Annotated in this window: 52 protein-coding genes (1 of these 52 running past the window's edge); 27 read left to right on the top strand and 25 right to left on the bottom strand. The window is 69.7% G+C overall.

Annotated elements, in window-relative coordinates; genetic code table 11:
• From ACIRQP_RS30930 to ACIRQP_RS30915, 4 genes are all read left to right on the top strand, one after another.
• Positions 1–595, top strand: the 3' portion of a protein-coding gene (locus tag ACIRQP_RS30930) for a dihydrodipicolinate synthase family protein (RefSeq protein ID WP_403895844.1). 350 nt of this gene lie to the left of the window's left edge; 595 of the gene's 945 nt are visible here — the last part of the coding sequence; its start codon lies beyond the left edge, outside the window; the stop codon is at positions 593–595.
• Between the two features lie 4 nt (positions 596–599).
• Positions 600–1,619: a proline racemase family protein gene (locus ACIRQP_RS30925; protein WP_403895722.1), complete on the top strand. Its 1,020-nt coding sequence runs from the start codon at positions 600–602 to the stop codon at positions 1,617–1,619.
• A 49-nt stretch (positions 1,620–1,668) separates the two neighbouring features.
• Positions 1,669–2,376 carry a GntR family transcriptional regulator gene (locus tag ACIRQP_RS30920; RefSeq protein ID WP_403895720.1) on the top strand — a complete coding sequence of 236 codons (708 nt, stop codon included), beginning with the start codon at positions 1,669–1,671 and terminating at the stop codon, positions 2,374–2,376.
• A gap of 136 nt (positions 2,377–2,512) precedes the next feature.
• Positions 2,513–3,772, top strand: coding sequence for a cytochrome P450 (locus ACIRQP_RS30915; RefSeq protein ID WP_403895718.1), 1,260 nt, complete (start codon positions 2,513–2,515; stop codon positions 3,770–3,772).
• Between the two features lie 84 nt (positions 3,773–3,856).
• On the opposite strand, the gene ACIRQP_RS30910 is transcribed toward ACIRQP_RS30915, so the two are convergent.
• Positions 3,857–7,156, bottom strand: coding sequence for an amino acid adenylation domain-containing protein (locus ACIRQP_RS30910; protein WP_403895715.1), 3,300 nt, complete (start codon positions 7,154–7,156; stop codon positions 3,857–3,859).
• Positions 7,157–7,189: 33 nt separating this feature from the next.
• Entirely contained in the window at positions 7,190–7,648 is a 459-nt protein-coding gene (locus ACIRQP_RS30905; protein ID WP_403895712.1) for a pyridoxamine 5'-phosphate oxidase family protein, read from the bottom strand.
• A gap of 366 nt (positions 7,649–8,014) precedes the next feature.
• Here ACIRQP_RS30905 and ACIRQP_RS30900 point away from each other — a divergent pair, with 366 nt between their 5' ends.
• Positions 8,015–8,650 carry a TIGR00730 family Rossman fold protein gene (locus tag ACIRQP_RS30900; protein ID WP_403895709.1) on the top strand — a complete coding sequence of 212 codons (636 nt, stop codon included), beginning with the start codon at positions 8,015–8,017 and terminating at the stop codon, positions 8,648–8,650.
• A 20-nt stretch (positions 8,651–8,670) separates the two neighbouring features.
• Here the strand turns inward: ACIRQP_RS30900 and ACIRQP_RS30895 are convergent, their stop codons facing one another.
• Positions 8,671–8,850 carry a hypothetical protein gene (locus tag ACIRQP_RS30895; RefSeq protein WP_356518271.1) on the bottom strand — a complete coding sequence of 60 codons (180 nt, stop codon included), beginning with the start codon at positions 8,848–8,850 and terminating at the stop codon, positions 8,671–8,673.
• 131 nt (positions 8,851–8,981) lie between these two features.
• On the bottom strand, positions 8,982–9,854 hold the full coding sequence (locus tag ACIRQP_RS30890; RefSeq protein ID WP_403895706.1) for an undecaprenyl-diphosphate phosphatase: 873 nt from the start codon (positions 9,852–9,854) through the stop codon (positions 8,982–8,984).
• Between the two features lie 322 nt (positions 9,855–10,176).
• Here ACIRQP_RS30890 and mutA point away from each other — a divergent pair, with 322 nt between their 5' ends.
• The 4 genes from mutA to ACIRQP_RS30870 all read left to right on the top strand — a co-directional run bounded on the left by mutA (position 10,177) and on the right by ACIRQP_RS30870 (position 16,485).
• Positions 10,177–12,054, top strand: coding sequence for a methylmalonyl-CoA mutase small subunit (gene mutA, locus ACIRQP_RS30885; protein ID WP_403895703.1), 1,878 nt, complete (start codon positions 10,177–10,179; stop codon positions 12,052–12,054).
• A complete protein-coding gene (gene scpA, locus ACIRQP_RS30880; protein ID WP_403895699.1) occupies positions 12,054–14,318 on the top strand; it encodes a methylmalonyl-CoA mutase in 2,265 nt (754 codons plus the stop codon). The genes mutA and scpA overlap by 1 nt, the downstream gene beginning before the upstream one ends.
• 4 nt (positions 14,319–14,322) lie before the next feature.
• Positions 14,323–15,321 carry a methylmalonyl Co-A mutase-associated GTPase MeaB gene (meaB, locus tag ACIRQP_RS30875; RefSeq protein ID WP_403895696.1) on the top strand — a complete coding sequence of 333 codons (999 nt, stop codon included), beginning with the start codon at positions 14,323–14,325 and terminating at the stop codon, positions 15,319–15,321.
• Between the two features lie 99 nt (positions 15,322–15,420).
• Entirely contained in the window at positions 15,421–16,485 is a 1,065-nt protein-coding gene (locus tag ACIRQP_RS30870; RefSeq protein WP_403895693.1) for an enoyl-CoA hydratase/isomerase family protein, read from the top strand.
• 27 nt (positions 16,486–16,512) lie between these two features.
• Here ACIRQP_RS30870 and ACIRQP_RS30865 read toward each other — a convergent pair whose 3' ends face one another.
• On the bottom strand, positions 16,513–17,241 hold the full coding sequence (locus ACIRQP_RS30865; protein ID WP_403895691.1) for a TVP38/TMEM64 family protein: 729 nt from the start codon (positions 17,239–17,241) through the stop codon (positions 16,513–16,515).
• 32 nt (positions 17,242–17,273) lie between these two features.
• Between ACIRQP_RS30865 and ACIRQP_RS30860 the strand changes: the two genes are divergently transcribed.
• The 3 genes from ACIRQP_RS30860 to ACIRQP_RS30850 all read left to right on the top strand — a co-directional run bounded on the left by ACIRQP_RS30860 (position 17,274) and on the right by ACIRQP_RS30850 (position 19,783).
• Positions 17,274–17,495: a hypothetical protein gene (locus ACIRQP_RS30860; protein ID WP_403895688.1), complete on the top strand. Its 222-nt coding sequence runs from the start codon at positions 17,274–17,276 to the stop codon at positions 17,493–17,495.
• Positions 17,496–17,592: 97 nt separating this feature from the next.
• Positions 17,593–18,762, top strand: coding sequence for an elongation factor Tu (gene tuf, locus ACIRQP_RS30855; protein ID WP_403895686.1), 1,170 nt, complete (start codon positions 17,593–17,595; stop codon positions 18,760–18,762).
• A gap of 175 nt (positions 18,763–18,937) precedes the next feature.
• The gene (locus tag ACIRQP_RS30850) at positions 18,938–19,783 is read left to right on the top strand and encodes a spermidine synthase (RefSeq protein WP_403895683.1); all 846 of its coding nucleotides are present in this window, start codon (positions 18,938–18,940) and stop codon (positions 19,781–19,783) included.
• Here the strand turns inward: ACIRQP_RS30850 and ACIRQP_RS30845 are convergent.
• Positions 19,745–21,085: an MFS transporter gene (locus ACIRQP_RS30845; protein ID WP_403895681.1), complete on the bottom strand. Its 1,341-nt coding sequence runs from the start codon at positions 21,083–21,085 to the stop codon at positions 19,745–19,747. The two genes, ACIRQP_RS30850 and ACIRQP_RS30845, sit on opposite strands and share 39 nt — an antisense overlap.
• Before the next feature lie 56 nt (positions 21,086–21,141).
• Positions 21,142–22,317 carry a hypothetical protein gene (locus ACIRQP_RS30840; RefSeq protein WP_403895678.1) on the bottom strand — a complete coding sequence of 392 codons (1,176 nt, stop codon included), beginning with the start codon at positions 22,315–22,317 and terminating at the stop codon, positions 21,142–21,144.
• 234 nt (positions 22,318–22,551) lie between these two features.
• Here ACIRQP_RS30840 and ACIRQP_RS30835 point away from each other — a divergent pair, with 234 nt between their 5' ends.
• Entirely contained in the window at positions 22,552–23,205 is a 654-nt protein-coding gene (locus ACIRQP_RS30835) for a DedA family protein (protein WP_403895675.1), read from the top strand.
• 74 nt (positions 23,206–23,279) lie between these two features.
• On the opposite strand, the gene ACIRQP_RS30830 is transcribed toward ACIRQP_RS30835, so the two are convergent.
• Positions 23,280–23,810 (bottom strand): gamma carbonic anhydrase family protein, encoded by a 531-nt coding sequence (locus ACIRQP_RS30830; RefSeq protein ID WP_403895672.1) that lies wholly within the window; start codon positions 23,808–23,810, stop codon positions 23,280–23,282.
• Positions 23,811–23,971: 161 nt separating this feature from the next.
• On the opposite strand from ACIRQP_RS30830, the gene ACIRQP_RS30825 reads away from it, so the two are divergent.
• Positions 23,972–25,198: a cytochrome P450 gene (locus ACIRQP_RS30825; protein ID WP_403895669.1), complete on the top strand. Its 1,227-nt coding sequence runs from the start codon at positions 23,972–23,974 to the stop codon at positions 25,196–25,198.
• 95 nt (positions 25,199–25,293) lie between these two features.
• Here ACIRQP_RS30825 and ACIRQP_RS30820 read toward each other — a convergent pair whose 3' ends face one another.
• The 6 genes from ACIRQP_RS30820 to ACIRQP_RS30795 form a co-directional block, all read right to left on the bottom strand.
• Positions 25,294–26,574, bottom strand: coding sequence for a cytochrome P450 (locus ACIRQP_RS30820; protein WP_403895666.1), 1,281 nt, complete (start codon positions 26,572–26,574; stop codon positions 25,294–25,296).
• A complete protein-coding gene (locus tag ACIRQP_RS30815) occupies positions 26,571–27,185 on the bottom strand; it encodes a GTP-binding protein (RefSeq protein WP_403895663.1) in 615 nt (204 codons plus the stop codon). Before ACIRQP_RS30815 ends, ACIRQP_RS30820 begins: the two co-directional genes overlap by 4 nt.
• Entirely contained in the window at positions 27,166–27,525 is a 360-nt protein-coding gene (locus ACIRQP_RS30810) for a DUF742 domain-containing protein (RefSeq protein WP_365748073.1), read from the bottom strand. Before ACIRQP_RS30810 ends, ACIRQP_RS30815 begins: the two co-directional genes overlap by 20 nt.
• Entirely contained in the window at positions 27,522–27,941 is a 420-nt protein-coding gene (locus ACIRQP_RS30805) for a roadblock/LC7 domain-containing protein (protein WP_365909554.1), read from the bottom strand. The genes ACIRQP_RS30810 and ACIRQP_RS30805 overlap by 4 nt, the downstream gene beginning before the upstream one ends.
• A 119-nt stretch (positions 27,942–28,060) precedes the next feature.
• Entirely contained in the window at positions 28,061–29,851 is a 1,791-nt protein-coding gene (locus ACIRQP_RS30800; protein WP_403895659.1) for an ATP-binding protein, read from the bottom strand.
• 461 nt (positions 29,852–30,312) lie between these two features.
• Positions 30,313–31,179, bottom strand: coding sequence for an EamA family transporter (locus ACIRQP_RS30795; protein WP_403895656.1), 867 nt, complete (start codon positions 31,177–31,179; stop codon positions 30,313–30,315).
• A 93-nt stretch (positions 31,180–31,272) separates the two neighbouring features.
• Between ACIRQP_RS30795 and ACIRQP_RS30790 the strand changes: the two genes are divergently transcribed.
• Both ACIRQP_RS30790 and ACIRQP_RS30785 read left to right on the top strand, forming a co-directional pair.
• Positions 31,273–31,845, top strand: a complete 573-nt coding sequence (locus ACIRQP_RS30790) for a helix-turn-helix domain-containing protein (protein WP_403895654.1) — start codon at positions 31,273–31,275, stop codon at positions 31,843–31,845.
• Positions 31,846–31,888: 43 nt separating this feature from the next.
• Positions 31,889–32,443, top strand: a complete 555-nt coding sequence (locus tag ACIRQP_RS30785; protein ID WP_403895651.1) for a YbaK/EbsC family protein — start codon at positions 31,889–31,891, stop codon at positions 32,441–32,443.
• Positions 32,444–32,483: 40 nt separating this feature from the next.
• Here the strand turns inward: ACIRQP_RS30785 and ACIRQP_RS30780 are convergent, their stop codons facing one another.
• Complete coding sequence (locus ACIRQP_RS30780) at positions 32,484–33,458, bottom strand: helix-turn-helix domain-containing protein (RefSeq protein ID WP_403895648.1); 975 nt, start codon at positions 33,456–33,458, stop codon at positions 32,484–32,486.
• Between the two features lie 188 nt (positions 33,459–33,646).
• On the opposite strand from ACIRQP_RS30780, the gene ACIRQP_RS30775 reads away from it, so the two are divergent.
• Complete coding sequence (locus ACIRQP_RS30775; protein ID WP_403895645.1) at positions 33,647–34,036, top strand: peptidase inhibitor family I36 protein; 390 nt, start codon at positions 33,647–33,649, stop codon at positions 34,034–34,036.
• Between the two features lie 291 nt (positions 34,037–34,327).
• Entirely contained in the window at positions 34,328–35,320 is a 993-nt protein-coding gene (locus ACIRQP_RS30770) for a hypothetical protein (protein WP_403895643.1), read from the top strand.
• Positions 35,321–35,336: 16 nt separating this feature from the next.
• Here the strand turns inward: ACIRQP_RS30770 and ACIRQP_RS30765 are convergent, their stop codons facing one another.
• Positions 35,337–35,744 (bottom strand): CoA-binding protein, encoded by a 408-nt coding sequence (locus ACIRQP_RS30765; RefSeq protein WP_403895641.1) that lies wholly within the window; start codon positions 35,742–35,744, stop codon positions 35,337–35,339.
• A gap of 190 nt (positions 35,745–35,934) precedes the next feature.
• Between ACIRQP_RS30765 and ACIRQP_RS30760 the strand changes: the two genes are divergently transcribed.
• Positions 35,935–36,558: an NADH oxidase gene (locus tag ACIRQP_RS30760; protein ID WP_403895639.1), complete on the top strand. Its 624-nt coding sequence runs from the start codon at positions 35,935–35,937 to the stop codon at positions 36,556–36,558.
• Between the two features lie 82 nt (positions 36,559–36,640).
• Here ACIRQP_RS30760 and ACIRQP_RS30755 read toward each other — a convergent pair whose 3' ends face one another.
• From ACIRQP_RS30755 to ACIRQP_RS30735, 5 genes are all read right to left on the bottom strand, one after another.
• Entirely contained in the window at positions 36,641–37,252 is a 612-nt protein-coding gene (locus ACIRQP_RS30755) for a DNA-binding response regulator (RefSeq protein ID WP_382530583.1), read from the bottom strand.
• 47 nt (positions 37,253–37,299) lie between these two features.
• Positions 37,300–38,559: a sensor histidine kinase gene (locus ACIRQP_RS30750; protein ID WP_403895841.1), complete on the bottom strand. Its 1,260-nt coding sequence runs from the start codon at positions 38,557–38,559 to the stop codon at positions 37,300–37,302.
• Positions 38,560–38,689: 130 nt separating this feature from the next.
• Positions 38,690–41,041: a TOMM precursor leader peptide-binding protein gene (locus ACIRQP_RS30745; protein WP_403895636.1), complete on the bottom strand. Its 2,352-nt coding sequence runs from the start codon at positions 41,039–41,041 to the stop codon at positions 38,690–38,692.
• A complete protein-coding gene (locus ACIRQP_RS30740; protein WP_403895633.1) occupies positions 41,038–41,214 on the bottom strand; it encodes a hypothetical protein in 177 nt (58 codons plus the stop codon). Before ACIRQP_RS30740 ends, ACIRQP_RS30745 begins: the two co-directional genes overlap by 4 nt.
• Positions 41,215–41,462: 248 nt before the next feature.
• A complete protein-coding gene (locus tag ACIRQP_RS30735; protein ID WP_403895631.1) occupies positions 41,463–42,416 on the bottom strand; it encodes an ArsR/SmtB family transcription factor in 954 nt (317 codons plus the stop codon).
• Between the two features lie 332 nt (positions 42,417–42,748).
• Here ACIRQP_RS30735 and ACIRQP_RS30730 point away from each other — a divergent pair, with 332 nt between their 5' ends.
• From ACIRQP_RS30730 to ACIRQP_RS30715, 4 genes are all read left to right on the top strand, one after another.
• Entirely contained in the window at positions 42,749–43,150 is a 402-nt protein-coding gene (locus ACIRQP_RS30730; RefSeq protein WP_403895629.1) for a cold shock domain-containing protein, read from the top strand.
• A gap of 390 nt (positions 43,151–43,540) precedes the next feature.
• Entirely contained in the window at positions 43,541–44,998 is a 1,458-nt protein-coding gene (locus ACIRQP_RS30725; protein ID WP_403895627.1) for an aldehyde dehydrogenase family protein, read from the top strand.
• Between the two features lie 30 nt (positions 44,999–45,028).
• Complete coding sequence (locus ACIRQP_RS30720) at positions 45,029–45,838, top strand: alpha/beta fold hydrolase (RefSeq protein WP_403895625.1); 810 nt, start codon at positions 45,029–45,031, stop codon at positions 45,836–45,838.
• Between the two features lie 199 nt (positions 45,839–46,037).
• On the top strand, positions 46,038–46,283 hold the full coding sequence (locus ACIRQP_RS30715; protein ID WP_403895622.1) for an MbtH family protein: 246 nt from the start codon (positions 46,038–46,040) through the stop codon (positions 46,281–46,283).
• A 170-nt stretch (positions 46,284–46,453) separates the two neighbouring features.
• On the opposite strand, the gene ACIRQP_RS30710 is transcribed toward ACIRQP_RS30715, so the two are convergent.
• From ACIRQP_RS30710 to ACIRQP_RS30700, 3 genes are read right to left on the bottom strand one after another with little or no spacing between them, the layout of a single operon-like run.
• The gene (locus tag ACIRQP_RS30710; protein WP_403895620.1) at positions 46,454–47,251 is read right to left on the bottom strand and encodes an ABC transporter permease; all 798 of its coding nucleotides are present in this window, start codon (positions 47,249–47,251) and stop codon (positions 46,454–46,456) included.
• Positions 47,248–48,180 (bottom strand): ABC transporter ATP-binding protein, encoded by a 933-nt coding sequence (locus ACIRQP_RS30705; RefSeq protein WP_403895617.1) that lies wholly within the window; start codon positions 48,178–48,180, stop codon positions 47,248–47,250. Before ACIRQP_RS30705 ends, ACIRQP_RS30710 begins: the two co-directional genes overlap by 4 nt.
• Positions 48,180–48,548 (bottom strand): hypothetical protein, encoded by a 369-nt coding sequence (locus ACIRQP_RS30700; protein WP_403895615.1) that lies wholly within the window; start codon positions 48,546–48,548, stop codon positions 48,180–48,182. The genes ACIRQP_RS30705 and ACIRQP_RS30700 overlap by 1 nt, the downstream gene beginning before the upstream one ends.
• Positions 48,549–48,634: 86 nt before the next feature.
• Between ACIRQP_RS30700 and ACIRQP_RS30695 the strand changes: the two genes are divergently transcribed.
• On the top strand, positions 48,635–49,042 hold the full coding sequence (locus ACIRQP_RS30695) for a GntR family transcriptional regulator (RefSeq protein ID WP_403895612.1): 408 nt from the start codon (positions 48,635–48,637) through the stop codon (positions 49,040–49,042).
• A gap of 44 nt (positions 49,043–49,086) precedes the next feature.
• Here ACIRQP_RS30695 and ACIRQP_RS30690 read toward each other — a convergent pair whose 3' ends face one another.
• Positions 49,087–50,040 carry a winged helix-turn-helix domain-containing protein gene (locus ACIRQP_RS30690; protein WP_403895609.1) on the bottom strand — a complete coding sequence of 318 codons (954 nt, stop codon included), beginning with the start codon at positions 50,038–50,040 and terminating at the stop codon, positions 49,087–49,089.
• Between the two features lie 290 nt (positions 50,041–50,330).
• Between ACIRQP_RS30690 and ACIRQP_RS30685 the strand changes: the two genes are divergently transcribed.
• From ACIRQP_RS30685 to ACIRQP_RS30675, 3 genes are all read left to right on the top strand, one after another.
• On the top strand, positions 50,331–51,479 hold the full coding sequence (locus tag ACIRQP_RS30685; RefSeq protein WP_403895606.1) for a DUF1648 domain-containing protein: 1,149 nt from the start codon (positions 50,331–50,333) through the stop codon (positions 51,477–51,479).
• Between the two features lie 192 nt (positions 51,480–51,671).
• A complete protein-coding gene (locus ACIRQP_RS30680; protein ID WP_403895603.1) occupies positions 51,672–53,027 on the top strand; it encodes a serine hydrolase domain-containing protein in 1,356 nt (451 codons plus the stop codon).
• Between the two features lie 112 nt (positions 53,028–53,139).
• Positions 53,140–56,840 (top strand): amino acid adenylation domain-containing protein (locus tag ACIRQP_RS30675; RefSeq protein WP_403895600.1); only part of this gene is annotated, 3,701 nt, incomplete at its 3' end.

The following is a 56,840-nucleotide window of genomic DNA, read 5'->3' as shown; positions in this document are numbered from 1 at the left end:
GGGCGCCGCCGCCGTGATGCTGCTCCCGCCGAACTCCTACCGGGCCGACCCGCGCGCCATCGTCGCGCACTACCGCGAGGTCGCCAAGGCCGGCCTGCCGGTCGTCGCGTACAACAACCCCTTCGACACCAAGGTCGATCTGGTACCCGAACTCCTCGCGGAACTTCACGCCGAGGGATTGATCGTCGCGGTGAAGGAGTTCTCCGGCGATGTCCGCCGCAGCTACCAGATCGCCGAACTCGCCCCCGGCCTCGATGTGTTGTGCGGCGCCGACGACGTCGCGCTGGAACTGGCCGTAGCGGGCGCCCCCGGCTGGGTGGCCGGCTATCCCAACGCGTTCCCCCGCGCCTCGGTCGAGCTGTGGCGCGCCGCCTCGGCCGGTGATCTGGAGACCGCGCTCCCCCTCTACCGGGCGCTGCACCCGCTGCTGCGGTGGGACTCCAAGACGGAGTTCGTGCAGGCGATCAAGGCGAGCATGGATCTCGTGGGCCGTTACGGCGGTCCCAGCCGTCAGCCGCGCGTTCCGCTCACCCCGGAGCACGAGGAGATCGTGCGCCGGGCCACCGAGAAGGTGCTCGCGGAAGGGCTCGGGTAACCGTATGCGCAGCAGCCGGGTCTTCCACGCGGTCGATTCCCACACCGAGGGCATGCCCACCCGGGTCATCACCGGCGGCGTCGGTGTGGTGCCAGGCGCCACCATGTTCGACCGGCGCCGCTACTTCATCGAACACCTCGACCACATCCGCACGTTCCTGATGAACGAGCCCCGCGGCCACGCGGCGATGAGCGGGGCCATTCTGCAGCCGCCCACCCGCCCCGACGCCGACTACGGCGTGCTGTACATCGAGACCTCCGGCTGTCTCCCGATGTGCGGCCACGGCACCATCGGTGTCGCCACCGTCCTCGTGGAGACCGGCATGGTCGAGGTCACCGAACCGGTCACCACCATCCGCCTCGACACCCCGGCCGGGCTGGTCGTCGCCCGCGTCCGGGTCACGGACGGAGTGGCGAAGTCGGTCGTCCTGCGCAACGTACCGTCGTTCGCGCTCGGTCTCGACCGTACGGTACGGGTCGAGCCCTGGGGCGACGTCCCCTACGACCTCGCCTTCGGCGGCAACTTCTACGCCATCGTCCAACTGGACAAGCTGGGCATCCCGTTCGAGCGGACGGAGAAGCAGCGCATCCTCGACGCGGGCCTCGCCATCATGGCCGCCGTCAACGACCAGGACCGCCCCGTCCACCCCCTCAACCCCGAGATCAACGGCTGCCACCATGTGTATCTGGCCGCCCCCGGGTCGGACGCCAAGCACTCCCGGCACGCCATGGTCATCCACCCGGGCATGTTCGACCGCTCGCCCTGTGGCACCGGCACCAGCGCGCGGATGGCCCAGCTGCATGCCCGTGGCGAACTCGCCCTCGACACCGACTTCGACAACGAGTCCTTCATCGGTACGCACTTCACCGGCCGTCTCGTCGAAGAGGGCGTCCTCGGGGGGCCGGAAGTATCTCGCGGTCCGACCACCGTGATCCCCACCATCGAGGGCCGTGCCTGGATCACCGGCACCGCCCAGTACCACTATGATCCGGACGACCCGTTCCCCGAAGGCTTCGCGTTGTGACGGCGCGAGCGATGACCGCGCGAACGATGCCGCACGAAGGAAAGAAACCATGACCGCGGGCGACCACATCACACCGGTACTGCCCTCGTTCGGAGCGCGGCGCAACCTCCGTGAGGAGATCATCGAAACCCTGCGGGGTGCGGTGATCTCCGGTCAACTGCGCCCCGGCGTCGTCTACTCGGCGCCCAGCCTGGCCGAACAGTTCGGCGTCTCCTCCACCCCCGTACGGGAGGCGATGCTCGATCTCGCCCGCGAGGGACTGGTCGACGTGGTCCGGAACAAGGGCTTCCGGGTCACCGACCTGTCGGACGCCGACCTCGACGACATCACACACCTGCGCGCCCTCATCGAAATCCCCACCGTGCGGCGGATCGCCGAGACGGGGGTCGATCCCGCCGTCATCGAGCGGCTGCGTCCGCTGGCCGTGGCCATCGAGGAGGCCGCCCGACGTCAGGACCTTATCGCCCATGTCACCATCGACATGGAGTTCCATCTCACGCTGCTGGGGCTGACCGGCAACACCTATCTGGTCGAGACCGTCCGTTCCCTCCGCTCCCGGTCACGGATCTACGGTCTCAAGATCCTGGCCCAGCGCGGCCAACTCGTCCACTCCTCACACGAGCACTCCGAACTCCTCGATCTGATCGAGACGGGCGACGCGGACGGTGCCGAAGAGCTGATGCGGCGTCATATCGGCCATGTCCGCGGCATCTGGGCGGAGAAGCCCGACGCGGAGGACAAGGAGAGCCACCCCTGAGAGTGGTCTTCCGCTGCTCCTGTTCCGTTACCGGGTGTATGCCGCTATCACGGAATTGAATGGATGAATGCCCCTTTCGGGGACTTCGGGCTGTCGCCCTTCGGCCGGCCCGTCCATGGAACAGGAGACGGTGGTCGTGAGCGTTGTCGGTGACATCCCGCACTACCCGTTCAGCTTTCGCGGCGACGCTCTGGCGAGTGAGCTGGGCAGATTCGTGGTCGAGGAACCCGTCACCCGTGTGGTGACCAACGCCGGCGCGCGCGGCTGGCTCGTGACCGGCTATGCCGCCGCGCGGGAGGCGCTGAAGGACCCCCGGCTCAGCCGCGGCCTGATCGCCGACCCCGACATGCCGCAGGAGGACAGCTCGGCGCCGCCGCTCAGCGTCGTCGGCACGATGACCATGCTGCGGCGGGCGGGGCTGCGGGACGAGGCCGTGAAGGGCATGGGGCCGCGGCAGACGCATATCTCCCTGGAGCGGGTACGCGACATCGCCGACACCCTGCTCACCACGATGACGGCGGCCACGAACACGAACGGCAACGCGGACGGGAACGCGAACGGCGACGCGGTCGGCAACGCGGAGGCGGACGCGGACACCGAACTGGGCGATCTGGTGGCTGACTTCGCCCTCCCATGGGCCTCCCAGGTGACCTGCGAACTGCTCGGACTGCCCACCGAAGCGGCCCCGGAGCTGGCCGGCTGGTTCCGTCTGCTCAGTACGGGTGAAGCGGCCGACGCGAACCTCTTCGCCGACTGGACGAAGGCGCTGAGCCGCTTCGACGACTGGATGACGGGCATTGGCACGGAAGGCCTCCTCGGCCGCCTCGCCCTGCTGAACCGCTCCTCCGACCATCCGCTGAGCCATCAGGAGCTGGTGGAGATCGCGCTGTTCCTCTTTGTGTCGGGCCTCGGGAATCCGGCCGGCTTCCTTGCCCTCTGCGGACTGGTGCTGGCACGCGACCCGGAGCTGGCTGCCCGGCTCCGGCGGGAGCCGCGGGCGCTGCCCGGCGCTCTGGAGGAGCTGTACCGGTGGTCCGTCATGCTGGGCGATTCCATCGCGCGTATCGCACGGGAGGAGGCCGAGATCGGCGGAGTCCGGGTCCGCGCCGGCGAGTTGGTGCTGATCTCCATCGACGCGGCCAATCGTGATCCGGCCGTCTTCGAATCACCGGATCGGCTGGACATCGACCGGCGGCCGTCATCGCCGCATCTCCGGTTCGGGCAGGGGCGGCATTTCTGTCCGGCCGCCGCGCTGAACCGGGCGCAGACCGAAGTGGCGTTGCGGTCCCTGCTCGACACCGTCCCGGGGCTGCGGCTGGCCGTCGCGCCCGATCGGGTCCGCTGGCGGCAGGACCACGCTGTGCTGCTCCCGGAGACGATCCCGGTGCGCTGGTGACGGGTCGTACCCCGGCTCCACGGGCGGTGGCGGGGGTGGGGCCGGGGGGCGCGCGCCCCGCCCCGCCCCCGCTGCGTACACCGCCTACGGCGCCGCCGCCACGCCGAGCGGCGCGACCGCGGGCCGCGTCATATAGCCCGAGGTGAAGAAGTACTCCAGATAGCGGTCGAGCATCACCGCGTCCACCGGTGGGCAGTCCAGCCCGCTCCCGGCCAGGGCCGCTTCGGTGTTACGGCGGCTCAGCCGGGGGAAGACGCCCTCCAGATACATCTCCTTGACCGAGATGTCGCCCCGGTTCGCCCGGTCCACACAGAGGGACACGAAGGGCGCGGTGGGGCTGGTGGGATGGAGCGAGACATGACGCACCAGCTCGCCCACCCACTCCCCGTACGGCAGCATGCGCATCTCGCACCCCGCCGCGCGCATCCGGTCCAGTACGTCACGCAGCACGGCCGGGCGCGGATTGGTGAGGTGGTAGACCCGGTCCGTCGCCTGGTGCCGGGTGGCGATATGCACCACGGACTCCGCCACGTGATCGACGGGGACGAAGTCCATCGGCAGCGCGATGTCGGGAGCGAGCCCCGTCTCCGCGATGGTCTTGAACAGCGAGCAGATCGCGGTCTCCGTGTTGCAGGCGCCGTGCAGCCGGTCCCCGGTCACTTCGTACGGACGGTAGACGGCGACCGGAAGCCCTTGCTCCGCCGCGCTGCGCAGCAGACCCTCGGCGACCCACTTGCTCTCGGCGTACCCCATCGTGAGCCGGTCCGCGTGGTCCAGCCGTACGTCCTCGTCGACCTCCCGCGCACCGGCGGTGCCGAAGCCGGCGAGGACCGCCACCGTGGACAGGAAGTGCACCGGCACGCGGCGGGGGGACGCCAGTTTGATGATCTCGCGGGTGCTCTCGACATTGGCGGCCCGCAGGGCGCTGTAGGGGTAGAGGAAGTTGACCTGGGCGCCGTTGTGCACGATCAGATCCAGGCACGCGGCCAGCTCGGCGGCGTGTTCCGGGGACAGGTCGAGTCCGGGAGCGGCGAGGTCCGCGGGGAAGCAGGCCAGCCGCTGCCGTGCGGCGTCGTCCGCGCGCAGGCCGTAGCGGGTGAGCGCGGTTATGACGCGCCGCTCCGCATGCGCCGCGCCCGCGGCACGTACCGGGCAGTGGATACGGGCTGTCGTGTCGCGCAGCAGCCGGTCCAGGAGGAACGCGCCGACGAAACCACTGGCGCCGGTGAGCAGGACGTCCGAGGGATCGCCGGGGCGCGGGAGCGGCGTCCCGGCGGGCGGCAGTGAGAATCCGAGTGCGGTCTCGCGTACGAAGTCGACCTCCGCGTCCGGAGCCCGCGGGGTCCGCGACGGGGCGCCCTCCTGCCGCGTGCCGCCCGGCCGGCCGCGATGGGCGCCGACGGCGGCCGCGTACCCCTCCAGCGTCGGGTCGGCGAGCAGGGCCCGGATGAGGCTGCTGCCGAGCGCCGCGTCGAGATCCAGCAACGCGAGCGTACGGGCGACGACTTCGGCCGCCAGCAGGGAATCGCCCCCGATGACGAAGAAGCTGTCCGTGGGCGCGGGACGTACGCGCAGCACCAGCTGCCACACCTCGGCCAGCGCCTTCAGCGGACCCTCCGCCTCCGCTCCGGGTCCTGAGCGGGGCTCCTGGGCCTGACCGGGTCCGTACGCGGCGTCCGCCCATGACTCCCCGGGCGGCGCGCTCGCCTCGCCGTGCCGCGACTCGGCCAGCAGGCGTTTGCGGTCGACCTTGCCGCCGCTGGTCACCGGGAACCGGTCCAGCGCGATGAGCGTCGGCACCGCCTGGGCGGGCAGCCACCGCACGCAGTACCTCCGCAGCGCGTCCACCGGAAGGGTGCCACCGGGCCGCGCGGGGGTGAGATAGGCGGCCAGGACTCCGTCGCGGAGTTCCACGACGGCCTCGCCGACTTCGGAGTGGCAGCGGAGCCGCGCCTCGACCTCGTCGAGTTCGATGCGCTGGCCGCGCACTTTGACCTGTCGGTCCAGCCGCCCCCGGTACTCCAGCAGGCCGTCGGGGCCCCGCGCGACACGGTCACCGGTCCGGTACAGCCGGCCACCCGGTTCGTCCGGCCGGCTGACGAACCGTTCCCCCGTCAGCTCCTCGTCCCCGATGTACTCCAGCGCCAGGCCGTCCCCGCCGACATACAGCTCGCCCTCCTCGTCCGGCGCGGCGGGTGTGCCGTCCGGGCGCAGTACATGGCAGGTGGAGGTGGCGAACGGACGGCCGATGGGGACATGGGTCTCGTCGCCGGTCAGCTTCGGAAGGAAGTACGCGGTGGACACCACGCTGTTCTCGGTGGGCCCGTAGAAGTTGACGACGGTCGTGCCGGGGCAGGCGGTCTGCACGGCGCGGGCGAGGCCGGGGTCCATCGCCTCCCCGCCGGCGGAGGCGAACCGCAGTCCGCGCAGGGCGCCCGGCCGGGTCCTGGCCAGATGGTGGAAGACGCTGGTGGTGAGGTAGGCGACGGTCACGCCGTGCGTACGGAAGCGCTCCTCCAGGACGGCGGGAGCGAGCAGTTCCTCCCGGTCCACCAGTACGAGGCAGGCGCCGCCGAGCAGTCCGCTCCAGATCTCGATCGTGGAGGCGTCGGAGGAGAGGCCGTAGCCGTGCAGCACTCCGTCGCCCGGACCCGGCGGGGGCAGCCGCGGGTCCGACAGCACTAACTGGGCCACACCCCGGTGCGCGATCGCGACGGGCTTGGGCCTGCCCGTGGAGCCGGAGGTGAACATCACATAGGCGCTGTCGGTCGCCGCCGGGGACGGCAGCGGAGTGAGGCGCGGGGTGTTCGGGGCGTGAGGCGCGTCCGGGGGAGCGGTATTGGTCACCCGGCCGAGCTCGACGCGCGTGTGCAGACCGCGGATACGGCGGGTGCTGCCGGGCAGAACGACGGCGACATGGACGTCCGCGTCCTCGGCCATCGCCCGCAGCCGGGCCGGTGGATGGTCCTCGTCGAGGGGCACGTAGGCGCAGCCGGCCTTGAGGATGCCCAGGAACGCGACCAGCGCCTCCGGCGAGCGGCTGCCGCACACCCCCACCGCCGAGCCCGGTTCGGCACCGGCGGCGACCAGCCGGGCCGCGAGGCGGTCGGAGGCGGCGCTGAGCCGGCCGTACGTCATGACGCGGTCCCGGTAGCGGGCCGCCGGCGCCTGCGGGGTGGCCCCGGCGCGTGCTTCGAACAGCTCCGGGAGGCTGCTGTTCCGCGGATAGCCAGGGTCCGGAGGACGGCCGGGGTCCGGAGGACGGCCGGGGCTCGGGGGGTGTCCGAAGCCCTGGGTGAGGGGCGTGACCGCCGGTCCGTGGCGGCCGGTCGTGGGGTCGGGGTGGCTGTCGATACCGTCCGTGCGGGGGTCGGTGTCGGTCATGCGGTCCTGCCTTCCAGCGCTGTCGGGGTCGGATCAGCGTGGGCCGTCGGAACCGGCGAAGTCGGCGGCGAAGGCGGCGAAGTCGGCGCTCCGCCAGCGTTCCGGACGCATCCGGAAAGTGATGTCGTCGAGGAGCTGGTCCCGCGTCCCCGCGAGGTAGTCCCGCGCCTCGGCGGCCCCCAGATAGCGATGGGCCATGGCCTCGCGCTCCGTCGGGTCCATCGGATCGGTGACGGACGTGACCGGACCTTCCACGCTGACGTAGCGGTACGGGGCGGTCTCGTCCTGTACGCACAGGCTGAACCGCCCGGCCTCCCTCATCAGACGCGCTTTGAGTGACGCCCTGCCGGTCTGCACCACGACGTCCTTGCCCGGCTCGTACCGGTACCAGACCGGTACGAGCAGCGGCGCTCTGACTCCACGGGGGTCGGTGACTCCCAGGACACCCACATGGGTGTCTGCCAGGAACCGTTCGCGTTCACCAATCTGCATGGCGGGCACCATGGACAGCCTCCACATCTCGCTCCGGACCGGTAGGCCGTGACGGGCCCCGGCTGTAAAGGGGGAGAGCAGCGGAGCCGGGCTCACCGCGGCCGGGAACTCCGGCCGCCTCGCCGCGGGCGGGTCGTACCGCTCCCGCCGTACTCCGCAGCAAACGTCTCGCCCCAGCGGTATGCCCTTGGCTGCGCCACATGACCCGGTAAGTAATCCTTTCGAGGGTTTAGTGCTACTAATCAGCCCATGTGGAGGGAGGTGGTGAGCGGGAGCGAGGGAGGCCCTCTTCGCTTAACGTAGCCGTTCGGATACGTTATGTGTCGATCGATCGATCGGGGCCGGGCGGGAGAGACGGAGACGGATATGACCATGCCAGCGTCGCGGGTGCAGCGAGTCGGTGTGTTCTGTGGCGCCCGGCCGGGCGCCCGCCCCCAGCATCTGAGGCTCGCCACCGAGTTCGGCGAGGCGCTGGCGCAGCGCGGGACGGGCCTGGTCTACGGCGCGGGAGGTGTCGGCATCATGGGCGCCGTCGCCGACGCCGTGCTGGACGCCGGGGCGCCGGTGACCGGAGTGATCCCCCGCCAGCTGTACGAACGCGAGCAGCCGGACGAGTCGCGCACCGAAGTGATCGTCGTGGAGACGATGCATGAGCGCAAGGCGCTGATGTACCGCCTCGCGGTCGGCTTCGCGGTGCTTCCGGGCGGCCTCGGCACGCTCGACGAACTGCTCGAAGTGGCGACCTGGAACCAACTGGGCATCCATCACAAGCCACTTGTCCTGGTCAACCGGGGCGGATTCTTCAATCCGCTGCTGACGCTCCTGGACAACATGGTCTCCGACGGCTTCATCAGTCAGGAGGAACGCTTCGTCATCCAGGTCGCGTCCGGAGTGGAGGAGGCGCTCGACTGCCTCGTCAGCCCGGAGCCCCGGCCCGAGCGGCCGACGATCCCGCCGGCCACCATCTCCCGGACCCCGGCGGCCCCCACCCCCGCGACCTGACCGGACCGACCGAACGGACGTCAGGCGGCCTCGTCCACGCTGTCATGGAGAGCCGCGGCCCACTCCAGCAGCAGGACCTCGTACGCCTCCGCGGGCCATGTCCCGTCGGACGTCTCGGCCGCGTCGACGAGCGCACGGATGCGCTCGTTGGCCGCGACGGCGTCGGATGCCGGGGATGCGGAAGCGGAGGAAGAGGACATGTGACAAGCCTAGGGGGAGGCGGCCTCGTCCCGATGCCGATCGGGGAGCGTCCTTGCTCACACTTCGCTCACACGCTCACACGCTCACACGCTCCCCGCACGGCCGCCCCGGCCGGCCCCTGTCGTCCGGTTCAGCCGGCCGACTCGCCCGCGTGCGGGCTCAGCGTGTCCGTGCCGATCAGCACGAACAGCACGATACCGAGCAGGATCCGGTAGATCACGAACGGCATGAAGCTCTTCGTGGTGATGAACTTCATGAACCAGGCAATAACGACATATCCGACAGCGAACGCGATGATCGTCGCGAAGATGGTCGGCCCCCAGGCGACATGTCCCTCACCCGCGTCCTTCAGCTCGAAGGAGCCCGAGGCGAGCACCGCCGGGATCGCGAGCAGGAACGAGTAGCGCGCCGCCGCCTCACGGTTGTACCCCATCAGCAGACCACCGCTGATCGTGGCGCCCGAACGCGAGACGCCGGGCACCAGGGCCAACGCCTGGCAGAAGCCGAAGATCAGACCGTCCTTGACGCTCAGATCCTTCAGCGACTTGCGCTCCGTGATCGCACGGTGCTTGCCGCCGGTCTCGTCACGGGCCGCCAGCCGGTCGGCGACACCGAGCACGATGCCCATCACGATCAGAGTGACGGCGATCAGCCGGAGATCACGGAACGGGCCGTTGATCTGGTCCTTCAGCGTCACACCGAGGACACCGATCGGGATCGAGCCGACGATGACCAGCCAGCCCATCTGGGCGTCGTGGTCACTGCGCATCGACTTGTTCACCAGCGAGCGGCCCCACGCGGAAACGATTCGGGCGATGTCCTTGCGGAAGTAGATGAGGACCGCCGCCTCCGTGCCGATCTGGGTGATCGCGGTGAACGCCGCACCCGGGTCGTGCCAGCCGGCGAAGGCCGCCGTCAGCCGCAGATGCGCGCTGGAGGAGATGGGGAGGAACTCGGTCAGCCCCTGGACGAGCCCGAGGATGAAAGATTCGAACCAAGACATGGGGTACTACGCCATCCAAGAGATGATCAAGCACTGGCCCGCGGAACGGCGGGGCAGTGACGGGCTGAGGGGTGACGGTCGAAGCGCGGGTTCGATCATATGGATGGGTGAGTAGTCCTACTCATGCCGGCTCTTCACTGATGTGGTGATGGGCAGCGTAGCGTCTGTGCGGGAGGGGACCGGGCGTGCCCCCTGTTGTCGCGGGTTCGGGCCCTGGCACATCCCTTGTCATGAATGACCTACATGCGAGGCATTTCGGCGAGGGCAAGGTCACAGTGACGCGCTCTGCTGCTCGTTCGCCCGGCTGCCCTAACATCTGGGCATGACGGTGCTGCCTGACGACGGGCTTTCCCTGGCCGCTGAGTTCCCCGATGCGACCCGCGAGCAGTGGCAGGGCCTGGTGGCAGGCGTTCTGCGCAAGTCGGGTCGGGATCTCTCGGGGCCGGCCGCAGAGGATGCGCTCTCCACGACGCTTCAGGACGGGCTCGCCACCCGTCCGTTGTACACCGCCGACGACGCGCCCGGAGACCCGGGTTATCCCGGCTTCGCGCCGTTCACCAGGGGCGGCCGTCCCGAGGGAGGCGCGGTCTCCGGCTGGGACGTACGGCAGCGCCACGCTCTCCCCGATCCCGTACGCGCCAACGAGGCCGTGCTCTCCGACCTGGAAAACGGCGTCACCTCCCTCTGGCTGGCGGTGGGTTCCGCCGGAATCCCGGTGTCCGGACTGGCCACGGCGCTCGACGGCGTCTATCTCGACCTCGCGCCGGTCGCCCTCGACGCGGGCGCCGAATTCGGGCCCGCCGCACAGGCGTTGCTGAAGCTGTACGAGGAGCGCGGGGTGGCCCGCCACGCGGCGCGCGGCACCCTCGGCGCCGATCCCGTCGGTGAAGTCGCCCGTACCGGACGGGACGTGACGGGCCTGACGGAAGAGGCCGCCGAACTCGCCGTGCTCTGCGACCGGGAGTACCCGGGCCTGCGCGCGATCACCGTCGACGCGCTGCCCTACCACGAGGGAGGCGCCTCCGACGCGCAGGAACTGGGCTGTTCCCTCGCCACCGGGGTCGGCTGGCTGCGTGACCTCACCGCTGCCGGACTCACCGTCGAAGCCGCCTGCGAACAGATCGAGTTCCGGTACGCGGCGACCGCCGACCAGTTCCTGACGATCGCCAAACTCCGGGCCGCGCGCAGGCTCTGGGCCCGGGTGGCGGAGGTCTGCGGCGCCGGTCCCCGCGCCGGGGCGCAGCGTCAGCACGCCGTGACCTCGCCGGTGATGATGACCCGCCGCGACCCCTGGGTGAACATGCTGCGCACCACGGTCGCCTCGCTGGCGGGCGGGATCGGCGGCGCGGACGCCGTGACCGTACTGCCCTTCGACCACGCCCTCGGGCTGTCCGACGCCTTCGCCCGCAGAATCGCCCGCAACACCTCCACGATCCTGCTGGAGGAGTCCCACCTGGGACGGGTCATCGACCCAGCGGGCGGCTCCTGGTACGTGGAGCGGCTCACCGACGAGCTCGCGCATGCCGCCTGGGCGTGGTTCCAGGAGATCGAACGCGCCGGCGGCCAGCGCGCCGCGCTCCACGGCGGACTGATCGCCGAGCGGCTCGCCGCCACCTGGCAGGAGCGCTCGGGCAGGCTGGCCCGGCGACGCGAACCCATCACCGGCGTCAGCGAGTTCCCGCAGCTTTCGCAGCCCCCGGTGGAACGCGACCCGGCGCCCGCGCCGCCCGGGGGCGGACTGCCGGTGGTACGCCGCGACGAGGCGTACGAGACGCTCCGCGCCCGCTCCGACGCGCATCTCGCCGCCACCGGCGCCCGGCCCCGTGTCTTCCTGGCCGTCCTCGGACCGGCCGCCGCGCACACCGCGCGTGCCACCTTCGCCACCAGCCTCTTCCAGGCCGGCGGGATCGAGCCGGTCCACGACCCGGTGACGGTCGACGCGGCGGGCGCCGCCGACGCCTTCACCCGCAGCGGGGCGACCGTCGCCTGTATCTGCTCCAGCGACGCGCTCTACGCCGAAGGAGCCGCGCCCGTCGCGGAGGCCCTCAAGGCGGCCGGCGCGCTCCAGGTGTTCCTCGCCGGCCGCCCCGGCGAACAGCGTGAGACCTATGTACGGGCCGGGGTCGACGACTTCGTCGTCGCGGGCGGCGACGCGATCGCCGTCCTGACCTCCGTCCTCGACCGGATGGGAGTGGCGTGATGGGGATCCCGGACTTCTCCGAGATCGGGCTCGGCCCCGGCGACAGCGCCGGAACCACCGAGGACCAGTGGCGTACGGCCGTCAAGGAACACACCGGCAGGACCGACCACGAACTGTTCTGGGACACCCCCGAGGGCATCGCCGTCAAACCGCTCTACACCGCGCGGGACCTGGCGGGGCTCGACTTCCTCGGCACCTACCCCGGCGTCGCGCCGTATCTGCGCGGCCCGTACCCGACGATGTACGTCAACCAGCCCTGGACCATCCGGCAGTACGCCGGGTTCTCCACCGCCGAGGAGTCCAACGCTTTTTACCGGCGCAACCTCGCCGCCGGGCAGAAGGGCCTCTCCGTAGCCTTCGATCTGCCGACCCACCGCGGCTACGACAGCGACCACCCCCGGGTGACCGGCGACGTCGGCATGGCGGGTGTGGCCATCGACTCCATCTACGACATGCGCCAGTTGTTCGACGGCATCCCGCTCGACAGGATGAGCGTGTCGATGACGATGAACGGCGCGGTGCTGCCCGTACTCGCGCTCTACATCGTGGCCGCCGAGGAACAGGGCGTACCGCCCGAGAAGCTGGCCGGGACCATTCAGAACGACATCCTCAAGGAGTTCATGGTCCGCAACACCTATATCTATCCGCCGAAACCCTCGATGCGGATCATCTCCGACATCTTCGCGTACACCTCGCAGAAGATGCCGCGCTACAACTCCATCTCCATCTCCGGCTACCACATCCAGGAAGCGGGCGCGACGGCCGATCTGGAGCTGGCGTACACCCTCGCCGACGGGGTGGAGTATCTGCGCGCCGGACTCGGCGCCGGACTCGACGTGGACGCGTTCGCGCCCCGGCTCTCCTTCTTCTGGGCCATCGGCATGAACTTCTTCATGGAGGTCGCCAAGCTCCGCGCGGCCCGGCTCCTCTGGGCCCGGCTGGTCAAGAAGTTCGACCCCGAGAACGCCAAGTCGCTGTCGCTGCGCACCCATTCACAGACCTCCGGCTGGTCGCTCACCGCGCAGGACGTCTTCAACAACGTCACCCGCACCTGTGTCGAGGCGATGGCCGCCACGCAGGGCCACACCCAGTCGCTGCACACCAACGCGCTGGACGAGGCCCTCGCCCTGCCCACCGACTTCTCGGCCCGTATCGCCCGCAACACCCAGCTGCTGCTTCAGCAGGAGTCGGGGACCTGCCGGGTGACCGACCCCTGGGGCGGCAGCGCGTATGTGGAGAAGCTGACCTACGACCTCGCCAGGCGTGCCTGGCAGCACATCGAGGAGGTCGAGGCGGCAGGCGGAATGGCGCAGGCCATCGACGCCGGAATCCCCAAGCTCCGGGTCGAGGAGGCCGCGGCCCGTACCCAGGCGCGGATCGACTCGGGACGCCAGCCCGTCATCGGCGTCAACAAGTACCGGGTGGAGACCGACGAGAAGATCGACGTGCTCAAGGTCGACAACTCCTCCGTACGCGCCCAGCAGATCGAGAAGCTGCGACGGCTGCGCGCCGAACGCGACGAGGCCGTCTGCCAGGACGCGCTGCGCGCGCTCACCGCCGCCGCCGAGGCCGGCTCGCGGCCCGGACTGGAGGGCAATCTGCTCGGCCTCGCGGTGAACGCGGCCCGCGCCAAGGCCACCGTCGGCGAGATCTCCGACGCACTGGAGAAGGTGTACGGGCGTCACTCCGGCCAGATCCGTACCATCGCCGGTGTGTACCGGAACGAGGCAGGCACCTCCCCGGCCGTCGAGCGCACCCGCGCCGCCGTCGAGGACTTCGAACGGGCCGAAGGACGCCGGCCGCGCATCCTGGTGGCCAAGATGGGCCAGGACGGCCATGACCGCGGCCAGAAGGTGATCGCCACGGCCTTCGCCGACCTGGGCTTCGACGTGGATGTCGGCCCGCTGTTCCAGACGCCCGCCGAGGTGGCGCGGCAGGCCGTCGAGGCCGACGCGCATATCGTCGGGGTCTCCTCGCTCGCCGCCGGGCACCTCACGCTCGTACCGGCGCTGCGCGAACAGCTCGCCGAGGAGGGCCGCGAGGACATCATGATCGTGGTGGGCGGAGTGATCCCGCCCCAGGACATCGAGGAGCTGCGCCGGGCGGGGGCCGCGGCGGTCTTCCCGCCGGGCACGGTGATCCCGGACGCCGCGCACGATCTGCTGACCGCGCTCGCGGCCGCACTGGGTCACGAGGCCGCTTCGGGCAACGCCGCTTCCGGAGAGGCCACTTCCGACGAAGCCGCTCGCGGCGCAGAGCGGTGAGCGCGTGCCCCCACGGATCGACCTCGACAGCTATGCCAAGGGCGTTCTGGACGGCTCCCGTTCGTACATCGCCCGTGCCATCACACTCGTGGAGTCCACCAGGCCCGACCACCGCCGGCTCGCCCAGGAGCTGCTGACCGAGCTGCTGCCGCACTCCGGGAAGGCCCGCCGGATCGGTATCAGCGGGGTCCCCGGCGTCGGCAAGTCCACCTTCATCGACGCGATGGGGACGCTGCTCACCGGCCTCGGCCACCGCGTCGCGGTGCTCGCCGTCGACCCGTCCTCCAGCAGGACGGGGGGCTCCATCCTGGGCGACAAGACCCGGATGGAACGGCTCGCCGTGGACCCGGCCGCGTTCGTACGGCCCTCGCCGACCGCGGGCACGCTGGGCGGGGTGGCCAAGGCGACCCGCGAGACCATCATCGTCATGGAGGCCGCCGGCTACGACGTGGTGCTCGTCGAGACGGTGGGGGTCGGCCAGTCCGAGACCACCGTCGCCAACATGGTCGACTCCTTCCTGCTGCTCACCCTGGCCCGCACCGGGGACCAGCTCCAGGGCATCAAGAAGGGCGTCCTCGAACTGGCCGACGTCATCGCCGTCAACAAGGCCGACGGCCCGCACGAACGCGACGCGCGCTCCGCCGCGCGGGAACTCGCGGGCGCGCTACGGCTGATGCACCCGGCGGACGCGGCCTGGACGCCGCCGGTGCTCAGTTGCAGCGCGCGGGAGGGCAGCGGTCTCGACACCGTGTGGGAACGGCTCGAACAGCACCGCGCGGTGCTCGGCGCCGACGGCCGGCTGGACCGCAAGCGCCGGGACCAGCAGGTCGACTGGACATGGGCCATGGTCCGCGACCACCTCCTGGACCGGCTGCGCGAGCACCCGGGCGTACGGGAGCTGGCACCCGCGCTGGAGCGGGAGGTACGGGACGGGACGCTGACCGCGACGCTCGCCGCGGAGCGGATCATCGAGGCGCTGGCGGCGGCACCCACCCGTACCTGACCCCCCGGGAACCGGTGAGAATCCACCGGGAGAGCGTGTCCATACTGGTCGGGTGCGACTTCACGGACGCGCCCGACCAGGGAAGGAACCAGCGAGAGCATGGCCCACGACGAACCGGTACTGACCGCCCGCGCGGGCCGCACCGCACACCTCACGCTCAACCGGCCCCGCGCCCTCAACGCCCTCACCCACCCCATGGTGCGGACGATCGACGGGGCGCTGGCCGCGTGGGAGGGCGACGACGACGTCACGGCCGTGGTCATCTCCGGCGCCGGGGACCGCGGGCTCTGCGCCGGCGGCGACATCCGCGTGATCCACGAGGACGCGCGCACCGGCGCGGGCGCCTCGCACGCCTTCTGGCGCGACGAGTACCGGCTCAACGTCCGGATCGCCCGCTACCCCAAGCCGTATGTCGCCCTGATGGACGGCATCGTGATGGGCGGCGGCGTCGGGGTCTCGGCGCACGGCAGCGTACGCGTCGTCACCGAACGGTCGGCCGTCGCCATGCCCGAGACCGCGATCGGTCTGGTCCCCGATGTCGGCGGGACCTATCTGCTCTCCCGGGCGCCCGGCGAGCTGGGCACCCATCTCGCCCTCACCGGCCGGACGATCGGCGCGGCCGACGCCCTGCTGTGCGGGCTCGCCGATCACTTCGTACCCTCCGACCGGCTGGAAGACCTGCGCGCCGCGCTCGCCGGGCCCCAGGTGCGGCAGGCGGAGGACGTACGGGAGACCGTGCGCCGGTACCGGACGACCGCGCCGGAGGGGCGGCTCGACGCGGACCGCGAGTGGATCGACGCCTGCTATACGGCCGGCTCGGTGGAGGAGATCATCGACCGCCTGCTGGGCAACGGGGAAACGGCGGCGAAGGATGCCGCCGAGACGCTCCTCACCCGGTCGCCCACCGCACTGAAGGCCACCCTCGTCGCGATGCGCCGCGCCCGGCGGACGGCCACGCTGGAGCAGGTGATCGACCAGGAGTACCGCGCCTCGTGCGCCGCGCTGACCTTCCCCGATCTCCAGGAGGGCATCCGGGCCCGGGTCATCGACAAGGACCGCAGGCCCCGCTGGTCGCCGCGGGAACTGGCGGAGGTCACGGACGCCGATGTGGCGCGCTTCTCCGCGCCGCCGCCCGGCGGCGATCTCGGGCTCGCCGCGCCGTGACGCGCCGCGGCCCGGTGTGAGCGAAGATCAGCGGCGGCCGAGGCGGTGGCGCTGACGCCAGGCGACGACCGCGGCGGCCACTCCGGTGAGCACGATGAAGCCCGTCGCGATCAGGAACATCGGCGAGGTCGGGGACGACGCCTCGCTGCCCGCGATCACATAGGCCGCGGTGTTGGGAACCGTTCCGATCCCGGTCGCGAGCAGGAACGGCGCCCATCGCATACGTGAGACGGCGGCGCAGTAGGTGCCCGCGACGAACGGCACCCCGGGAAAGAGCCGGATCGCCATCATCGACCGGAAGCCGTGCTTGCTCAGCTGTCCGTCGGCCGCCAGCAGCCAGCGGCCCCGCAGCAGCGGCCGCAGCGCCCCCTGCCCGAGGAGGCGGACGAGCCCGAAGGAGATCGCGCCGGCCAGTACCGTCCCCGCGATCGCGGCGAGCAGACCGAACGCCGAGCCGAAGAGCGCGCCCGCGGCGAGACTGAGCAGCGGACGGGGTACGAACGCGACGGCGCACAGCCCGTACGCCACGGAGAACAGCGCCACGGCCGCGGCGCCGCCGAACTGCGGCGGCCAGCCGTCGGCGAGGAGTTTCTGCGGCTCGTACAGCAGCACGGCCGCGCCCGCCGCACCCAGCACGGCGACGAGCAGGGCGAACCGCGACCAGGGCGAGAGCAGCACCCGGAAGCAGCGGGCAACGAGGCGCGGCGAAGGCTCGGGGGCCGGCGTGGGAAGCGGCCTGGGGGCGGTGTCGAGCATCCGGGGATGCTAGCCGACACACATGAACTCCCGTGGCGGAGAAAACCATTCGACGTGAACAGCGGGTATGGGCCAGGATCGGCGACATGTTCCGGTACGCCTTCCTCGCAGCGCCGTCCGCAGTCGCGGACGCGCCGAAGGCTGCCGGTTTCCCCACCGCGTACGCGGCCTGCGCGACGGCGTTCACCGCGCCCGCGCCCCCTGCGGCGGCGGCAGCCGCGCCCGCGGCGCCCCTCGGCGGCGCCCGAAGCTGACCCTTCCCGGATCGTCCGGCGGACCCCACAGGGGGAGGGTCGGCAAGGCCCGGGGGTCCCTCTCAGCTTCGAGTTCCTGGAAGGAACGACGCGAACCATGCCCAAGACGGCATACGTGCGCACCAAGCCGCATCTGAACATCGGCACCATGGGCCACGTCGACCACGGCAAGACCACTCTGACCGCCGCCATCACCAAGGTCCTCAGCGACCGGGGGACCGGCACGTTCGTGCCGTTCGACCGGATCGACCGGGCCCCGGAGGAGGCCGCCCGTGGGATCACCATCAACATCTCGCACGTCGAGTACGAGACCGACACCCGGCACTACGCGCATGTCGACATGCCCGGCCACGCCGACTACATCAAGAACATGGTGACCGGCGCCGCCCAGCTCGACGGGGCGATCCTCGTCGTCTCCGCGCTCGACGGGATCATGCCGCAGACCGCCGAGCACGTCCTGCTCGCCCGCCAGGTCGGCGTCAACCACATCGTCGTCGCCCTCAACAAGGCCGACGCGGGCGACGACGAACTGACCGACCTGGTCGAGCTGGAGGTGCGCGAACTGCTCACCGAGCACGGGTACGGCGGCGACGCCGCGCCCGTCGTCCGGGTCTCCGGGCTGCGCGCGCTGGAGGGCGACCCGCGCTGGACGGCGGCCGTGGAGGCGCTGCTCGACGCGATCGACACGTATGTGCCGATGCCCGTCAGGTACACGGACGCGCCGTTCCTGCTCCCGGTGGAGAACGTCCTCACCATCACCGGGCGCGGCACGGTCGTCACCGGCGCCGTCGAGCGCGGCACGGTACGCGTCGGTGACCGGGTGGAGGTCCTCGGCGCCGGCATCGAGACGGTCGTCACCGGGCTGGAGACCTTCGGGAAGCCGATGGAGTCCGCCGAGGCCGGCGACAACGTCGCGCTGCTCCTGCGCGGTACGCAGCGCGACGCGGTCCGCCGCGGTCATGTGGTGGCGGCGCCGGACAGTGTCGTGCCGAGCAGGCGCTTCACCGCGCAGGTGTACGTCCTCTCCGCCCGTGAGGGCGGGCGGACGACCCCGGTCACCAGTGGCTACCGTCCGCAGTTCTATATCCGTACGGCGGATGTGGTCGGTGACATCGACCTGGGCGAGGCGGCCGTCGCGCGGCCCGGGGACACGGTCACCCTGACCGTGGAGCTGGGCCGTGACGTCCCGCTGGAGGCGGGGCTCGGCTTCGCGATCCGCGAGGGCGGCCGTACGGTCGGCGCCGGCACGGTCACGTCCCTGCTCTGACCTGCTCCGACCGCGTCCGCCGGGCCGCACGGTCGGCGCGCTCACCGGCCCGCGCCCGTCGTCCCGTACCCCGGGGAGGCGGGCGCGAGGCCGTTCGCGAGACCGCCTCCCCGGCGTCGGCCGGACAGCGGCCGGGCCGGGAGAGAGACGGCGACGGGCGGCGCACAATGGGAGCGTGAACGAAGCGATCCCCGTCATGCGCGCCGTGGACAGCGGCACCGCCAAACTGCTGCCCGATGTGGACCGGGAGCGTGCCTGGCTGCTGACGGTCGACGGCGCGCCCCAGTCCTATGTCGATCTCGACGAGCCGACCCATCTGGAGTTCGAGTACGTACGGCGCCTCGCCCATGTCGTCGACCGCGCGGGCGACGAGGGCGATCCGCTCACCGTGCTCCATCTCGGCGGCGGGGCGTGCACCCTGCCCCGCTATGTGGCGGCCACCCGGCCCGGCTCCGCGCAGAGTGTGGTGGAGGCGGACGCGGGGCTGCTGGCGCTGGTCGCGGAGCTGCTGCCGATACCGGACGGCACCGGCATCACCGTGCACGGCGCGGACGCACGCCACTGGCTCGAAGCCGCCCCGGACCGCTCCGTGGATGTGCTCGTCGGCGATGTCTTCGGCGGCTCGCGGGTGCCCGCCCATCTCACCTCCGTCGAGTACGCGCGCGAGGCCGCGCGGGTGCTGCGTACGGACGGGGTCTACGCCGCGAATCTCGCCGACGGGGCGCCCTTCGGCTTCCTCCGCTCCCAACTGGCCACCTTCGCCACGGCCTTCGAGGAGCTGGCGCTGATCGCGGAGCCCGCCGTGCTCCGTGGCCGTCGCTTCGGCAACGCCGTGCTGGTCGCCTCGCACACGGAGATCGACACGGCGGCCCTCGCGCGCCGTACCGCCGCCGACGCCTTCCCCGCCCGGGTCGAACACGGCGCGTCGCTCCGGCGGTTCATCGGGGACGCGAGTCCGGTACGGGACAGCGGCGCCGTACCGTCACCCCGCCCGCCCGACGGCGCCTTCAGCGTCGGCTGACACCGCGGCGGCCTCCGTGGCCTTCCGCGCCCCCGCCGGTGTGGTGGCGCGGCGCGTCAGCCGGCGTACGTCCGGCACGGCCAGGACAGCGGCCGTCAGCAGGATGACCAGCGCCGAGCAGCCCCACAGCGCGTATGTGCGCCCGAAAGTACTCTCCGCCGGTCCCGCGAGCGCGGTGGCGGCCGGAATCATCCCGATCGAGCCGAGCATGTCGTACGCGGAGACCCGGGAGAGCTTCTCCTCGGCGATCTCCTGATGCAGCGCCGTCATCCAGGACACCCCGAAGACCTCGATCGAGAGCCCCGTCAGGAACATCACCACCGCCAGCCCCGCGACCGGCAGCGGCACCGCGAGCCCGGCGGACGGCAGGGCGAGGGGGAAGACGCAGAGCGTGCCCGCGAGCAGCAGCCGGCGCGGCTTCCAGCGCGTCATCACCAGCGCGCCGCCCACGGTGCCCACGCCGAACGCGGCGAGTGCCAGGCCCCAGGGGCCCGCCCCGCCGAGCTCGTCGCGGGCGACCAGCGGCCCGTACACCGACTCGGCCGCCACGACGACCGCGTTGACCACCGCGAACTGGACGACGATCGTCCAGAGCCACGGCCTGCTGATGAACTCCCGCCAGCCGTCGCGCAGATCGGCGACCATCCCGCCGCCGGGCTCGCGCGGCGGGATATGGCTGACATCGAGGAAGGCGCGCAGCGCCCCGGCCACCAGGAAGGCGGCGGCGTCGACGGCCAGCACCCAGCCGGGGCCGATCACCGCGATGAGCGCACCGCCCAGCGCGGCGCCGCCGATCCCCGCGCCGTGCATCGACATCCGGTAGAGGGCGAAGGCGCGGCCCGCCTGTTCACCGCTGACACTGGACATCAGCATGCCCTCGGAGGCCGGGCTGAAGAAGGCGTGGCCCGTACCGCCCAGCGCGGCCAGCACCATCATCTGCCACAGCAGCGCGTCGCCCGTGAGGACCAGGGCGGCGAAGGTGGCCTGCGAGACGCAGTTGACGGCGTTGGCGGCGACCATCACCCGGTGCCGGGGCAGCCGGTCCGCCAGCGCGCCGCCGACCAGCAGAAAGAGAACGAGCGGAACCGTACGGGCCGCGGCCACCAACCCCACGTCGCCCGCGTCGCCGCCCGACTCCAGCACCGCGAACGCCGAGGCGATCAGCGCGCCCTGGCTGCCCAGATTGGTGGCGATCGCCGCGGCGGTCAGCAGTGTGTAGTTGCGGCCGGCCCACGAGGGGCGGTGAGGACGGCGGGGGCGTCGCGGGCCGGCGTCGGCGTCGGCGTCGGCGGGAGAGGTCACTCGGGGACTATCCCCGCGGCCGGTGCCCCGTGCCAACCGGTTTTGGCGCGATCCGGTCAGGAGGCGCCGGCCAGCCGGAGGGTGCTCATGATCTTCTTGATCGTCTCGTCCGGGATCTCGTCCGGCACGCCCTTGTTGGCGTAGAGCACCCAGGACGAGAAGTCGCCCTTGGCGTTGGCGAAGCTGAAGGCGAACGCCTTGCCGTCGGTGTCGCACTTGTTCTTCTTGGTGAGGCCCGTGGCCGTCGCCGTCGCGAAGTGGCCCTTGAGGCCGGACGTGGTGGTGAACGCCTCGGACTGGCTGAGCTTGACCTTCGTCTTGAGCGACGCCTCCGGCTCCTCCTGGGCGTACGCGGCCCAGACCCAGCTGCCCGCCTCGTTCCGCGCGGCCGACACCGTGTCCTTGGCGCCCCTGCCGCCCTTGGTGCCGGTGCCGCCCAGACTGCTGTCCTCCATCTTGCCGTCCTTGTTGGTGTCCTGGGAGCACCACTTGGACTTGTAGAAGGCCGGCGCGGAGAAGGTGATGGCGGGTGAGCCGTCGCCCTTCTTGACGTCCTCGAAGCCGGATATCACGCCCGGCTTGTCGACCTCCCAGTCGGCCGGAACGTCGAACTGCGTCCCGTACTTCGGGTTGGTCACGACCTTCCAGCCCTCGATGGTCGGCTTGGCGACGGAGCCGTCCCGGGGATTGTCGGCGGACGGGGCCGCGGACGGCTCACCGGACGGGGACGCGGAGGAGGACGCCTTGGCGTCGTCCGCGGCCTTGTCGCTCTTCTTGTCGTCCCCGCCCATCACGAAGAACGCGGTGCCCGCGGCGGCGATCACGACCACCGCGGCGGCGACGACAGCGACGACCGTCGTGTTCTTCTTCTTGTCCGGTCCGGGACCGGGCTGACCGGGCTGACCGGGCACGGGGTACTGCGGCGCGGTCGGCTGCTGGTACGGGTTGGGCTGCTGGTACCCCTGCTGCGGATAGCCGGGCTGCTGGTGATACCCCGGCTGCTCCTGTCCGGGCTGCTGCTGATACCCCGGCTGCTCCTGTCCGGTCTGCTGGTGATACCCCGGCTGCTCCTGTCCGGTCTGCTGCTGATACCCCGGCTGCTCCTGTCCGGTCTGCTGATACCCCGGCTGCTGATAGGGATTCGGCTGGTGGTACCCCGGCTGCTGGTACGGATTGGAATTCTGGTCCTGCGGGTTTTGCTCGCCCCCGGGCGGCTGCTGTCCTGGCCACATGGCGAGTAACGATAGAGGGGCCCCGCGGCGGCTGCCACGTCTGCCCCGTCAGGAGATGGTGAAGCTCTGCTACTCGTAGGTAACATCGCGCGGAGGTCGTCGCGCCCCCCTTCCTGACCTCCGCTCCCTGACCTCCGCCCGAATTCCTCTCCGCACCCGCCCACGGGGTAGGCTGCCCGGCGTGCGCCTGGCCAGGCGCCCACCGGGCAGCGGAAACAACGAGAGGAACCGGCGTTGCACGTCCAGGAGTGGCTGGAGACCGTTCCCGCGGTCAGCGTCTACCTCCTGGTGGGGGTGGTCATCGGGCTCGAAAGCCTCGGTATCCCGCTGCCGGGTGAGATCGTCCTCGTCAGCTCGGCGCTGCTCGCCTCGCAGCACGGCGACATCAATCCGTACATCCTCGGCGCCTGCGCCACCGCCGGCGCGATCATCGGTGACTCGATCGGCTACGCCATCGGCCGCAAGGGCGGCAGGCCGTTGCTCGCCCGGCTCGGCGCGAAGTTCCCCAAGCACTTCGGCGAGGCCCAGATCGCCATGGCGGAGCGCTCGTTCCGGAAGTGGGGCATGTGGGCCGTCTTCTTCGGCCGCTTCGTCGCCCTGCTGCGGATCTTCGCGGGGCCGCTCGCGGGCGTGCTGCGCATGCCGTACTGGAAGTTCCTGATCGCCAACGTGCTGGGCGGCATCGTCTGGGCGGGTGGTACGACCGCCGTCATCTACTCGGTGGGTGTGGTCGCCGAGGCATGGCTCAAGCGCTTCTCCTGGCTCGGTCTGCTGCTCGCGGCGCTGATCGGGATCGCGTCAATGCTCGTCCTCAGGAACCGGGCCAAGAAGGCCGCGGAGCCGGAGCCGCCCGCGGGCGACCCCGACCCCGTACCCGCGGCGGACTGAGCGCTCTCCGACAGCCGCCCCCGGGACACGCCCGCCCCCGGGACACAGCCGCCCCCGGGACACGCCCGCCCCCGTCAGTCCCCGTGCGTCTCGCGGTGTGCCTTCGCCAGCTCCAGATAGCCCGCCGCGTTCAGCCTGATCCCCGCCCGCTCCTCTTCCGTCAGCTCACGCTTGACCTTGGCCGGCACCCCCGCGACCAGCGAGCCGGGCGGCACCCGCATGCCCTGGGGCACGAGCGACTGCGCCGCGACCAGTGACCCCGCGCCGATGTGCGCGCCGTTGAGAACCGTGGCGCCCATGCCGATCAGTACATCGTCCTCGACGGTGCAGCCGTGCAGCACCGCGTTGTGACCGACCGAGACGCGCTCGCCGACCGTGAGCGGGAAACCGGGATCGCAGTGCAGGGTGCAGTTGTCCTGGACGTTGCTGTCCGCGCCCACCGTGATCGGCCCGCAGTCGGCCCTGAGCACCGTGTGGTACCAGATGTTCGCACCCGCCGCCACGGTGACATCGCCGATCACGACGGACGTCGGCGCGGTGAACGCGGCGGGGTCGACGCCGGGGACCTTCCCGGCCACTCCGGTGATCAGTGCGCGTTCCGTCATGACGTCTCCTCCGTGCTGATCGGAGTTACACCGTAAGCGACCACTTCGGGCACACTGACCTCAGGTCCGGCTCGCCGATGGCTGTATCTGATGACGGTTGATCAATAGCCTTGGTGTAGTCGCCCGTTATCGATCGGGCCAGGTACTGACCGAGGAGCTCCATGGCCACCGCACATCAAGTTCCCGACATCCTGTCGCCCGAGTTCGCCGAGAATCCGTATCCGGCCTACCGCGTGATGCGCGAGAGCGCGCCGCTCTTCTGGCACGAGGCCACCAAGAGCTACATCATCTCGCGCTACGAGGATGTCGAACGCGCCTTCAAGGACAAGGAGTCGGTGTTCACCACCGACAACTACGACTGGCAGATCGAGCCGGTGCACGGCAAGACGATCCTCCAGCTGAGCGGCCGGGAACACGCGGTACGCCGGGCGCTGGTCGCCCCGGCCTTCCGCGGCAGCGATCTGCGCGACAAGTTCCTGCCGGTCATCGACCGCAACTCCCGTGAACTGATCGACGCCTTCCGGCACACCGGATCCGCGGATCTGGTGGCGGACTACGCCACCCGCTTCCCCGTCAACGTCATCGCCGACATGCTGGGCCTCGACAAGGCCGACCACGCCCGATTCCACGGCTGGTACACCGCGGTCATCGCCTTCCTGGGCAACCTCTCCGGCGACGTGGAGGTCGCGGCGGCCGGTGAGCGTACCCGCGTCGAGTTCGCCGAGTACATGCTGCCGATCATCCGCGAGCGGCGCGACAACCTCGGGGACGATCTGCTCTCCACGCTCTGCGCCGCCGAGGTCGACGGTGTACGGATGAGCGACGAGGACATCAAGGCGTTCTGCAGCCTGCTGCTGGCGGCCGGCGGTGAGACCACCGACAAGGCGATCGCCAGCGTCTTCGCGAATCTGCTGCTCCACCCCGACCAGCTGGCGGCCGTGCAGGAGGACCGTACGCTGATCGACCGGGCCTTCGCGGAGACGCTCCGGTTCACCCCACCGGTGCATATGATCATGCGGCAGCCCGCCAAGGACGTCGAGGTGAGCGGCGGGACCATACCGGCGGGAGCCACGGTCACCTGTCTGATCGGCGCGGCCAACCGTGACGCCTCGATCTACCAGGAGCCGGACCGCTTCAATATCTTCCGGGACGATCTGACCACGACGACCGCGTTCTCCGCGGCGGCGGACCATCTGGCCTTCGCGCTCGGACGGCATTTCTGCGTCGGCGCCCTGCTGGCCAAGGCGGAGGTCGAAACCGGCGTCAACCAACTGCTCGACGCCATGCCGGACATCCGTCTCGCCGACGGGTTCGACCCCGCCGAGCAGGGCGTGTTCACCCGTGGACCGCAGACGCTGCCCGTGCGATTCACCCCCGCCAAGGGCTGACGGCATCCGCCGGGCCCGGAGTTTCCGGGCCCGGCGGCCGTACGCGGGCAGGCGACCGGCCGGTACGGCGCCGCTACCGCACGACTACTGCACGACTACTGCACGACCGGGGTGAAGCTCACCGGCAGCGCGGTCAGCCCCCGCATCCAGATGGACGGCCGCCACGTCAGCTCGTACGGCTCGACCGCGAGCACCACGTCCGGCAGCCGCTCCAGCAGCGTCTCGACCGCGGTGCGCGCGATGACATCGGCCAGCAGCGGGGCCGGGTACGGGCAGCGGTGCTCACCGTTGCTGAACGACAGATGCGCGGAGTTCTCCGGGCCGATATGACCCTCCGGCCAGATCTGCGGATCGGTGTTGGCCGCGGCCAGACCCAGGACCAGACAGTCGCCCGCCTTGATGTGCCGGCCGCCGAGCTGGGTGTCGCGCACCGCCCATCGGCCGATGAAGTTCTGCGTCGGCGTGTCCAGCCACAGCACCTCGTTCAGCGCCTGCCCGACGCTGAGCCGGCCGCCGGACACGTTCAGCGCGAACCGGTCGTCGGTGAGCAGCAGTCGCAGGGTGTTGCAGATCCAGTTGGCGGTCGGCTGCTGCGCTGCGGCGATGACGGTGATCAGGTCGACGACCACCTCCTCGTCCGTCAGCCCGGCCGGGTGGCTGAGCATCCGGGAGGTGAGGTCGGACCCCGGGTGATCCCGCTTGTCCTTGACCAGCTGTTGCATCCGCTCCATCACCCGCACATAGGCGGCGACGGGGTCATCGCCCTCGGCGGCGTCCAGCGAGATCCGCAGATCGCGGACCAGGTCGTCGGTGTCGACGCCGTCGGCCGGCATCCCGCAGAGCTGGACCACGGCCCGCATCGGCAGCGCGTGCGCGAACACGCTCATCAGCTCCGCCTGGCCGCTGCCGGCGAAGTCGTCGATGAGCCCCTCGGCGATCCCGCGGCAGGTATGGGCCAGTTCGAACTGGTCGATGGCCTCCAGCGCGTCGGTGATCACACCGGCCCTGCGCTGGTGCTCCGGGCCCTCCGCGAACATGACCGACGGCTGATAGCCGACGAACGGCATCAGCGGCCAGTCGGGCGGGATCGACGGCCACTGGTTCCAGCGCCGCGAGTCACGGGCGAACAGCTCGTCATGGTTGGTGACATACGAGACCTCGGTATAGCCGAGCACCAGCCAGGCGGGGATGCCCCCGTCGAGCACGACGGGCGCGATCGCGCCGTGCTCCCTGCGCAGGGTGCGGTACAGCTGGGACGGGGTCTGCTGGTACTCCAGGCCGCTCAGCGCGACAGCACCCTCCTGCGCGCCGGCGTGCGCGGGGCAGCCGGGTGGCGGGACGGTCTGGTCGGGGGAGAGTTCTGCGGGATCGGTCATGGGGTCATCTCCCGGGCCATGGCCAGTTCGTAAAGGTGGTCCACGAGGGTGATCAGTACGCTCTTGCCGGACGAACGCACCCGCGCGTCGCAGTCGATCAGCGGGACATGGTCCGGCAGCGAGAGCGCCTGCCGGATCTCCTCCAGTGAGAATGCCGAGGCATCGTCGTCGAACCGGTTGACCGCGACCACGAACGGTGTCCTGTGGTGCTCCAGCCGGTCGATCGCGTACCAGGACTCGCTCATCCGCCGGGTGTCGACCAGGACGACCGCGCCCAGCGTGCCCGAGAAGAGGCGGTCCCAGAGGAACCAGAATCTCTCCTGTCCTGGCGCCCCGAACAGATAGAGCACCATACGGTCGTTGAGGCTGATCCGGCCGAAGTCGAAGGCCACGGTCGTGGTGGTCTTGGTGGTCAGCCCGGCGGTCTCGTCGACACCGATGCCGGCCTGCGTCATGACCTCTTCGGTGTTGAGCGGCCGGATCTCGCTCACCGACCGTACGAGGGTGGTCTTGCCCACCCCGAATCCGCCCACGATGACGATCTTCAGACCGGTCTCGGCGGCGTCGGCCAGCGGGGTACGGGCCGGAAGCTCAGAGGTTGCGGAGTCCATGGAGCACCTCCTTCAGAAGGGCGGAGTCGGGCAGCTCGGCGGAGCGTGCCGCACGGGGATGCCGGGCGGTGATCCGGCCCGTCGCGAGGAGATCGCCGAGGAGGATCCGTACCACCGTCACCGGCAGCCTCAGCTCCGCGGAGATCTCGACGACCGCCGTGGGATGACGGCACAGTTCCAGGATCCGGACATGCTCCGACTGCATCCCCGGCGTCGGTTCGCACTCGCTGACGATCAGGGTGACCAGATCGAACGAGTCGTCGTCGACCCGGCTGCGGCCACCGGTGACGGTGTACAGCCGGTCGGGATCCCCGGTGTCGACGGGCCGGCGGGGGGTCATGACGGGGAACTCTCCTGGACCGACCCGCGCGGCTCGGCCCGCAGATGCTCACCGATCTGCTCGACCAGCTCCGTCATCTGATGGCCCACCACGCCCGGGTCGGCGCCGTCCTCGGCCACGACCGCGAGATGCGCTCCGTCACCGGCCTCCACGATGAACAGCAGCCCGCCGTGGAATTCGGTCATCGAGTGCCGTACGCCGCCGGTGCCGTTGCCGAACTCCACCGAGGCGCCCTGGGCGAGCGCCTGGATGCCGGAACAGATGGCCGCCAGCTGGTCGGCCTGGTCAAGGGTGAGATGTCGGCTCCAGCAGAGCTTCAGCCCGTCACGGGAGAGCACCAGGGCGTGCCGGGTGCCGGGGGTGCGTTCCAACAGGCTTTCGAGGAGCCAGGTCAGGCTGTTGTCAGTGGTCTGCATGGTGTGCGTGGGGCGGGTGGTACCGGGCGGACCGGTCACCTGCCCGTGCCTCCAATCTCGCGTTCCGGGTGGGGAAGGGCGCCAAGACCCCGGGCGCCGTACGGGGAGAGGGCGGCCCTTTACTCGGCCGGAGTCCCGGACGTGCCGTCAGGTCCCTTCGCATCGCCGGTTCCGGAGGCATCGTCGGCGCCGGGCGCGCCGGTGGTGTCGCCGGAGCCCGACCGGTCCTCCGAGGCGCGGCGCGCGCGGTGGAAGGCCCCGAACTGCGAGCCCGCGTCGCGGCCCGGCCGTACGCCCTCGCTCTCCGATTCCGGCTGTGGCCGGCCTCGGTCGGCCGCGGCCATGGTGCGGCCGGGCGGGCGGACCGGCAGACCGTTGGGCGTCGCCACGCGGGGGCCGTCCACCGGTGCGGACGGGGCGGGCGGTTCGGGGGAGACCGTGGGGGTGGCCGGTGCGGACGAGCGGGGCGGGTCGACCGTGGTCCGGGGGGCCGGGGTGACCGGCGCCGCGGCGGGGATCGTCGCCTCCGGCGCCGGGCGCCGCAGGGACGGCTCCGGGGCCAGACCACGCTGCTGCGCCATGAGCTGCGGCGGGAAGAGCACCACGACACCCGTACCACCACGGGACGACGGCCGGTAGTTGACGCTGATGTGGTACTTGGCGGCCAGTCGGCCGACCACGGCGAGACCGAGCCGGGTGCCCTGGAGCATCGCCAGGTCGGTGACCCGTCCCGAGACGGACTCCTCGGCCCGCCGCATCGCGGCGGCGGCCATCTTCAGACCACTGTCCTCGATGGTCACCACGACCCCGGCGGTGCGCTCCTCGACGTAGACATGGACCTCGTCGATCGGCGGGGAGAAGTTCGCCGCGTTGTCCATGAGTTCGGCGAGGAGGTGCATCACGGGCTCGGCGGCGAATCCGGCGATCGCGGCGTTGCTCGAACAGTGCAGCCTGACCCGCTGGTACGCGGCGATCCGGCCCACCGCGCCGCGCAGGATGCTCTCCATGCCGATCGGCTTGTTCCAGGCACGGCTCGCGCGGCCGCCCATCAGCAGGGCGAGCCGGTCGGTGAGCAGCCCGAGCTGCGAGGTGTTGTGGTCGAGCTTGAGCAGGTCGCCGAAGACCTCTTCGCCGTACCGGTCCTGCATCTCGCGCAGATCCGCGAGCATGCTCACGGCCTTCGCCTGTACCCGGCTCAGTGCCTTGGCGCTGGCCGCCTGCGCCGCCGCGGCCCGTCGCTCGCTGATGGCGAAGTCCCTGACCACCGTATCCAGCAGGACCCGCAGTCGCGGCTCGGAGGGCGGTTCGACGGTGCCGAGTACGGTGTCCGCGGAGCCGCCGGAGCGCAGCCCGCCGAGAGCGTCCGGAAGCGTCTTGGCGGTGAGCAGATCCAGCTCGTCGGCCGCCCGCGTCAGCTGGGCGACGGCTCTCTCGCTCTCGGCGGCCGCTACGGCCGCGCGCCGCGCGGAGTCGGCGACCTCGGTGGTGAACATCTCCAGCAGGCGCCGCAGTTGGGGATCGGACGGAGCCGGGGTGGACTCCAGCGTCTCGTCGGCGCCCGCGCCGTCCCGGACTCGCTTGACCACCGCGGGCAGCGTGACGTTCAGCAAATGCGCCGATTCCGCGCCGAGTTGGGTCAACCGCGACTGTGCCGTCCGCGACTCGTGCTCGGCGCTGACCGTTCCGTGCCGGCCACGGCGCAGGAGCAGCGCGGAGGTGACGGCCGTGACCGCCAGGCACACCCAGGAGGCGGCGGCGGTCGCGGCCACCCAGGCACGGGCCGCCGGGGGCGCTGTCGCGGTCACGGCGCCGCCCGCCGCGGCGGCCACCACCAGCCCCAGGGGTACGGCGAGCGGCAGAGACCGTGCCTTGCGTATGCGGCGCGGGCGGGGGGCGACAGGCACTGACATTCCGCGGTCCCTCGGGTGCTTGAGTGCGGGGGATAAAGACCGGCCGACCAGCGCGCTTCGGCCTTACGGGCGGGATCTGACACCGATGGGGACGGTGATCTTCCGCACCACATGTGGCGCTCATGCTAACCACGCCGCGCGCTCGTGGAACACACAGAATGGCCGGAGCCCACTCAACGGGGGAGTTCGTCCCGAAGTCGCCCACCGGCCTTGGGAGGCATGGTAGATACAACAAACGGCTGTAGCCGCTGTCATATGCACAAAGGCCGCGTCCGCCGTGCCCGAAGCAGGGGTGCCGACGCCCGTTCGACGCTCCGGACGGTTGCCGAGGGCCCGTTGAGGCCCGATATGGTCAACTGCTTTCGGCCAACCGTATGGTCATATCGGCCGCGCCGGGCCCGGTGCGGAGCCCGCGGGGGTGGATAGCTTTGGGGTGAGCCTCACCGTACGTCGTGCCGGGCTCACCCGGCGGCCAGCAGAACCGTTCCCACCAGCGCGAGTCCGGCGCCGGCCGCCTGGATCGCGCGCAGCCGCTCCTTGAGGACCCCGCGGGCCGCGAGCGCGGTGATCACCGGGTAGAGCGAGGCGAGTACGGCGGCGACGGTGACGGGCCCGTGCTGCGCGGCCAGCGCGTACGTACCGTTGGCGGCCACGTCGGCGAGTCCCACGAAGGCGAGGGCCGGCAGCGCGGCGCGTACCGTACGGAGCCCGCCGTCCTCGGGCAGGGCGCGGGCGCCGCGCCGTACGGACACATACAGCGCGCTCCCGCCGACCACCACATTGGTGACGCGCTGGACGAAGAGCGCGAGGAAGAGGCCGGTGACCGTCGTCAAGGCCTCGGAGATCAGCGCCATCACCGCGCCGAAACCGAACGCGGCGAGCAATGTGAGCAGGATCGCCTGGCGCCGCACCGGCGCGCCGCGCAGCTCGGGGCCGCCCGCGAGAACGATGCCCGCCACGGCCACCATGATCCCGGCGATCTGGAGGAGTCCCGGCCGCTCGCCGATCATGAGCCCCACCCCGACCGGTACGGCCACGCCGATCGAGCCGAGCGGCGAGACCACCCCCATCGGGCCGAGCGCGAGCGCCTTGTAGAAGCTGAGCATCGCGACCGGGCCCACGACCCCGGCCGCGACCGCGTACCAGAGCGGCGGGCCCGCCTGCGACCAGCCTCCGGTGGCCACCACGATCGTGCCGAGGACCGTCACCGCGATCAGCTGGGAGACGACGACGACCGTCAGGGCGGGTATGCGCCGGGAGAGCAGTCCGCCGCCGAAGTCGGCCAGCCCCCAGAGCACGCTGGTGGCCGCGGCGAGCAGTGCGGTCATACGGGGCCTCGCAGTACAGTGCGGTGAACGATGGGGTGCATCACACCGTAGTGCAGTCTATTGAACTATTCCATTGAATATATTGGACGGAATGTGTCGGACCTCGACCAGCTCACGCAGTCCCTCGCCCGCAATCTCAAGCGCTGGCGCGGTGAACGGGGCTTCACCCTCGACGCCCTGGCGGCCAGGGCGGGGGTCAGTCGCGGAATGATCATCCAGATCGAGCAGGCCCGTACCAACCCCAGCGTCGGCACCACCGTCAAACTCGCCGACGCGCTCGGCGTCTCGATCACCACGCTCCTCGACTACGAGCAGGGGCCGCAGGTCAGGATCGTGCCGGAGAGCCAGGCCGTACGGATGTGGTCAACACCCGCGGGCAGCAGCACCACGCTGCTCGTCGGCACCGAGGCCCGCGGACCACTGGAACTGTGGGAGTGGATCCTGCGGCCGGGGGACGCCAGCTCCTCCGACCCGCATCCGCCGGGGACCACCGAACTGCTCCATGTGACCACCGGCGAACTGACCCTCGTCGTCGACGGCGAGCCGCACACCGTACCGGCGGGCGCCTCGGTGGCCTTCGAGGCGAATGTGCCGCACGCCTACCGCAACGAAGGCGCCGAGACCGTCCAGATGATCATGTCCGTCTCGATTCCGCCCGTACGCTGAGACGCCCGGTTCGTGGTGACGGGGCGGCTGTTAGCGTGAATCCATGCGCGCTCCCCTGGGAAACTTCGACAACGCCAGACCCGCCCCTGACTGCCTCGAAGAACTGACGCCGCCCGTCGCCGACGCCGTGCGCGCCTGGCACGGCGACGTCCCCGCCGAACAACTGGTGTACGTCGACACCGACCCGGCGATCGCGGACACGGCGGTCTTCGCCGAGCACCACGGCCCCGGACTGCTCGACCGGTCCGCGAACTGTGTGGTCGTGGCGGGCAAGCGGGGCGGTGAGTCGACGCTCGCGGCGTGTGTCGTGCTCTCCCGCACCCGCGTCGACGTCAACGGCGTGGTCCGCCGACAACTGGGCGCGCGCAAAGCCTCGTTCGCCGCGATGGACACCGCTGTCGGTGAGACCGGCATGGAGTACGGAGGCATCACCCCGATCGGCCTGCCCGCGTCCTGGCCGCTGCTGGTGGACTCCGCGGTGCTCGACACCGAATGGGTCCTGATCGGCAGCGGCCGGCGCCGCGGCAAGCTGATCGTCCCGGGCAAGATCTTCGGCGGCCTGCCGGGAGCGGTGGTTCTGGAGGGCCTGGGCGTCTGACCGCGTCGGGGGTGCCCTGCTCCTCGCCACTGCCTGGGGATCACCCGTAGCGGGTCTCCTGGCGGCGATAGTCCACGGGCGGGAGGCCGTAGGCGGAGCGGAAGGTGCGGCTGAAGTGGGGGTAGTGGATGAATCCCCAATGGGCCGCGATGCGTTGGGCGGACAGATTCCGCAGGGCGGGATCGGCGAGGTCGCGGCGCACCCGTTCCAGACGCTGGCTGCGTATCCAGGCCGAGACGGTGACGCCGTCGGTATGGAAGAGGCGGTGCAGATAGCTGAGGGAGATCTGGTGTGCGGCGGCTATGGACGGTGGGGTCAGCCCCGGGTCGTGCAGATGCTGCTGGATGAACGCGCGGATCCGCAGTGTCAGGGAGCGGCCTCGGGCCTCGGGCGGCAGTGTGTCGTCGGCGTCGATGTGATGCGCCAGCACCGCGGAGATCAGATCGATGACGACCAACTCCAGACGAGGACCGTCGGCGAGGCCGTAGGAGGCGGTGTCCTGGACCAGGCGGGTGACGAGCCCTGCCAGAAGGGCGCCCGTGCCGTCGCGCAACGGCAGCGGCCGGGCCAGCAGCCGGTCGACTGCGCGCGCGGGCAGGGGCAGCAGCGCCTTGGGGACCTCGATCCCCACCATCCGGACGGGGGCCGGACTGTCGAGCACATGGATGTCGAACGGCCGTGAGGAGTCCACGACATGCATGTCGTGCGGGCCGTGGACGGTTTCCAGACCGACATGGGAGATGCCGTTGGTGCCCCGCAGCGGAAGGGTGAGGTGGTACAGCTCGGGATCGGAACGCCGGATCAGCTTGGCGGTCCGCCGGAAGCGCACCGACTGTACGGTCGTCGGCCATACGCATACGGAGCCGAGCTGAAGCAGCCGCATGTCCACCCGGAAGCCGGCGCTGTGTTCACTGCTCATGTCCATCGGACACAGCGCCTTGACCATGTGCTCGCGCCAGAGGTCGAACCGATCGGCCGCGGATAGATCATCGCTCCGGAACACCGTCTCGATCATGCGTTTCACTCTATCCGGCCCTGTGGACGCAGAGGCAAGCGTTGCGCACTCCCCGTCATGGACGGCCCGGACGGGAACGGCGAGAGTGGCTGACGAGCGAACGGAAACGAAAACGAAGGTGACGGGCGGCTCAATACCGTCTCTCTGTCATCGAACGTAAACACACCTTACCCCTGGGGGGAACACACGTGTCGTGGAAGAAGAGAACCGCCGGCACCGCTTCGGTCATGCTCTTGGCGGCGGGGGGCATGATGGCGACGGCGTCGCCGGCCGCCGCAGATGGCCCCTGCCCGGCGAATCGCGTCTGCGTCTACGACGCGACCAGCTTCGGTGGTCATCGCATTGCCAGCGGTAGCACCAACTCCTGTTTCTTCCCTCAGGACTTCACGTTCGGCACCATCGTGTCCTACGACAACAATCTGTCGGTCGACGCGAAGGTCTGGCACTACTACGCCGACGTCGGTGTCTACAAGGTGGCCCGTACGTTGGTGGGTGGTGGCTTCAGCAGCAATATCGGTGTCCCCAACCTGGGCGCCGCCTATGGCGACCTGGTGTGCATGGGCAACGCGCGCCCGTGAGTCCTGGGTTGGGGCTGTCTCCCAGCCGGCTCCTCCTCATTTCCGGGCACTGTGCTCTCCGGTGGCTGAGGTCACACTTCCGTCGGTACCTCAGCCACCGGGTGCAGCGGGAACGACCGGCAGGCACTGCTTGGGCGACCGCTCGGAGTGGAGTGGGAGCGGACAGGGATGGACAGGTACATGTGCACCATCGGGAACAGATATGTTCGCAAGGCTCTCACCGCCGTTCTGGTGGCGGTGCTACTCATGCCGCTTGGGCGGGCTCCAGCCGAAGCAACCGAAGCAGTCGGCGTGACCGAAGCGGCCGGCGTGACCGAAGCGGCCGCCGGTAGCGCCGGCCGTCTCACCCTGGCCGCTGACACGGACATACCCCGAGGTGCCACTGTCGACCTGCTGCGACGGACGATGACCCTTGCGGCTGGGGAAAAACGGCATCTGCGTGGCCGGCTCGAAGCCACCAGCAGCACGACCGGAATTGTCGGTCTGACTCAGCGCATCAGGTGCCTGAACTCAACGGGCCGGACCGTGCCCGTGGTCGCGGCGTCCGCCCGCAACCACGAAGGCAGTGACACAACCACGTACGCGACCCCAGGCCATCTGCCGCTCTACGCGGATCTGCTGTTCACCGCGCCGGCTGCCGGTGTCTACACCTGTGTGCTGCAGGGCACGGCCTACTCGACGCTGCCAGGCACCTACCACCTCACAGCGGTCGCCAACAGCACGTGGCTGGAAAGCGACGACACCGACCGGCGAGGTGCGCGCTGGTGGCAGAACCCTGCCTGCGAGAGTGCCGATACAGCCGGTGCGTGCACGTATGTCGGTGGCGGAGCGGCGCGACGGGATGCCTGGGTCTTCTACGACGACGGAACACCGGTCCACCAGTGGCAGGCACACCCGGACGCGGTCAGCGTCTCGGCACAAGCGAATGTCGAACTGACCACGTGCTACCGGGGAACCGCTTCCTGCGCCGAATCCATGCAGGTCCACCCGCGCGGTCAGAACGCGGTCGTGGACACCCGCTTCGAGTTCATCCAGCTCGATGCCACCGCCCATGCCTGCCGGACCCACAGCGCGCCCGCCCGTCGGACCGTCACCGACGACGCGCACCACGCCGTCGGCTACTCCGCCCAGTCCGACATCCCCATCGACCCCGCGTGCGGCACCCGGACATTCCTGATGCGCGTCTACGTGAAACACGTATCCGGACAGACCGTCAAGGTCGACGGGGTGCAGAGCGGCATCACGTCCCTCACCAACGGCATCGCATTCAACAACTTCGGCTAATGGCCTTCGTGATGAGCTAATCCAGGGAATTGATCTCGATCGCCGGGCATCGGTCCATGACCATGTCGAGGCCGGCCGCGCGGGTGCGGTCGTATGCCTGTTCGTCGATCACCCCGAGCTGGAACCAGACGGCCTTCGCCCCGATCGCCGTCGCCTCGTCCGCGACGGCGCCCGCCAGGTCGCTGTTGACGAAGACGTCCACGACATCGACAGGGAACGGGATGTCGGCCAGCGAGGCGTAGCCCTGCTCGCCGTGGACCGGCTCGGCCTTCGGGTGGACCGGCACGACGCGTTTGCCGAAGCGCTGGAGCACCTCCGCGACGCCGTAGGCCGCGCGGGACCGGTTGCCGGACAGTCCGACCACGGCCCAGGTGTCGCCGCTCTGCGTGAGAATCTTCCGGATCGTCTGCGTGTCTGCGTACATGGTTCGAACAACCGCACATTGTGCCCGGTCATTCCGCAAGGCGCCGCGCCCGCGCCCCCCGCGTGAAATCTCCACATCGGATTCGTGACATTCTCGCTCCCCCCGGCCTCACCGGCCCCCACATACTGATCGGTACATGGCCGTTTCAAGACGAGGGGCAGCATTGGGAACGGCGGATGAGCATCGAACAGTGAACCTCTGGTCGCTGAGCGAGGATGTCGCCGTCGCCACGGAAGCCGGCGGCCAGACGCTCGTCCTGACCGGGCGGTGGGGGACGGAGCGCATCGGAGACGCGCACCCGGTCGTCCACGAGGCGCTGCGCCGGATGCAGCTCGGGCCCGTTCTCCTCGCGAATCTCGAACCCCGGCCGGGCGGAATCGTGCCCCGGGCCCCTACGTATCTGGTTCTGCTGCCGGTGCTGAAGAGGCTCTCCCACCTGGTCGTCCGCACGCTCGGTCTGGACGATCTCAAGGGGCCGCTGCTCTCGGTGTTCCCGGTCGCCCGGCCCGCTCCCTTCGCCCCGGTACGGCTGCCGCCGAAGCGCCGCATCCGGATGCGGCGCGGGGTGTCGTTCACCCTGGAGGCGGCGGGGTTCGCGCTGGAGGCGGTCGGCTCTCCGCACCGGGTGCTGCTGCACCGCCCCGAGGCGGCCTGGGTGGTCGGCGTGCTGGCCTGGCCCATCACTCCGGATCAGGCATCGGACGCTCTGCCGCTGCCTAGATCGGTGACCCGGGGCATCATCGAGTATCTGGCCGCGGCCGGTATGGCCACACCGGTCGATGACTTCGACAGCGACGTGGACGACATCGCCTGAGCGCGGTCGCCGGCGCGTGGACGGCGGCGGTGTGTGGATGGGGACGGCGGCGCGTGGACGGCCCTGCTTCCGTAGCGCCGCCCTAAAGCAGCCAGTCCGCCTCCTGCGCGATCCTGATCGCGTCCACGCGGTTACGCGCGTTGAGCTTGGCCACGATCGTCGTCAGATAGTTCCGTACGGTGCCCGGCGACAGATGCAGCTCCCGGGCGATCTCATTGGCCTCCGACCCCTCCGCCGCCATCCGCAGCACCTCCGTCTCCCGCTCGGTCAGCGGCGACTCGGCGCCGTCCCATGCCGAGAGCGCGAGCTGAGCGTCGATCACCCGGTGTCCGGCGACCACCCGCCGTACCGCGGTGGCCAGTTCCTGGGGCGGCGCGTCCTTGAGCAGATAGCCGGAGACATGCGCCGACAGCGCGCGCCGGAGCGTTCCCGGCCGGCCCAGGCTGGTGAGGATCAGCGTCCGGCACTCGGGCAGCGACTCCCGGAGCCGGGCGGCCGCCGTCAGTCCGTCGATCCCCGGCAGATCGATATCGATGATCGCGATATCGGGTCGGTGCTCCAGCGCGGCCGGCAGGATATGGTCGCCGCGCTCCAGTTCACAGACGACCTTGAGATCGCTCTCCAGGTTCAGCAGAGCGACCAGGGCTCCGCGGACCATGTTCATGTCTTCGGCCAGCAGAATGCGGATCGCCATGAACGGGGTCTCCTCCTCGGTTCCAGCAGGGCACGTGGTGGTGCCGCTCAGGCCGCCGAGCCCTGGGCGTAGATGTCGTCGTCCACATCGGGTACCTCTCTGATCAGATGGGCGGGCGCCTCGGCCATCAGATGGAAGGTGCCGTCGGCGCCGCGTGCGATGGAGAGCCGGCCCGACACGGCCCGCAGCCGCGTCTCCAGGTTCCCCAGACCGCTGCCGCTGTGCGGCGAGGAGTCGCGGTACGCCGGGTCGACACCGTCGTTGGACACGGACAGCCGTATCAGTCCGCCTTCTTGAACGGCCTCGATATCGCAGACACCCGCGCGTGAGTGCCGCAGCAGATTGGTGATCGCCTCCCGCAGCACGGCGGCGAGTACCGTGTCGACCTGCTGGCTGATCTTCCCGAGCCGGATGGTGGCCCGCACCCGCACATCGGCGGCGGCGAGCAGGGACTGCGCCGAACCCAGCTCCTGTTCCAGCGAGAGTCCGCGCAGCCCGCTGGCGACCGTACGCACATCGGCGAGCGACTGCCGTGAGATCGCCAGCACTTCGCTGATCTCGTCCATCGCGCGTCGTGGATGCGTCGGGACCAGCCGGTGGATCAGCTCGCTCTTCAGGGTGATCGCGGAGAGGCTGTAACCCAGCAGATCGTGCAAGTCCCGTGCGAATCGCAGCCGTTCCTGGGTGACCGCCATACGGGTCAGTTCGATCCTGGTGTCGTGCAGCGCCCGTACCAGCTCGGCCATCCGGGAGAGCCCGTACACGACGAGCCCGGTCAGCAGGGTCGACTGGCACAGATAGAACGCCTCGCCCAGGGGGAGGCGATCCACGATCGGGGGGATGAGCATGCTGATCCCCACGGCACCATAGGCGAACCAGGCCCGTCGGCCGGGCAGGAGGAGCAGCAGGGATCCCGCGAGGAATCCCGCCATCGCCCCCCACTGGGAGTGGAAGACCGTGATCGGCAGATAGGTGAGCAGCGCCTGCGTGCCCAGCGTGACCGACTTCTGCCAGGTGGGGGCCCGGCGGGCCATGGGACTGGAATGTCTCAGCTGCAGCAGAAAGATGAGCAACATGCCGGTGAGGGACGCGGTGAGGGAGACCGTACTGTTGTTCGCTCCCACGAGATTGATGATGGTGACGCTCAGATAGCCGAGAAGAGCGATCGTCAGAATGACCCGGGCCAGTTGAGGAGCCGGTAGATCCGGTGGCGTCGTGGGGCCGCGCGTCACCTCGTCCTTCTCCCCCGGCCGGACATTCTCAGTGGATCCGTCATCGCGACTTCGCATGATCGTTTGTCTTCGCAGCCTTCCCCGTCGAACCTCCGTGCTACGTGAAGAGCGTAAGTGATCGTCGTGAAGGATGTGCTGAGATCGGGTGGAGCCGGGACGAAATCGTCCGTCCGTTACGCGGACTTTACGCGTCCGCTCGTGAGGGTCACACGAATAGTGGTATGGGGTTCAACTGGCCATAAGGAGTGGGCTCGGAGCATCTCCCCAGCTCCACCGGTGTGTTGAACAGCCGGCCGGGCGCGTACCGGGGCCAGAAGGGCCGCAGCCCCGGGACGATCACCTTCACAACGGGGAGTTCCAGGTCCGGTCGGCTCTGGTCGAGCACTAGCAGTTCCATAGCGCGCGAGCGCGTCAACTCCGTGATGGCGGCGACGTCTTCCCGTAGATCACCGGTCGGAACATAGGCCCAGTCGCGAGGACCGCGGGCCGGCACGCACCGATCCGCCCGCAGATAGGGGCGGTTGGCAGCCGTGGAGTGTCGCCACCAGTCCAGCGGCTCGGGGTCGGTGACGCGGTAGCCGCCGCCCTCGGGCGTCACCTCGCTGACGAGGGGCAGCAGTTGGCCCATCTCCGTCAGGGCCCGGCGCAGCGCCAGCCGAGGGTCGAAGTGGGCGCCGAAGCCGAAGACGATGTCCTCGGCCGGCTTGTCCGTACGCCGGGACAGGGCCGCGATCACCGGGATGCCGAAGTCCGAGGTGACGTCCAGGGCCCACACCTCGCGGCCCACCGTACGGTAGCCCTCGCGCAGCCGCTCGATGTACGGCTCGCCGAAGGCGTCGAGATCGATACCGGGCTGCCGGGTCCGGTTGTACCACCACAGCGCCACGGCGTCCCGCTCCACCAGTTCCAGGAACCCCTGGATCAGGGCGTCTTCGGGGCTGCTGCCGGCCGCGTTGCCGTTGGAGTCGGCACACAGGCCGTCCGGTGCCTCCTCCTCGCCGAAGTACAGCATGGAGGTCGGCAGCAGCCGTTGGGTCTGTCCGGTCAGCGACCACACAGGGGTCCAGTCGGTGGGGCGACGCGTGTCGAACGGCGGTGGTACGTGGTGCAGCCGGGAGCCGCCCGCGTTCCACCGCTCCCTGTCCCGCAGCTGCCGATCGTCGAACAGCTGGCAGGAGTTGGGGTGGATCGCGGCCTCGCCCAGGGCGTGGAGGGAGTCATGGATCACCGGCTCGTCGCCCTGCCGGGTCCCGCTGTAGCGCTCCACCGCCTCACCCAGCGCGCTCGTACGGGCCTCCGCGTCCGTGAGCCCCTTGCCGCCGCTGAGGGAGCGCAGCCCGGCCCGCAGCCCCGCCAGGGTCCCGCTGCGCATGGCCAGATTCTGGCCGGAGAGAAAGGCGTTGACGAACTCCGGGCTCCCCGGCGCGCGGCGGATCTCCTTGATGATTCCGGTGACGGGATCGACCAGAGACCCATAGCGCTCCAGCATCTGAGCGGGGGTCAGCGCCCGGTGGCCGTTGAGGTCCTGTACGGCCTTGGGCCGCGACACCGGGGTGAACGGAGCGTCGACGCGCCGGGCCACGAGGCCGGGATCCCCGCAGGCCGCGCACTGCGGCAGCCGGGCCACGGGATGGGCGGTGGTGTGCAGCCGCAGTGTGTCCAGTGTGTTCACGGAGCCGTGGGAGGCCGTCCGTACTCCCGCCAGCCACTTGGCGGCCTCCAGTACGGCGAGTTGTACGGCGATGCCCCTCACCGCCGCCAGTGTGGCGTGCGGCCGCTGCGGCGGTCCCTCCAGTCCCAGTGCGCGCTGGAGGGGGCGTTCGGAGGAGCGGTGACCGCGCAGCCGGGTCGCCAGACAGTGCCAGCACGGGCCTTCGCCGGGGCGGAAGACCGGTCCGATCCAGGGAGTCGCGGAGCCCACGGCCACCAGTAGCCACGGCGTTCCGGTCGCGCGATGCCCGGCATCGACCTCGCGCAGCCGGGGGGAGAGATAGTCGTCGCACAGAACGAGCGAGAGGTCCGCGTCCGTGCCCGGAGGCGCGAGCGCCAGCCCCGAGGCGCGGCACGCGGCGCCGACCTGCTCCAGGTCGACATCGGTGAGGGCCACCGGGCGTACCGACGTCCTGGCGAGCGTGTCCAGCGTATGTACGCCGTCCAGCCCGGCCAGATCCCAGTACGCCTCGGCGGCCGGATCGGGGCAGGGGGGTAGGGCCGGGCTCTCCGGTGCGGCCGGGCCTCGCACCGCTGCCGGCCCCTCCGCCGGGGCCGGGCGCAGCCGAAGCAGTCCCGCCGCGTCGAGGGCCCGCAGCGAGGCGGCGGCCTCCTCGGCGGTCAGCGCGGGAGCCGCGTCCCGCAGTACCCCGTCAGGGCTGCGGCTGCCATCGAGCAGTGGTACCAGCACTTCGCTGTGGTCCCCGTACAGCGCGGTGACACCGCGCTGGGACACCAGATAGGCCGCCTCTCCCGGTACGACCGACGCGCGCAGATGACTCTTGAAGCCAAGACGCGCACCGTCGCCGGCCGACGGCCGCCGGCCGTTCCCCCCCGCCTCGGTCATCCCTGGTGCTGCTCGTGCCCGTGGAAGGCCGGGGCGACGGGAGAGGCGTTGATGCAGATGCTCAGCAGGGCGACGCCCTGCTCGGGCATCGAGTCGAGGTCCTCGATGACGAGATGACGCCCGCCCGCCACCGGTCCGTCGGAACCGAGGAGGGAGGTAATGGCGTTGCTCATGGCGATCGTTCCCCTTTCATTGCTGTCAGTTGTCGTGCGGTCGGAAGTCGTGCTGCCGGTCGGCCGTCGTGATGACTGGTGGCCGACTCCTGCGAGATTGATTCTGCGCACACCCTTGTGACGGATAAACAGTCCCGCATTCACTGCCAGGATATGAAGTTCTCACGTCCCGGCCGGGCTATTTACCCACCGCCAAAGCATGTGGAGTTTAAATACGGATCGATCCTACGTTCTTCGGACGCGATGGTTCAGTTCACGGAGGCCGAACGCGTACCGAGACGAGCCGGAGAAGGGGCCTTCCGCAGCCGGCCGCCGAGCAGCGCCATTCCGAGCGGCGTGACCGAATGGAGGGCGCAGTTCCGTACCCGTCGGGTGGTGATCAGCCCGGACTCCCGGAGCACCGAGGCGTGTTGGCTCGCGCTGCCGGGGGAGACCCCGAGCCGCGCGGCGAGCTGGCTGGTGGTGCAGGTGTTGGTCAGCGCGCGCAGGGCGGCGGCGCGCGTCTGGCCGACGAGTGCGCTGAGCGCCTGTCCGCCGGTGACCTCCGGGTCGTCCGGGATCGCGAACAGACCGGCGACATCGGGCGGTACGGCGAAGACCAACGCGGGCTGGTCGCTGTCACGTTCGGAGGCGATGACCCGGCCGACCAGCCCCGGCAGGAACGCCGACGGGTTGAGCAGCAGCCCTTGGCCCCTGAGATGGACGTCCAGCTCCAGCCCGTCGTGTATCTCCAGCACCGGCGGGTTCCATACGATCCGGGGGTGCAGCGTGGCGAGCAGTTGCTCGACCCCGCCCGTCATGGCGATACGTCCGTGCGCGTCGCACTCACTGTCGAGCCGCTCCAGAATGCTGTCCCAGTACGGGGCGACACCGGCTCGCCACATGTCCACGGCCAGCCGGGTCGCGTCCGTACGGGTCAGGGAGAGCGCGGCGAGCGCCGAGGTGTCCGCGTTCGGCGAGGAGTCGAGCAGGAACAGCAGGTCGTCCGGCGCCTTGAGGGCCCGGAGCAGTGGGACGAGCGGTCTGTTGAGGGAGGAGGTCTCGCGTAGCCGGCCGAGTACGTCGCCTCGCCATCGCGCGTAGTCGGCGTTTCGGGATTGAGTGAGCACACCGAGCGCGAAGACGCCCTCGGCGACGGGTCCGAGTGTGCTCTGCAGCCGGGTACGGGCGAGATCAGCCGCGGTGAAATGGATTCTCTGCATGTAACGCCCCCGTAAGCAAGTGGTGAATCCGTGGCGTCGGCAGTACGGCCGACAATACGCTCGCCGGTACACGGTGGGCACGGCGTGCGCGGATCGCTGGCCCGGCTCTCCGGAGGCCGCACCGGTATGGCGTGCACCAAGGGGGAGGAACCGGGACTCACCGCCGACGGTGCCACGCCCTGAGCTGTGCAGACAGTGTCCGCGTCCTCGAACCGTCATGGCCGATTCACTGCCCGGATCATGAATTCTTCAGGGGTGGCGCGACGGCGTGCGGCGTACCATCCTGTACAGGCTGAATCATGGCTGGTTGTGGTGGTCGCGGAGGTGCGGTTGTGCTGAAGACGGGGAAGATCCAGCGGTTCGACGAGACGCGTGGGTACGGATTCATCAACCCGGACGAGGGGGGTGAGGATGTGTTCATGCACGCGAACGATCTGCTGGACGAGAAGTACCTGTACCAGGCGGGTCGGGACGTCGAGTTCTTCGTCGAAATGGGCGACAAGGGCCCGAAGGCGTCGGAGATCCGCCTGATCCATCAGCCCTCGGGACGCCGGCCCGAGCACCTGGGAACGGACGGCGCGGCGGCGGAGGACCAGCCGGGCGTCGCCGCGTTCCGGAGCGAGCTGACCGACGTGCTCCTCGACGCCGACGGGTCTCTGACGGCCGATCAGATCAAGCGGATCCGCGCGCGGATCGTCGAACTGGCCCGTACGCACGGCTGGATCAGCCATTGACCGCCGTTGTGGCGATCAGCGACTGAACCTTGAGGCGGCCGCTCACCGATCGGTGGTGACGGCCGCCCTCACGGGCAGGTGGGCGTCTGTTTCCCGCTCGGGGGCCGGAATTCCGCGGAATTCCCCATCGCACAGAAATGGCCGCTCAATCGGGAGTTTCGGCCGAGCCCAAAATGAACAGTTCGGCGGAGTCCCGCCGGGCCCGTGAATACAGGGCATTTGCCGTCAACAGAAACTGTGGCCGCGCTGGTTTCTCTGTGGTTACGTTGTCCGGGCAGGAACGTGAAGTTCTCTGCGGGAGGTCGGGAGTTGCTGGACGACCTGCCGGGATGAAGGCGCGTCACTGTGCTCCAGAGGCCGCGCCTCAGCGACCGCCGTAGGGGAGTAGCTGTGATCAGCGAATCCGTGGAGGAAGCCGTACGCCGAGCCCGAGCGGCGGTTGCGGAAGTGGCGTCATGGTCGCAGGCCGACACCGACAGGGCCGTCATGGCCGTCGGCTGGCACTGCTATCGGGAGGAGACCGCGCGCGGACTCGCCCGCCTCAGCCACGAGGAGACCGGGCTCGGGGACATCGAAGACCTGTACACCCTGCAACGCAGACGCGTGCTGGGGATCCTCAACGATCTGCACGGCGCACGGACCGTCGGCGTCGTCGAGGAACAGCCGGATCTGGGGCTCGTCAAGATCGCGAAACCGCTCGGGGTGATCGCCGTCGCCAGCCCCGCGACGGCTCCGGCCCCCGGCATCATCTGCAACGCGCTGCCGATGCTGAAGACCCGGAACGCGGCGGTCTTCAGCCCCAACCCCCGCGCACACCGCAGCGCACTCGCCACACTGGACGTCATGCGCGCCGCGCTCGCGGAGATCGGGGCGCCTCCCGACCTGGTGCAGTGTCTGCCCGTGACCGGCCGTGAGGTCGGCGAACAGCTCATGGCCGCCGCCGACTCCGTCGTCGCCATCGGCGGGGCCGGGACGGTACGGCGCGCCTACCGCAGCGGTACGCCGGCGATCGGCGCCGGCGTCGGGAACCCGACCGTGATCGTGGACGAGACCGCGGATCTTGAGGACGCCGTCGGCAAGATCCAGCACGGGGCCGGGTTCAACCACGGCACTTCTTGTTCGTCCGAGAGCAATGTGCTCGTGCACCACTCCATCGCCGCCGCGTTCGAGGAGACACTGGCACGCGCCGGCGCCCATCTCTGCACCGAGGAGGAGGCCGCCCGTGTCGTCCGGCTGCTGTGGCCGGACGGCAGCGCACTCAACCGCGAGATGATCGGCCGCCCCGCCGCGGACATCGCACGGGCCGCCGGGGTCACCCTCGACGCCTCGGAGAAGGTGACCGTCCTCGCCGTCCGGTGCGCCGACCCCTGGCAGGACTCCCCGACGCTGCGGGAGAAGCTCTCCCCCCTGCTGGCCGTCTCCGTCTACACCGATTTCGACGAGGCCGTACGGCTGGTGCAGAACATCTCGGAGCGCTGCGGCCTCGGGCACAGCTGCGCCGTGCACACGGCCAGGGCGGACCGGGTCATGCGGCTGGCCGAGGCCGTCTCGCACTGCCGTGTCGTGGTGAACCAGTCGACCATGACCAACACCGGCAGCCTGGCCAGCGGCGTACCCTTCACCACCACGCTCTCCAGCGGGAGTTGGGGAGGGTCGAGTGTCGCGGGCAATGTCACCTGGCGGCACTTCCTCAACCACACCACCGTCTCCAGGCCCATCCCCGAACGCGTCCCCGACGAGGCGGCGCTCTTCGGCGCGTACTGGGAGGGCGCGCGGGGTGCGGGGGCGCGGGGCGCCCTGTCGGCGGCGGACCCACTGCCGGACGCCTTGTCGGTGGCGGACGCCTGATCCGGAACGACAGCAGAACGGAGAACGTACGTGCCGATCAGCCGCATCAACGGAATCAACCTCAGCTTCGAGGACACCGGCCACGGGGAACCGGTGGTGATGGTGATGGGTTCGGGTGCGGGCGGCCGTTCCTGGCACCTCCACCAGGTGCCCGCCCTCACGTCGGCCGGCTACCGGGTGATCACCTTCAACAACCGGGGGATCCCGCCGACCGACGCCTGCGCCGAGGGCTTCACCATCGAGGACCTGGTCGGCGACACGGCGGGGCTCGTCGAGCGGCTCGGCATCGGTCCCTGCCGGCTCGTGGGCACCTCCCTCGGCGCCCATGTCGCCCAGGAACTCTGCCTGGCCCGCCCGGAGTTGGTCAGCCAGCTCGTACTGATGGCCACACGCGGTCGCACGGACTTCATGCGCCGGGCGCACGCGCGAGCGGAACGGGAGTTCCACGACAACGGTGGCACGATGACACCGCTGTACGGGGCCACCCTCCGCGCCCTGCAGAATCTGTCCCCCGCGACCCTGAGCGAGGACAAGGAGGTCCGGGACTGGCTGGACATCTTCGAACTCGCGCCCGTGTCACAGCTGCCCGGGTACCGCGCCCAGCTCGATATCGACATCACCACCAACCGGCTGGACTCCTACCGGGGAATCGACAGGCCCTGCCTCGTCATCGGTTTCTCGGACGATCTGATACTGCCCCCGCACTTCAGCCGCGAAGTAGCCGACGCGATACCGGGATCCCGTTATACGGAGATCCGTGACGCCGGTCACTACGGCTATCTGGAACGCCCCGACGGAGTCAACGCCGCACTGCTCGAATTCTTCGCGCGGAACAGCTGATCCGTCGAGGTCGGACACATCGTGTCACCGCACCGTCCACGCACCATCCACCCGCCTATTGGCATACATCGAATATCAGGTTCCGGCTGGGGACCCTTTGGTCCCAGGCAAAACAGTTGAACCGGCTGAAGCGGCTGGGAGATCATGCCGCGGGGGGCCGGGGGAAGTCCGGAACCCGGACATGGGGAAGGGAAAACTCATGGAGAACCCGTTCGACAACGACAACGGCTCCTTCTACGTACTGGTCAACCACGAGAACCAGCACTCGCTGTGGCCCACGTTCGCGAACGTCCCGGACGGCTGGACGGTCGTCTTCGGCGAGGACGGCCGGCAGGCCTGCCTCGACTACGTGGAGAAGAACTGGACGGACATGCGGCCCGCCAGCCTCATACGGGAGATGGAGGGCGAGACGGTATCGGCCGGAAAGGCCGGCGTCCCCGCCTGACGGACCGGACGCCACAGCCGCGTCCGGCAAGGCCGGGAACGGCTGGGCAAGTGGAGCAGGAGCAGCGCGGGTGCCCCGGAATGCGGTCCGGGGCACCCGCCCTTTGCGTGTACGGGCGATCGCCGGGGGAAGGGAGTCCCGGCAATCGCTCCGTACCCGCGGTCCGGCCGTCAGACCACGTCCCGTCGCATGGGTACCAGTACGGCCACGGCCGCCGCGACGAGAGCGTAACCCGCCAGCAGCAGTCCACCGCCCACCGGTGACAGCAACGACACCGGACTCGTGGACAGTTCGTCCGCCAGGACATCAGCGAGATAGGTGAAGCTGGTGAGCGAGGCCGTCGCACCACCCGGCAGCAGCGGGTAGAGCAGATTGACCCCGGGGATCATCATCAGGATCAGCTCACCCATGTAGAGATAGCCGATCACCACCGCGAGGGCCACGATCTGATTGCGGATCAGCGCTCCCATCGCCACCCCGAGCAGGGTGTAGACCGCCATCGTCAGCGCCAGTCTGAGCAGCAGCTCGATCACCGTGCCGGTAGCCAGCCCGGGAGTGACCCCGCGGGCGGCGAGCGCCCCGAAGAACCCCACGCCCGCGCTGCCGGTCTGCACCAGCCCGTACACCAGACCGGCCACTCCGAAGGTGACCAGCTTGGCGGTGAGCACCTGCCAGCGCTGCGGGGCGAAGAGGAAGGTGAAGGTGGCCGTACGGTGCCGGTACTCCGACGTCATGGCCAGCGTGCCCAGCGCCGCGGGGACGAAGACCGTGAAGCCCAGCATCCCGAAGACGGACAGGACACCGTCCTTCGTCTCCAGCCCCGGCATGGGCGGCGAGAAATTCTCCGGTCCGACGGCGGTCAGCAGCCCGACCATGCCACCGCCCAGGACGACGGCGGTCAGCAGCGCCCACAGCCACATACGCGTGGCCAGCAGCCGGCGGAACTCCGCCTTGATCAGTGCGTTCATCGGGCCTCCCTCTCGCTGTCCGCGGTCAGTTCGAAGAACAACTGCTCCAGACTCGTGTCCTCGGTGAGCAGCTCATGCACCCGCAGCCCCGCGGCCGACGCCAGATCGGCGATCTGCGCGGTCGCGAGCCCGTGCACCCGCAGTGCGCCGTCGTGCCCCGTCTCGACGCTCTGCGCGGCCGCCCCGTCCGACGTGCCCCGCAGCAGCACCTCCTTGAGCGCCTCGGCGTCGGGGGAGCGGACCAGTACGGTCGAGGGCCTGAACCGCTCCATCTCCCGCAGCGGGCCTGACGCGACGAGCTTGCCGCCCCGGATCATCACGATGTCGTCCACGATCTGCTGGACCTCGCTGAGCACGTGGCTCGACACCAGTACGGTGCGCCCCTCGTCGGCGAGTTCGCGCAGAAAGCGGCGCAGCCACGCGATGCCCTCGGGATCGAGGCCGTTGCTCGGCTCGTCGAGCAGCAGCACCCGCGGATTGCCCAGCAGCGCGGTCGCGAGACTGAGCCGCTGCTTCATGCCGGTGGAGAAGGTGCGGGTCTTGCGGTGCGCGGCGTGCGCGAGGCCGAGCCGGTCGAGCAACTCCTCGACGCGGCCCGCCGGATGGCCGCCCATGGTGCGGTAGATCCGCAGATGGTCGCGTGCCGAGTGATTGGGGTGGAAGGCCGAGGCGTCGAGGACCGCGCCGACGATCTCGGAGGGCCGGTGCAGCTCCCCGTACCGTTTGCCGCCGATCGTGGCGGTGCCCGCGGTCGGGGTGACCAGACCGAGGATCATGCGCATGGTCGTGGTCTTGCCGGCGCCGTTCGGGCCGAGGAAGCCGGTGATGACGCCCGGCTCCACGGAGAAGCCGAGACTGTCCACCGCGGTGACCGGCCCGAACCGCTTGGTCAGGCCGGTCACTTCGATCCGGTAGTTCGGTTGATTCATCAGCTCTTCCCCCTGCGCTGTCCGACGAGTTCGGCGAGCTGGTCCGCGTCGTCGAGCGAGAGAACCAGCTCGTCGACCTTCTCACCGTCAGGGGTGCGGTCGAGGAGGATATGCAGACCGGGCTTGCCTCGATAGGCGGCCACGAGCTGACGCGGCCCGACCATGACGCCCCAGAAGCCGATCTTGGCGAACCCCGAGACGACCAGGCCGTTGCGGGTGCCGTGGGCGACGCTCAGTGGACGGTCGACCCGGGTCACCTGGCGGACGCTCGCCAGCGGAACGGTCAGTGAGCTGCGGTGGAGCCAGGTCTGCTCCCGCCGGCTGAACTCGACCGTCAGCTCCGAGCCTGAAATCTTCATCTCTGCCATGGGATTCATCCCTCCCTCTGGGACCCGGTGTGCGGTCCTGCCGTGGCCATCTGTTCTAGTAGTTGTATATCAGATAGAGTGGGCTTGTGCATCTAGTACTCGATCTCGACAGTGAGGTCCCGATCTACCAGCAGATCCGGGACCGGGTGGTGGAAGCCATCGCCGACGGCGTGCTGGCGCCTGGCGCGTCCCTGCCCTCCACCAGGCAGTTCGCCGTCGACCTGGCGATCAACTTCCACACCGTGAACAAGGCGTACGACCTGCTGCGGCGCGAGGGCATCATCCGCATCAACCGCAAGAGCGGAGCGGTGGTCCACCCGGACGTGCGGAGGGCGACGGCGGAACTGCGGGTGGGGGTCGACTGGGAGCAGCGGCTGCGCACACTCCTGGCCGAAGCGGTGGTGCGAGGTATTCCCGAGGAGGAGATCTTGACGTACGTGGGGACGACCCTGAACGAGTTCGCCGAGCGGAGCGAGGGAGGTGATGAAGGATGAGGGAGTCCTGGCGGCTCCGGTGGGCCCCGGCGGCCTCTCGCGGGTCAGGAGCGGTGGGGGAGCGGCCTGAGCGCCGGCCCCTTGAGGAGAGCCTCGCCCAGCGGCGTGAGGGTGTGGATCGCATAGCTGCGTGTACGTGTCGTCGACACCAGTCCGGCGTTGCGCAGTACGCTCGCATGCTGGCTCGCCGAACCGGCCGACACCCCCACATACTGGGCGAGTTCGGTCGTCGTGCGGCTCTCGGTGAGCGCTTGGAGCACCGCGGAGCGCGTGCTCCCGACGAGAGCGGACAGTGACTCTTTCGGTTGGGTGAGGTTCCACAGAGCGGAGGCCATCATGGGGTCGGGATGTACCGGGTAGACCAGGATCGGCGCTCTCTCCGGGGCCGCCTGGTTGAGAAAGAGACGCGGGGGACCGGACAGGAACAGAGAGGGCGCCAGCAGCAGACCGGCACCGCGCAGCCGTACCTCGCCCGGCAGCTCCCGGTCGCTCGGGATCGTCAGGACGGGCGGCTGCCAGCGGATCCCCTCGTCCACGACACGGAACAGCTCGTGCATACCGTCGGTGAACATGAGCCGGCCGGTCGCCTCGCGCTCGCTCTCCAGAAAACTGTGGATCCGGGGCCAGTACGGCTGGACCGCCTCCTCGGCGAACTCGCGAAGAAACGCCGGAAGATGAGGGGAGGAGGCTTGGGTGGACGGTGCTTGGGCGGACGGTGCTTGGGTGAAGGACGCTTGGGCGAAGGACGCTCGGGCCGGCGGAAGGCCGCTGACCTCGGCTCTCACCTTTCCCGACGCCGACAGAGTGATCGACAGCAGACCGGGGGCGGCGGCAAGGCTCTCGGCCAGGCCCAGCAGCTGATGGAGGCGCCGGCCCTGTCTGACCTTGACGGCCCTGCGCCATTCCGAGAACGCGTCGTCGGTATTCCGGTGAAGAACTCCCAGCGCGAAAAGAGACTCGGGGACGGGCCCGAGAGATCTGCGCAGTCGGAAATTCATTACGTCCTTGAAGGTGAAATGAATTCTCTGTGTGTGACCCGTCGGCCCGTCATTTCTGCGTTCCCCTCTCTTCATGCCCGAGTGAACCCCCGTTCGCTCTTCCTGGATCTCCAGGTCAGTCGTGCACCGTGGTACATGACCATGATGCACGACGGGCACATGGCCGCGCAGTGAATACCGATCGGTAATAATTCCCGGGCAATTCCCGGGGAAACCCGCTCGACCTGCGGGTTTCAGTCCTGGCCAAAGGCGCTTGCAAGACAGGCGGCCGATGCGAGAAATTGGATTAGGTGAACACCGTGCTTGTCAGCCTGCTCGTCAATTCCGGGATCCTGCTGGCTCTGGGGGCCACCCTCTACGCCGCACCGAGCCCGTTGCTCAACCCTCACTCGGTACCCTTCGGCGTACGGGTCCCGCCGGACAAGGCGGACGCCCTCGAAGTAACCGAACAACGCCGTCGCTACCGCGCCCTGTTACTGCCGGCCACCCTCATCGTCACCGTGACCGCCCTCGTCGTCGGCGCCGTGCTGGACAGCGTCGCGGTCGGCGGCGTGGCGGCGCTCGTGCTCTGCGCCATCGCTGCCGCACTGTGGCTGAGCGCACACCGCGCCCTCGCCCGCGCGAAGGAGCGGGGCAACTGGTACGAGCACGTACGGCAGGGCGTGGTCATGGACACCTCCCTGCGCACCGACCCCGTACGGCTCCCCTGGGCCTGGACGATTCCCTCGCTCGTGGTGGTCGTCGTGACCGCCGTCGCCGGCGCGATCGTCTACCCGCAGCTGCCCGAGATGATGGCGCTCCCGGAACGCGCTTCGGGCGGGACCGTGTACCGCGAGATCACGACCACCTTCTGGACCGCGTTCAGCCTGGTCTTCGCCCAGATCCTGCTGACCGCCACGGTCATCGGGACGGTCGCCGCCGTACTGCGCGCCCGCGCGGACCTGGATGTCTCGCGGCCCCGGAGCAGCGCCGCCAGGCACCGCCGCTATCTCAGCCTGACGGCACGCAGTCTGCTGGGCATCGCCGCACTGCTCAATCTCATGCTGCTCGGGCTGTCCGGGATGATGTGGAGCGACAGCCGCTCCGGCGCCGTGCTGTCCCTGGTCATCGGCGTACCACTGATCGCGGCCGTCGCCGTGTCCGTTCCGCTCGTACGCATTGGACCCGGGGGCAGCCGGCTCGCGCTGGAAAGCGGGGACGGCCCCGGCGGTCTCGATGGCTCGGACGAAGGAACCGGGCTGGTGCCGCGCGACGACGACCGCCACTGGTACGGAGCCGGCACCGTCTACGCCAACGCCGACGATCCCGCCATCCTCGTGCCCCGGCGCGTGGGCACGGGCTGGACCGTCAACGTGGGCAATCCCCGATTCCTGATCATCTCCGCGGCGGTGCTCGCGATCGCGGCGGGAGCGACGGTCGTGTCCGTCGCCGTGGGATAGCCGGTACAGCTCGCAGACGTACGTGGTGAGGAGGGCCGTCCCGGATCGCCCGGGGCGGCCCTTCCGTCGGCACTGACCAGGTAATCCACTCTGACCAGGGGTTTTCCACTGCCGTCGAAGATGATTGCGGAAGCGGGGCCGGAGGGAGAGCCTGGGGACAATGAGACACCGGACAGCGGGGGGAAGTCTTCAGTGGGTACGAGCGGATCACCGGGCCGCGTCGCGGAAATATTCGAGGAGCTCGCGCGCGAACATCATGTGACAGGCGCGCAGTTGGCCCTCTACCGCGACGGCGCCCTGACGGAGCACACGGTCGGTGTCGAATCCGTCCGGACGAAGAATCCGGTGACAGCCGACACCGCCTTCCCCTTCGGCTCCGTGACGAAGTTCTTCACGGCCGGCCTCGCCATGCAGTTCGTCTCCGACGGCGACCTCGACCTCGACGAACCACTGTCCGGACTCGTGCCCGAGCTGAAGAGCGCGACCAATCCGCTCATCGGAACCGGCACGGTCCGTCAACTCCTCAGCCACACGGCCGGCCTGGCGGACAGCATCGAGTACGCCGACATGCGCGGCCCCTCGTACCGGCGCTTCGCGACCGTATGCGGGGAAGAGCCGAACCTCTTCCCGCCCGGCCTCGCGTTCTCGTACTCCAACACCGGATACTGCCTGCTCGGCTCCGTCATCGAGGCCGTGTCCGGAATGGACTGGTGGACGGCGATGGACAGTTGCCTGTTGCGCCCACTGGGCATCGAGCCCGTGTTTCTGCACGACCCCAGGCCCGGGGCGGACCAGCCGGTCAGAACCAGGGCCGAGGGGCACGCGATACGCGCGGGCAGCGACGAGGCCGAGCCGGTCGACCATATGACGGCCCTCTCCCTGGCGGCGGCCGGCGGCCTCGCCGGGAGCGCGCGGGACCTGGTCACCACCGCCCGACTGCACCTCGACGACCGTGACACCTTCGCCCACCGCCGGCTGCTGCCGGAGGACGCGATCCTTCAGATGCGGGAGAGCGTGCCGGACGCCGAACCGTTCGGTCTCGCGGACGCCTGGGGCCTGGGCCTGATGTGCCACAGGAACGGGGACGACGCGTGGTTCGGCCACGACGGAGCGGTGGGCGGGGCCACCTGCAACCTCCGTATCCATCCTGGTAGCAGCACGGCGCTCGCCGTGACCACCAACTCCACGGCGGGGCCCAAGCTGTGGGAGGACCTGGTGGGGGAGTTGCGCGCGAACGGGCTCGACCTCGGTCACTACAGCCTGCCGCACCCCGAGGCCCCGCAGGTCGGCGACCTCGGTGACTATCTCGGCAGCTACACGAACGGCGATCTGCTGCTGATGGTTGTCGCCGACGGCTCGGGAGAGCTGTTCCTCACCCGCGAGGACTACTCGGACTACCTGCTCACCATCCACGAGGACGACCTCTTCGTCGCTCGGGACCGGGTCCACGACGCCCTGCCGATCGTCGGGAGGTTCGTCAGGGAGCGTGCGGGCGGACCGGTCGCCCTCCTCCAGTACGGCGGCCGGGCCCTGCAACGACGGAGCTGAGAGCCGCCCGAACCGCGCGCGTGCCCACGGCGACACAGTCACGAGATATACGGGGAAAACAACGATGTTCGAGGGTGGGCAGTCGATGCCGTCAGTCCAGCACGTATCGATCGTGAGTGAGTTCGGAGACCGACTGGCGGAGTCGCCGGGTGCGGTGGCTGTGGTGTGTGGTGATGTGTCGTTGACGTACGGGGAGTTGGAGGCTCGGGCGGGGCGGTTGGCGCGGGTGTTGGTGGAGTGTGGTGTGGGTGTCGAGTCGCGCGTCGGGCTGCTGTTGGAGCGGTCGGTCGATGTGGTGGTGGCGATGTTGGCGGTGGTGAAGGCGGGGGGTGCGTACGTTCCGTTGCATGCCGGGTATCCGGATGAGCGGATACGGCAGGTGCTGGGGCGGAGCGGTGCGGTGGCGGTGGTGACGGACCGGTCGGTGGATGAGGTCGGCGGGGTTCGGGCTGTGCGCGTGGATGCTGAGCCGGTGGGTGAGGTGGGGCTTCCGGTGGGGGTTCCTGCGGGTGCTCTGGCGTATGTGATGTTTACGTCGGGGTCGACGGGTGTGCCGAAGGGTGTGGCGGTGACGCATGGGGACATTGTGGCGTTGGCGGCGGACTCGCGTTGGTCGTCGGGTGCGCATGGCAGGGTTTTGTTTCATTCGCCGCATTCGTTTGATGCGGCGACGTTTGAGGTGTGGGTGCCGTTGTTGAGTGGTGGGACGGTGGATGTGGCTGAGGCTGAGTTGAGTGTGTCGGTGGTGCGTGCGGCGGTGGTGCGTGGGGTGGCGGGGCTGTTTTTGACGAAGGCGTTGTTCGATGTGCTGGCGGAGGAGGATGCGGGGTGTTTTGCGGGTCTGGGTGAGGTGTGGACGGGTGGTGAGGCGGCGTCGGGTGTGGCGATGGGGCGGGTGCTGGAGGCGTGTCCGGACACCGAGTTGGTGCATGTGTACGGTCCGACGGAGTCCACGACGTTCGCTGTGTGCGGGCCGGTGGAGGCCGAGGATGTCTCGGCCTCGGCTGTCCCGCTCGGGGGTCCGATGGACAACACGTCCGCGTACGTCCTTGACGGCTCGTTGCGGCCGGTCGGTATCGGTGTGCCCGGGGAGTTGTATCTCGGTGGTGCTGGTCTGGCGCGTGGCTATGACGGTCGTGCGGGGCTGACGGCCGAGCGGTTTGTGGCGGATCCGTTCGGTTCGGGCGAGCGGTTGTACCGGACCGGTGATGTGGTGCGGTGGCGGTCGGATGGCCGGCTGGACTTCCTTGGCCGGAACGATGGTCAGGTGAAGGTGCGGGGCTTTCGTATCGAGCTCGGTGAGATCGAGTCCGTACTGTCGCGTCACTCTGCCGTAGGGCGGGTCTCGGTGATCGTGCGCGAGGACCGTCCGGGATCGAAGCGCCTGGTCGCCTACCTCGTACCGTCCGGCGATCTGGACGTCACCGGCCTACGTGAGCACACCGCCGCGCTTCTGCCCGAGTACATGGTGCCGTCGGCCTTCGTCGTACTGGACGCGCTGCCCCTGACCACGAACGGAAAGGTCGACCAACGAGCGCTTCCGGCCCCCGATGTCGGGGCGGCCGGGGATTACGTGGCCCCCCGTTCCGACATGGAAGAGCTCCTCTGCGAGGTCTGGGCCGAGGTTCTCGGGGGTGACCGCGTCGGCATTCATGACGACTTCTTCGCTCGCGGTGGGGACTCCATAACCGGCCTCAAAGTGGTGACTCGCGTCCAGAAGGCGCTTGGGTGCGAGCTGTCGACAAGGACGGTATTCGATCACCCCACCGTCTCCGCGATGGCAGAGGCCGTGGCACAGGCCGTGGCACAGGCACAGACGCGGGGACCCGCTCACGCTTCGTCCCGGGCTACCTCGATCGTGCCCGTATCCCGCGACCGTGAGCTTCCGCTCTCGTACGGCCAGGAACGCCTCTGGTTCCTCGACGACTTCACTCCCGGCGGCGTCGAGTACAACACCGGGCTGGCGCTGCGTCTCACCGGCTCCCTGGACATGGCCGCTCTGCGGGCCGCTCTCAACGGCCTGACCGCGCGGCACGAGGCGCTGCGCACGACATTCGGTGGTGGAGTGCAGACGGTGCATCCCACGCTGACCGTGCCTCTGCGCGCCGTCGACCTGTCGGCGAAGAACGACGCGGACCGCACGCACGCGCTGGACGAGGCGCTGAGGACCGAGCAGTCGACGCCGTTCGACCTCGCAGCCGGGCCCCTGTTCCGTGCACTGGCGGTAAACCTCGGGGCGGAGGAACACGTCCTCGTCCTGTCGATGCACCACATCGTCACCGACGGCTGGTCGATGGGCGTCATCACGCGTGAGCTGGGCGCCCTCTACGCCGCTGCCGTACGAGGTGAGGACGCGGACCTCGCGGAGCTGCCGGTGCAGTACCCCGATTTCGCCGTATGGCAGCGCGACCGGCTGACCGGCGACGCGCACGCACGCCAACTCGACTACTGGCGAGAGAAGTTGGACGGTCTGGAACCGCTGGAGCTGCCGACGGACCGGCCACGCCCGGCGGTGCGCAACTCGGCCGGAGCACTCCACACCTTCGAGGTGCCGGGCGAGCTGGTCCGGCGTCTCACGCGTTCCGGGCAGAGGCATGGGGCGAGTCTGTTCATGGTGCTGACCGCGGTGACGCAGTTGCTGTTGTCGCGGTACAGCGGTCAGCGGGATGTGGCGGTGGGCACGGTCGTGTCGGGGCGTGAGCGGGCGGAGTTGGAGGGGCTGGTCGGGTTCTTCGTCAACACCCTCGTCCTGCGGGCACGCATCGATCAGGACCGGCACTCCTTCGATGATCTCCTTGACCACGTTCGTACGACGGCCCTTGATGCCTTCGCGCACCAGGAGGTGCCGTTCGACCGGGTGGTGGACGCGCTCGCACCGGACCGCGATCCGAGCAGGACCCCGCTGGTGCAGGCCTTGATCGTCCTCCAGAACTCGGTCGACGTGGAAGGCAACTTCGCGGGGCTGGCCGCGCGGCGTGAGCCCGTACCGCGTGAGTCGTCGCGATTCGACATCACGCTGGAGTTCTGGGAATCCCCGAACGGACTCGCCGCGGAACTGGAATTCAATACGGATCTGTTCGACGTGGAGACCGTCGAGCGGTTGTGTGGGCATTGGCTGGCGTTGGCCGATCGGGTGACGGCGGATCCTTCGGTGCCGCTGGTACGGGTGGGGATGTTGGGTGGGGTTGAGCTTGAGCGGTTGTTGATGGGGTGGGCGGGTCCGGGGGTTGGGGTGGGTGAGCGGTCGGTTGTGGAGTTGATTCGGGATCGTATTGTTTCGGTTCCTGGGGCGGTTGCGGTGTTGGGTGAGGGTGGTGTGTCGCTGTCGTATGGCGAGTTGGGTGTGCGGGTGGATCGTCTGGCGGGGTATTTGGTGTCGTTGGGTGTGGGTGTGGAGTCGCGGGTGGGGGTGTGTCTGCCGAGGTCGGTGGATTTGGTGGTGGCGGTGCTTGGGGTGTTGCGGGCGGGTGGTGCGTATGTGGCGTTGGATCCGGAGTATCCGGCTGATCGGCTGGAGTTCATGAAGGCTGACAGCGGTGTCCGGGTGGTGGTGGACGAGGCGATGTTGGCCGGTCCGCTGCTGGAGGATTCGGACGCGCGGCTTGCCCTGTCGGCGTCCGGGTCCGTGTCGTTGTCGTCGGCGGCGTATGTGATTTATACGTCGGGTTCGACGGGGCGGCCGAAGGGTGTGGTGGTGCCGCATGCGGCGATGGCTGGTTTGGTGGGGTGGGCGGTGTCGTTGGGTGTGGAGCGGTTTTCGCGGACGTTGTTCTCGACGTCGTTGAATTTTGATGTGTCGGTGTTCGAGTTGTT

Source organism: Streptomyces sp. NPDC102274 (assembly GCF_044766385.1).
GTDB lineage: Bacteria > Actinomycetota > Actinomycetes > Streptomycetales > Streptomycetaceae > Streptomyces.
Note: the sequence above shows the minus strand (reverse complement) of the source record. Positions and strands in the feature narration are given on the sequence as shown.

What these genes read in the sequence shown, in the direction of transcription:
- ACIRQP_RS30925 (WP_403895722.1), top strand. Translation starts at nt 600, where the DNA reads ATGCGCAGCAGCCGGGTCTTCCACGCGGTCGATTCCCACACCGAGGGC.
- ACIRQP_RS30705 (WP_403895617.1), bottom strand. Translation starts at nt 48,180, where the DNA reads ATGAATCAACCGAACTACCGGATCGAAGTGACCGGCCTGACCAAGCGG.
- scpA (WP_403895699.1), top strand. Translation starts at nt 12,054, where the DNA reads ATGGGGATCCCGGACTTCTCCGAGATCGGGCTCGGCCCCGGCGACAGC.
- ACIRQP_RS30780 (WP_403895648.1), bottom strand. Translation starts at nt 33,458, where the DNA reads ATGATCGAGACGGTGTTCCGGAGCGATGATCTATCCGCGGCCGATCGG.
- ACIRQP_RS30740 (WP_403895633.1), bottom strand. Translation starts at nt 41,214, where the DNA reads ATGAGCAACGCCATTACCTCCCTCCTCGGTTCCGACGGACCGGTGGCG.
- ACIRQP_RS30805 (WP_365909554.1), bottom strand. Translation starts at nt 27,941, where the DNA reads ATGCAGACCACTGACAACAGCCTGACCTGGCTCCTCGAAAGCCTGTTG.
- ACIRQP_RS30910 (WP_403895715.1), bottom strand. Translation starts at nt 7,156, where the DNA reads ATGACCGACACCGACCCCCGCACGGACGGTATCGACAGCCACCCCGAC.
- ACIRQP_RS30735 (WP_403895631.1), bottom strand. Translation starts at nt 42,416, where the DNA reads ATGCAGAGAATCCATTTCACCGCGGCTGATCTCGCCCGTACCCGGCTG.
- ACIRQP_RS30815 (WP_403895663.1), bottom strand. Translation starts at nt 27,185, where the DNA reads ATGGACTCCGCAACCTCTGAGCTTCCGGCCCGTACCCCGCTGGCCGAC.
- ACIRQP_RS30810 (WP_365748073.1), bottom strand. Translation starts at nt 27,525, where the DNA reads ATGACCCCCCGCCGGCCCGTCGACACCGGGGATCCCGACCGGCTGTAC.
- ACIRQP_RS30715 (WP_403895622.1), top strand. Translation starts at nt 46,038, where the DNA reads ATGGAGAACCCGTTCGACAACGACAACGGCTCCTTCTACGTACTGGTC.
- tuf (WP_403895686.1), top strand. Translation starts at nt 17,593, where the DNA reads ATGCCCAAGACGGCATACGTGCGCACCAAGCCGCATCTGAACATCGGC.
- ACIRQP_RS30745 (WP_403895636.1), bottom strand. Translation starts at nt 41,041, where the DNA reads ATGACCGAGGCGGGGGGGAACGGCCGGCGGCCGTCGGCCGGCGACGGT.
- ACIRQP_RS30755 (WP_382530583.1), bottom strand. Translation starts at nt 37,252, where the DNA reads ATGGCGATCCGCATTCTGCTGGCCGAAGACATGAACATGGTCCGCGGA.
- ACIRQP_RS30795 (WP_403895656.1), bottom strand. Translation starts at nt 31,179, where the DNA reads ATGACCGCACTGCTCGCCGCGGCCACCAGCGTGCTCTGGGGGCTGGCC.
- ACIRQP_RS30895 (WP_356518271.1), bottom strand. Translation starts at nt 8,850, where the DNA reads ATGTCCTCTTCCTCCGCTTCCGCATCCCCGGCATCCGACGCCGTCGCG.
- ACIRQP_RS30905 (WP_403895712.1), bottom strand. Translation starts at nt 7,648, where the DNA reads ATGCAGATTGGTGAACGCGAACGGTTCCTGGCAGACACCCATGTGGGT.
- ACIRQP_RS30820 (WP_403895666.1), bottom strand. Translation starts at nt 26,574, where the DNA reads ATGACCGATCCCGCAGAACTCTCCCCCGACCAGACCGTCCCGCCACCC.
- ACIRQP_RS30900 (WP_403895709.1), top strand. Translation starts at nt 8,015, where the DNA reads ATGACCATGCCAGCGTCGCGGGTGCAGCGAGTCGGTGTGTTCTGTGGC.
- ACIRQP_RS30825 (WP_403895669.1), top strand. Translation starts at nt 23,972, where the DNA reads ATGGCCACCGCACATCAAGTTCCCGACATCCTGTCGCCCGAGTTCGCC.
- ACIRQP_RS30800 (WP_403895659.1), bottom strand. Translation starts at nt 29,851, where the DNA reads ATGTCAGTGCCTGTCGCCCCCCGCCCGCGCCGCATACGCAAGGCACGG.
- ACIRQP_RS30920 (WP_403895720.1), top strand. Translation starts at nt 1,669, where the DNA reads ATGACCGCGGGCGACCACATCACACCGGTACTGCCCTCGTTCGGAGCG.
- ACIRQP_RS30840 (WP_403895678.1), bottom strand. Translation starts at nt 22,317, where the DNA reads ATGTGGCCAGGACAGCAGCCGCCCGGGGGCGAGCAAAACCCGCAGGAC.
- ACIRQP_RS30765 (WP_403895641.1), bottom strand. Translation starts at nt 35,744, where the DNA reads ATGTACGCAGACACGCAGACGATCCGGAAGATTCTCACGCAGAGCGGC.
- ACIRQP_RS30710 (WP_403895620.1), bottom strand. Translation starts at nt 47,251, where the DNA reads ATGAACGCACTGATCAAGGCGGAGTTCCGCCGGCTGCTGGCCACGCGT.
- ACIRQP_RS30700 (WP_403895615.1), bottom strand. Translation starts at nt 48,548, where the DNA reads ATGGCAGAGATGAAGATTTCAGGCTCGGAGCTGACGGTCGAGTTCAGC.
- ACIRQP_RS30830 (WP_403895672.1), bottom strand. Translation starts at nt 23,810, where the DNA reads ATGACGGAACGCGCACTGATCACCGGAGTGGCCGGGAAGGTCCCCGGC.
- ACIRQP_RS30865 (WP_403895691.1), bottom strand. Translation starts at nt 17,241, where the DNA reads ATGCTCGACACCGCCCCCAGGCCGCTTCCCACGCCGGCCCCCGAGCCT.
- ACIRQP_RS30690 (WP_403895609.1), bottom strand. Translation starts at nt 50,040, where the DNA reads ATGAATTTCCGACTGCGCAGATCTCTCGGGCCCGTCCCCGAGTCTCTT.
- mutA (WP_403895703.1), top strand. Translation starts at nt 10,177, where the DNA reads ATGACGGTGCTGCCTGACGACGGGCTTTCCCTGGCCGCTGAGTTCCCC.
- ACIRQP_RS30890 (WP_403895706.1), bottom strand. Translation starts at nt 9,854, where the DNA reads ATGTCTTGGTTCGAATCTTTCATCCTCGGGCTCGTCCAGGGGCTGACC.
- ACIRQP_RS30870 (WP_403895693.1), top strand. Translation starts at nt 15,421, where the DNA reads ATGGCCCACGACGAACCGGTACTGACCGCCCGCGCGGGCCGCACCGCA.
- ACIRQP_RS30785 (WP_403895651.1), top strand. Translation starts at nt 31,889, where the DNA reads ATGCGCGCTCCCCTGGGAAACTTCGACAACGCCAGACCCGCCCCTGAC.